Raw genomic sequence first — 57,671 nt, 5'->3', positions numbered from 1 at the left:
GGGGAGAGAAGGCATGAGTCCCGCAGAAGACACGGCCGCACCGGCCGCCGGCGGATCGCCGCCGCCGATGGTGGTGGCCGACCGGGTCTGCAAGAGCTTCGGTTCGGTCCAGGTCCTCAAGGGGATCTCGCTGGAGGTGGCGCGCGGCGAGGTGCTGTGTCTCATCGGTCCGTCGGGATCGGGGAAGTCCACGTTTCTCCGCTGTGTGAACCACCTCGAAGTCGTCAACGCCGGCCGGCTCTACGTCGACGGTGATCTGATCGGCTACCGGGAACGCAACGGCAAGCTCCACGAGATGAGTGCCAAGGACGCGGCGACCCAGCGACGCGACATCGGCATGGTGTTCCAGCATTTCAATCTGTTCCCGCACCGCACGGCCCTCGAGAACGTGATCGAGGCGCCGATGCAGGTGAAGCGTCAGTCGCGTTCGGAGGCGGTCGACAAAGCCCGCTACCTGCTGGACCGGGTCGGCCTGTCCGACCGGGCCGACGCCTATCCGGCCCAGCTGTCGGGTGGCCAGCAGCAGCGTGTCGCCATCGCGCGTGCGCTCGCGATGGACCCCAAACTCATGTTGTTCGACGAACCCACCTCGGCGCTCGACCCCGAACTCGTCGGCGATGTACTGAAGGTGATGCGTGAGCTGGCTGCGTCGGGCATGACCATGCTGGTCGTCACGCACGAGATGGGTTTTGCCCGGGAGGTCGCCGACCAGCTCGTGTTCATGGACGGCGGCGTCGTCCTGGAGAAGGGGAACCCTCGTCAGGTCCTCGCCGATCCAAGAGAACAGCGCACCCGGGAGTTCTTGTCGAAGCTGCTGTGAGCGCCGCTAGTCGGGCTTGTGGCTGCAGAAGATGGCTGTTCCCGGGAAGTAGCTGCCGCGCAACGGGCTCCATTGCCCCCAGGTGCGGTCGAAACCGTCCGGCCACTCGGGTTCGATGATGTCGTCGAGAACGAACCCGGCGGCCCGGAGTTCGCGAACACGGTCACCGATGGTGCGGTGGTGCTCGACGTAGGTCAACGTTCCGTCGGCATCGGTCTCGGTGTACGGCGTGCGGTTGAAATAGGGGATCCGTACGGTCAGGCCCTCCGGCCCGGGATCGTCGAGGAACATCCAGCGCATCGGGTGGTTGACGGCGAAAACCCAACGCCCCCCGGGTTTCAGGACCCGTGCGACCTCGCTCATCACGCCGGCCGAGTCGGCGACGAACGGTACCGCGCCGAAGGCCGAACACGCGGCGTCGAACGACGCGGACGCGAAGGGCAGGGTCTCGGCGGTCGCCTGGACGAGCGGGACCCGTACGCCTTCCGCGGCCATCGCGTCGAGTCCGATGCCCAGCATCCGCCGCGACAGGTCGACGCCGACTGCGCGCGCGCCGTGCGTAGCCAGCCACCGGGCACAGGGCGCCGAACCGCAGCCAATCTCGAGGATGTCCTGGTCCTCGATCTCCCCCAGGAGCCGAACATCGGCCTCGCGTAAACCCTCCGGACACCACACGAAATCTCCGCCCGCGGCATGGGCACCGAGGAAGTCGCCGTGCTCGACGTGATAGTTCTCCGCATCGTGATCCCACCACCACCGGCTGGCACGGTCACTGGTCGCGGAGTCGACCTCGCCGAGGATCCTCGGGGGACGGCTCGACCCCGGGCCGTTCGATGTGGTTTGTTCGGATTCCGCCTGGTTGGGGGACATCCTGCGATGATAAGGCCATGGTCTGTCTCACTCTGCTGGGTCCGGTGGACACACCGGATGACGCGGGTGTGTCCCGACCGCAGTTCGGCACCCCTCGCCTCCGCTGTCTGCTCGCCGCCCTGGCATTGCGCGCGAATGCGGTGGCCGATGTGGACTGGCTGACCGACATCCTGTGGGCCGACGCGCCGCCGGCCACCCCGGAGTCGGCCCTGCACAACCTCGTCTTCCGACTACGAACCACCTTGCGGCGACGTCAGGTCGACGGCCGTCTGCGAGTCGTCACGACCGCGCCCGGGTACACGCTCCTCGTCGATCGGACCGATGTCGACGCACTGCTCTTCGACGACACCGTGGCACGGGCCGTCGCCGTCGTCGATGCCGAGCCCCAGCTGGCTGTCGATCTGCTCGACCAGGCCGAGAGTCTGTGGCATGGAACGCCATACGGCGAGTTCGCCGACTGTGCCTGGGCGCAGCCCGAGGTCGGGGCGCTCCTCGAACGGCGTGTCCTGGCCGCGGAGACAGCTGCCGATGCCCTGGTCACCCTCGGCCGTCCGGAAGACGCCTATGTCCGGTTGCTGCCCTTCGCCGATGATCATCCCTATCGCGAGGGGCTCCACCTCAGGGTCATGGCGGCGTTGTGGCGGACGGATCGCGCGGCCGAGGCGCTCGATGCCTACCAACGGTTGCATCGACGCCTCGCGGAGGACCTCGGCACGGACCCGGCCCCGTCGGTCCGCGAACTGCATGCCCGCATCCTCGACGGGGACCCGCCGCCGCGCCGCGTCCGCGGCGATGGGCGGCCGGAACGAACAGTCGCGGTACCACATACCGAAATCGGCGCGGCGAACCATGATTCGGGCCAGCTGATAGGCCGGGATGCCGACCTGACGGGCCTGACGGCAACCGTGCGGGGACGCGGGGTCTTCACGGTCCTCGGCCCCGGTGGTGTCGGCAAGACGGCGCTTGTCCGGCACCATGTCCGGTCGGCGAGTGACCGTCCCGTCTGGTTCGCCGAACTGGCAGCGGTCGCGAGCCGCGACGCGGTGGTGCACCTGGTGGCTTCGGCGACGGGCCTGTCGATGCGTCGCGATGTCGCGGCCCTGGACGCACTCACCGGCGCGCTGACCGGTCGACGCGGACTGCTCGTGCTCGACAATTGTGAGCACGTCCTCGAGGCAGCGGTCGAACTCGTTGTCGCGCTGCAGGATCGGTGCCCCGATATCACGGTGCTCGCGACCTCACGGGTGCCGCTGGGAATTGCCGCCGAACAGATCATCTCCCTCGACCCACTTCCGGTGCCGGACGTGGATGCGGCGCCCGCCGCCATCGAGTCGTCGGATGCCGTCCGGCTGTTCTGTGTCCGTGCCCGGGCACGCGATCCACGCTTCGAGCTGAACGAGGCAACGGCGCCGGCGATCGCGGAGATCTGCCGACGGCTCGACGGCCTGCCGCTCGGCGTCGAGCTCGCGGCGACGAAGGCGCGCGCGATACCGCCGGCAGTGCTCGTCGACCGACTGCACTGGCGTTTCCGGGTCCTGCGCGGTCCGCGCGGGATCGCGCCCCGGCACCGGAGCCTGCACGCACTCGTCGACTGGTCCTATGGACTGCTGAGCGACTCGGCGCGTGGTCTGTTCGACGTCCTCAGCATCTTCCCCTCCCGGTTCGGACTCGACGATGCGGAGTTCCTGGCCGCGGCGACGGGAGTGCTGGACCGCGAAGACGTGGCCGATGCGATGGCCGAACTGGTCGACGCGTGCATGGTGTCGGTCGATCCGGGGGGCTACCTCCTCTTGGAGACGTTGCGTGCCTTCGGTATCGATGCACTGGCGAGTCGGGACGCCCTCGACGGTGCGCGGTGTGCGCACACCGCGTGGGTCGCGGATTGGCTCGGTCCGTTGGGGTGCGAGGTCTACGGTCGCGGACACCTCGACGCCGCGCGCCTGATCGATGAACGGCTCGATGACGTGCGGCAGGCGATCGACCATGCGAGTGTTCACGATCCCGCTCTCGCCGACACGATCCTGCAGGGGTCGATCCCCTTCCTCGAACTGACCATGAGTCCGGAGGTCACCGCATGGGCGCGGATGCTCATCGACCGTCACGACGACTCGTCGCTCGGGTCCGCGGTGTGGGCGGTGTCGGCCGGCGGTGCCCGCTTCGACGGCGACCTGCCGACCGCGCGGCGGTGCACGCGCCGGGGCCTCGACGCCGGCCCAGACCCGTCGGTCCGCGTCTACCTCCACATGATGCTCGTGGACATCGGCCTGTTTCAGGGAGATCTCGACATTGCGCTCGACGACGCGCGGACCTTCCGCGAACTCGCACTGGCGGCCGGCATGCCGGGTGCGGCGCACATGGCCGACATCAGTGCACTGCTCATCCGCGCCTACCGCGGCGAGGACGCGTACCCGGCTGCGCGGTCCCTCGAGATCGCCTGTGCCACAGCGGGTGAAGACGTTGTCGCGGCCTGGTGTCGCTACGTGTCCGGCGAGTGTCTGCTCGACGCCGATCCCGGGCGGGCGCGGCAACTCCTCGAGGGTGCCATCGAGTCCGCGCGCCGGCACGGTGACCGGTATCTGCTCGGGGTGGCGATGGCGTCGCGTGCGTCGATCGAGGCCCGTTCCGGCGCAACCGACGCCGCCGCCCGGTCGTACGTGGAGGTGCTCGAGCATTTTCGGCAAGCGGGAAACTGGACGAATCAGTGGGTGACCCTGCGCTCGGTGATCGACGTCCTGGTCGATCTCGGGCGGTGCGAACAGGCGGCTCTGATCCTCGGTGCCACCCGGCGAGCACACGAGGTGGCCGGGTCCGATCCGTTCGGGAACGACGTCGGGCGACTTGGTTCCGTCGAGAATCGAATCCGAGCCGCGCTGGGCGAGGCGGCGACGGACGATCTCGTCGCGACCGGTGCCGCCACGGCTCCGTCCGATGTCGTCGACGTCGCCGTCACCTCGTTGCGGGCCGGGCGCGCACCGGCGGGGTCAGGTCGTCAGCTCGTAGAAGCGGAAGAAGCTGAAGTCCTCGATGGGTAGGACCGTCACGCCCGCGTAACCCGCGTCGTGCGCGTACCGACGCAGCGTCGACGGTCGGAACACCGTGCCGGTGGCCGCGGACGGTGGTGAACTCATCGAGTCCGGCAGACACACCAGCAACGAGAACCCGTACATGATCTTGTCGAGATCGTCTGCGGGACCGTCGAACTCGTCGGATACGGCTTCGTCCATGACGATCAGCGAAGCTCCGGGCGCCAGTGCGCGCCGGACCGCGGCGAGGACCTCGACCGGCCGCGGCATGTCGTGAAGGCACTCGAACGCGAAGGCGGCGTCGAACGGGCCGTGCGCCGCGGCCTCGTCGCCGTCGGCGACGAGGAACGTCACGCGGTCGGTGACACCCGCCGCCTCGGCATGCGCACGGGCCATCCGTACCGACGCCTCGTCGACGTCGAGCCCGATGAAGGTGGCCTCCGGGTAGGCCCGCGCGAGTGCGATGGTCGAGTGGCCCGCTCCGAACCCGACGTCGGCGATCCGCGCCCCGGGCCGGGACAACCGCTCGTGCAGGGCTTCGACACCCGCCAGCGCGGGCGCGAGGCGTGCGTCGAACCAGGGCCGGTTGAGATCGGCCTGGCACTCTCGCGCGTCGGCGCCCAGGGTTTCCCAGCTCACGCCCCCACCGTTCCGGTAGGCATCGAGCAACTCCGGCAGATGGCGTGCCGACGCTGCGAACATGCGGGGGAGGGCGCCGAGGTACGACAGGCTGGTGGTGTCGGTGAGTACCTCGGCGACGCCCGGCGAGATCGCGAAGGTGTGCGGCCGGGTGGTCAGGTCCGCGTCGAGAATGCCGAAGGCGCTCTGCATCTCCAGCCATTCCCGGGCATAGCGTGCGTTGGTGTCGGTTCGTTCGGCCAACCCGTCGGCGGTGAGGGGTCCCGATTCGGCCAGGCATCGGTACCACCCGAGGCGCTCGCCGAGGTACACGCTCATGGTCTCGGCGGTGGCGAGCGTCGAACCGAAGAGTCGTTCGGCGAACTCGTCGGCGCTCGGTGCTGGTCGGTCGGTGGAGGATCTCAGTGTTTCGGTCATGCCCAGATCATCGGGCCGTGGGCTCTCAAGTCACTCTCATCGTGATCTCGGAGTTCTTCACCCGGTGCCGGTGGGACGCGCTCGTCGCCGTGGCGACGACGTGGGTCACAACCTTCGACGACCCCGGCTCCGAAGACCCTGCTTGGGTAACCTGAGCGCCGTGGGCGACCAGACTTGCCGATGCGGTCACGACCGATCGGCTCACGAGCACTACCGGACGGGTACGGATTGCGCGCTCTGCGGCGAGCGGTCCTGCCCGCGGTTCCGTCCGGACTCCCGGCTTCGTCGGCTACTCGGCGCGTTGCCGGGCCGACGGGGGAACGGCGGCTCCTCCGTCTGACTCCGCAGCGCGATCAGCAGGCCCGCCCCGCGAGCACGACGTCGGTTCCCGCATCTGGGTCCCAGCGTCGCAGTGCGGTGAACTCGCCGACGATCTCGGCGCGTATGTCGAGGATGTCGAAGGCGCGGACGAGCTGTTCGGCGTCCATCCGCCGCGCGAGGGTGACGTGCGGGGTCCACTGCCCGGGAGTGGTGTGCGCGAACGGCATTCGGCGACCATCGGTCGAGGCTGTCGCCGTGTCGGCCGGCTCGGGGTCGACGAACTCGGCGGACAGCCGCGAGACCTGGGCGTGGACCGACAGTAGTTCGCTCGACGGCACCACGAGCCGCGCGAGCGTGGATCGTCGACCGCCGCCGAAGACGATCGGAGCGCCGAGCCGCATGCCCACCGGCAGGCGCATGGCGACCGCGGCCAGTGCCGCATCGGCGTTCCCGTCGATCCGGGACGCGGCCACCAGCGTCACGTGGGGCCGATTCGTCGGCGACGCGACGCGACCCTGATGGGGGAGTCCGGCTGCGGCGAGGGCGTCCCATTCGGCCCGAACCTGCTGGTCGGACGAGTCGTCGAGGAGGAGTTCGAGTGAGTGCGCCACGTGGGGATCGTCTCATTTCCCGCCGGGCCGCACGTCCTGGCGGCCTCGTGAGACGAGCCATTTGCCCAGCACAATGCCGCTGGAGTAGGCTTCTACACGCGCGTGTGCCCGATGACGCGCGGTTCGCACCTGCCCTGACCGGTGACAGGCCGGTCCAGGTGGTGTCGATCAACAGAGCTTTGCAGAATCGTACCTACTACACACCTGTCCGGAGCAACTCAACATATGTCGTCCCCCACGATCACCTCGCCGCAAGTAGCCGTCAATGACATCGGCACTGCCGAGGACTTTCTCGCCGCCATCGACTCCACGATCAAGTACTTCAACGATGGCGACATCGTGGAAGGCACCATCGTCAAGGTCGACCGGGACGAGGTTCTGCTCGACATCGGTTACAAGACCGAAGGCGTCATCCCTTCTCGCGAACTGTCGATCAAGCACGACGTCGACCCCAATGAGGTCGTCAACGTCGGTGACGAGGTCGAAGCCCTGGTCCTCACCAAGGAGGACAAAGAAGGCCGTCTGATCCTCTCCAAGAAGCGTGCGCAGTACGAGCGGGCTTGGGGCACCATCGAGGAGCTCAAGGAGAAGGACGAGGCCGTCAAGGGCACCGTCATCGAGGTCGTCAAGGGCGGCCTGATCCTGGACATCGGCCTGCGCGGCTTCCTCCCGGCATCGCTCGTGGAGATGCGCCGCGTCCGCGATCTGCAGCCGTACATCGGCAAGGAGATCGAGGCCAAGATCATCGAACTCGACAAGAACCGCAACAACGTGGTCCTGTCGCGTCGCGCATGGCTCGAGCAGACCCAGTCCGAGGTCCGCAGCGAGTTCCTGCACCAGCTGCAGAAGGGCCAGGTCCGCAAGGGCGTCGTGTCCTCGATCGTCAACTTCGGTGCGTTCGTCGATCTCGGCGGCGTCGACGGTCTGGTCCACGTCTCCGAGCTGTCCTGGAAGCACATCGATCACCCGTCCGAGGTCGTCGCCGTCGGCGACGAGGTCACCGTCGAGGTCCTCGACGTCGATCTGGACCGCGAGCGTGTGTCGCTGTCGCTCAAGGCAACTCAGGAAGATCCCTGGCGCCAGTTCGCCCGCACCCACGCCATCGGCCAGATCGTGCCGGGCAAGGTCACGAAGCTGGTGCCGTTCGGTGCGTTCGTCCGGGTCGACGAGGGCATCGAGGGTCTGGTCCACATCTCCGAGCTGGCCGAGCGCCACGTCGAGGTGCCGGATCAGGTCGTCGCCGTCGGTGACGACGCGATGGTCAAGGTCATCGACATCGACCTGGAGCGTCGTCGGATCTCGCTGAGCCTGAAGCAGGCCAACGAGGACTACACCGAGGAATTCGACCCCTCGAAGTACGGCATGGCCGACAGCTACGACGAGCAGGGCAACTACATCTTCCCCGAGGGCTTCGACGCCGAGACCAACGAATGGCTCGAAGGCTTCGAGAAGCAGCGCGAGGCATGGGAGGCCCGGTACGCCGAGGCCGAGCGTCGCCACAAGATGCACACCGCCCAGATGGAGAAGTTCGCCGCTGCTGCCGCCGAGGCCGCCAACGCCCCGACCGACTACTCGTCGGCGTCGGAGAGCCGTGGCGGATCGTCGTCGAGCAGCAGCTCGACCGGCGGATCGTCGGCCGGCGGTTCGCTGGCCAGCGACGAGCAGCTCGCCGCACTGCGTGAGAAGCTGTCGGGCAACGCCTGACACGCCTCGCTCACCGAGCACGATGAAGAAGCCCTTCCGGGAAACCGGGAGGGCTTCTCTCGTCTGGTGCCGACGGTCAGTCGGGCGCCCCGGTGCGACGCCGAGCACTCCAGTAGTCCCGGGCGTCGAAAGTCGTCAGAGCCGCCCACCGCAGCGGCATCCGGCTCGGTGGTCCATCCGGGTGGTCCGCGCCACCGGCGACTCCGCTGAGCCGTGCCTCGAAGTCGCGTAGGCGGAGGGCCAGCGAGGGCTCTCGATCGACGGCCGCGGCGAGGGAATAGAGCGTGGCGAGGATGTGCAGGCACCGGTCGCCGCGGGCGCGGCAGGAGCAGTCGGCGACCTCGAGAACCGGTGACGACCACGACGCCGCTTCGATGAGGCGACGATGCATGTCATCGGTCGGTTCGGTGGACTCGCCGAGCACCTCCCGCAGCGTCGTCGCGGTCGCGGGGGACATGGCATCGAACTCGAGATGTGCCATCGATGCCTCGCCGCCACGCTGCACCAGACCGCTGACCGAACGTCCGTCGACGGTGAGCGTGACGCCGCCGTTGCGGGCGACACTGCGGGCTCGTGGTGCCGAGGCGTTGGGGCCACGCGCCGAGATCGGCTCGGCGAGCCGGACGATCTCGGCGCCCCAGCGGGTGAACCCGAATTCGGCAGGAGTGCTGGTCATCGCGCCTCCCGGTGACGCCGCAGGATGTCCATCAACCGTTGGTCGTCGAGGCCGGTCAGCTCGGTGAGAGCGGACGTGTCGTCCGCGTGCGCGCCGAGCACGGACTTGCGCCGGTGCAGGCGATCGATGTGCTCTTCGAGGGATGTGGCCGAGGTGAGGGTGGTGATCGTGACGGGACGTTCCTGGCCGATTCGGTGCACGCGGTCGGACGCCTGGGCCTCGACCGCCGGGTTCCACCAGCGGTCGAAGTGGATGACGTCGCAGGCGCGCGTGAGGGTGAGTCCGACGCCGCCTGCTTTGAGGCTCATGACCATCAACCCGGGGCCTTCGCCCGACTGGAAGGCGGCGACGAGTTCGTCGCGACGGCTCGCCGAGAGACCGCCGTGGAAGAACGGTGCGTCGACCGCCAGTTGTTCGGCGAAGTGCCGGACGAGGAGTTCACCGGTTTCCCGGTACTGGGTGAAGACGAGCGTGGGGGAGCCGTTGCGCAGGTTGTCACCGAGGATCTGTGTGCACACGTCGAGCTTGCCCGAGCGTCCCGCGAGCACCCGGGTGTCGCCGGTGACGAGGCCGGGATGGTTGCAGATCTGCTTGAGCCGGGTGAGTGTGGCGAGAATCCGTCCGTGCCTTTCGAATCCGTCGCCGAAGCCGGTGTCTTCCACGCGCGCGAGGTGAGCGTCGTAGAGCTGCGCCTGTTCGTCGGTCAGATCGACGAGCACCGGATTGGCGATCTTCGGCGGCAGCGCCGACGCCACGCGGGACTTGGTGCGCGCCAACATCACCGGCGCGACCGCCACCCGAAGTCGTCGCAGCGCGCCGGCGTCGCCGTCGTCGACGGCTTTGGTGAAGCGCCGCCGGAACACCGCCCGGTGAGGAAACAGTGCGGGCGCGACGACCCGGAGAATCGCCCAGAGGTCGTCGAGACTGTTCTCGATGGGAGTGCCGGTCAACGCGACGTGAGCCCGGCCGCCGACGGTGCGCGCCGCGCGTGACACCTGGGTGCGCGGGTTCTTCAGGGCCTGCGCCTCGTCGAACACGGCTGTGGCCCAGTCGAATCGACGGACATCGGCGATGCTCAGTCGCAGTCTCGCGTAGGAGATCACGGTGATCGAACCGGGCCCGTCCGGCGCATGCTCGAGGGGGCCGGTGTACACGTTCAGATCGGGCGCGAAGCGGGCCACCTCGTGACTCCAATTGGTCACGAGGCTGGTCGGGCAGACGACCAGCTGTGGTCCCTCGTGTGCCCGAAGCGTCAGCAGTCCGATCGCCTGGACGGTCTTGCCCAGTCCCATCTCGTCGGCCAGCACGGCACCGCCGGTGACCTCCGCGGTCCGGGCCAGCCAGGCGATACCGCGAATCTGATACGGCCGCAGGTGGGCTCGCAGAGTGTCTCGCAGTATGTCCTCGGCGGCGAGACACTCCTGCAGCGCTGTACGGGCGAAGTCCGCAGTCGTCATCGCCGTCCCGGTGGGATCGATCTCGGCGTGTGCGGCGAGCGGCAGTGGTGTCGCGGAGTCGCCGGCGAGTGTGCGTCGCCACGCTTCGACCGACTCCGCGACTCGGCTCGGATCACCCTGGTCGCACGCGGCCAGGAGTGCCGGGGGGTCGACGAGTTCGCAGCGGACGTCGCGAACGACGAGGTCGCGGCCGTCAGGGACCGCGAGACGGCAGCTGTCCGATAGGTTCCCGGCGTCGGATTGGTGGGAAGACCAGAGCGCGAACTGGTGCAGGTCCGGCAGATACGTGGCCTGAGTGGGCAGCGGACACTCCTCTTGGTACGGTGTACGGAGTTGTTACTCGGTACACCGTACGGGAAAGGCGTCACCGTGTCGACCGCAGATGATGCACGCACGCTGGTCCGACTGCTCTGGCGAGCCGAGGCCGGAGATGGCGGTCCGCGGCGGGGGCCGCGGCAGCGGGTATCGGTCGACGACATCGTGACGGCGGCGATCGACCTCGCGGACGAGCGCGGGATCGCTGCGGTCTCGATGCGCGCCCTGGCCGCCGAACTGGGCGTCGGGCCGATGAGTCTGTACACCTATGTGCCGACGCGTGATGTGCTGGTGGCGCTCATGATCGATCACGTGACGGCACGGACTCCGATGCCCGGGCCGGCGCCGACCGTCGTCGAGTCCCTGGCGGAAGTCGCGCGCGCACTGCGTGCCGAGTGTCTCGACCACCCATGGCTGCTGGCGGCCTCGCCGTGGCGCCAGGTGCTGGGCCCGCACCGCCTGGCCCGGTACGAGCGGCAGCTCGAACTGCTCGAGGCGACCGACATCTCGGATGTCCAGCGGGACAACATCATCGCACTGCTCGGTGCCTTCGTGACCGGCAACGCCCGCGAGGCGGTCGGGGAGCGGACGGCCGCCGAGGAATCCGGGATGAGCGACGCGCGATGGTGGGAGATCGTCGGTCCTGAACTCGCGGCGGTCATCCCCGATGGTGCGTACCCCCTGTCGGATCGGGTCGGCAGTGCGGTCGGAGAGATCCATCAGGCGCCCGGCGCCCCCGATGACGCCTTCGAATTCGGACTCGCCCGCGTGCTCGACGGGTTGCGGCCGTTGCTGGCCTGATGCCGGGGTGTTCGCGAGGAGCGGCCGTTGCGGGCCACCACCATCCCATGCGTTGTTGACAATGATTTTCATATCCATGTTCACTGTTCGGGTGTTTGCACAACGGACAAAACTGACCCGCTCTCTCGCGTTTCTCACCGCCGCGTCATTCGCGCTCGTCGCTTGCGGGAGCGAGGATTCGAGCGAATCCGCGCCCGCCTCCAGCTCGGCCGCGGCCGTCGAGCAGCAGAGCGCCACGCCGCGCCTCGCGCTCAGCTACGACGGCGGCATCCTGGTCCTCGACGCGGAGTCGTTGGAGCAGGTCGCCGACCTCCCGATCGACGGCTTCATCCGACTCAACAGCGCCGACAACGGCCGTAATGTGTTCGTCTCGGAGTCGGACGGGTTCCGGGTTCTCGACATGGGTACCTGGACGCGTCAACACGGCGACCATGGTCACTACTACACGACGACACCGGCCCTCACCGACATGACGTTCGGCGGTGAAGAGCCGGGACACGTTGTGCCGCACGACTCCCGGATCGCCCTCTTCACCGACGGCACGGGCCAGGTCGACATCGTCGAGCCCGCCGAGCTCCTGCGCGGGAACCCGGCGTCGACCTCGTTCACACTTCCTGAGCCGCACCACGGGGTCGCGGTGTTCCGTGAGGACGGCACGGTCGTCGTCACCGTCGGAAACGAGGACTCGCGCAGCGGGATTGCAATTCTCGACCCCGAGCGCAAGGAGATCGTGCGCAACGACCAGTGCCCGGGCGTGCACGGTGAGGCCGCCGGCGCCGACGGAGTCCTCGCTTTCGGTTGCGAGGACGGACTGCTCATCGTGAACGGGAACGACATCCGCAAGGTCGAGAGCCCCGACGAGTACGGCCGCATCGGCAACCAGGCCGGCAGCGAGGAGTCCCCGATCATCCTCGGCGACTACAAGTCCGATCCGGACGCCGAACTCGAACGGCCGACCCGGTTCTCGCTCACCGACACCCGCACCGGTCAGCTCCGGCTCGTCGACCTCGGCACCTCCTACAGCTTCCGGTCCATCGAGCGCGGTCCCGGCGGGTCCGCCGTGATCCTGGGAACCGACGGTGCCCTACACGTCTTCGACGCCGACACGGCGGCCAAGACCGCCACGATCCCCGCCATCGGCGCATGGACCGAACCCGACGAGTGGCAGTCCCCGATGCCGAACGTCGTGGTGCAGGAGGGCATCGCCTACGTCAGCGACCCGGCGGCCAAGAAGATCGTCGCCGTCGATCTGAACAAGAACGAGAAGGTCGGCGAGGCGGACCTGCCGCACGAGACCATCGAACTGGCGGCCGTCACCGGCTGATCCATCAACCCGAGGAGACCTCGTCTCGACGTCGTGACCCGCTGAGGGTCATCGCGCGAGACGGGGTCTCTCGTGTCTGCGGGGCCCTTCCAACGTGTCGCAGACGGATTTGTCAGACTGGTGGGCGTGATCAGGCTTGGGCTGACCGGTGGCATCGGGGCCGGCAAATCGACTGTGGCGAAGACGTTCGTCGAGCGGGGCGCGTACATCATCGACGCGGACAAAGTCGCCCGGGAGGTGGTCGAGCCGGGATCCGAGGGTCTGGCTGCGCTCGTCGAGGCGTTCGGTCCGGACATCCTGGCCGCCGACGGGAGTCTCGATCGTCCGGCTCTCGCGGCGAAGGCCTTCGTCGACGACGAGTCGAGGCTGACGCTCAACGGCATCACCCACCCGCTCATCGGGGCGCGGACTCAGGCCATGCTCGACGACGCACCGGCCGACGCGATTGTGGTGCAAGACATCCCGCTGCTGGTCGAGAACCACACGGCGCCGTTCTTCCATCTGGTCGTGATCGTGTTCGCCGAGGCCGACGTGCGGTTGCACCGGCTGACGACCATGCGGGGTGTCGCCGAGGCCGATGCCCGTGCCCGCATCGCCGCGCAGGCGACCGACGAGCAGCGTCGTGCCGTGGCCGACGTATGGCTGGACAACTCGGGCGCCCCCGAGGAACTGGCGGCATCGGCCGCCCGGGTCTGGGACGAGCGCCTCGTGCCGCTCGAGTTGAACGTCCGCGAGCGTCGCGTCGCCGAGTCGGTGCCCGGACTCGTGGCAGCAGAACCGAATCCCAATGGTCCGTCCGCGCGTCTGGTGAACCGATTGTGGGCGCTCGCCGGCGAACTGGCCACCGCGGTCGACATCGTCGACCCGGCGTCGGTCGAGTTGCGGGTGACCGCACGTGACGCCGGCGCCGCGGAGGGCTTGGCGGATCGTCTCGCCGACGGTGGATTCGCACCGGCCGGACCGGATCAGTACGGGTCCTGTGACCCGGGGCGGCCTGCCACGGTGCGGGTCGTCACACGCTGACCGGCGGTTGGCACAAAAACTGACTACAAACGTTACCAAAATCGGCACATGCCGCCCCGTCCGCTGCTAACTTGTGAGTCGCACGCCCCCGCGGTGGGGGTGGTCGCTGAGGACGAAGCCCAGGAGTGGAGCACAGCATGGTCGGTCGGGGAAGTCGGAGTCGCGCGCGGATTGCCAGTGGCGCAATAGCTTTTGGTGCAGTTGCGTGCGCAAGCGTGGCGCTGGCCGCGCCGGCGGAGGCGGCGTTGCAGGGCATTGCGGTGGACACTCTTCCGGGTTACGGCTCGTCGGCCAACGGCTCGTTCAACTACGGGGTGTACGGCGCGGGATGTTCCTACACGCTGTCGGTTCTCGTCAGCGATCCGCGTTCGGCGAAGTCGAATCTGAAGGTCACCCTGGTGGGCGCCGGGCGCACGGTCACGATCTACGACCAGAAGCCCACGAGTGTCGAGATCCGGCCCAAGTGGCGGCCGTCGACCCCGGGCCGCTACCTGCTGAAGGCGACCCTCGATGGAGTCGAGAAGTCGAGGGCGGTCACGGTGGGCACCGGCGTCCAGCTCCCGGACTTCATCCGTAACGGATCCTGTTTCGTGCTACCGACGTACTGATCTACCGGCCTCGCCGTGGCGACGGTGGTCGTGGTCGCGAAAGGCCACCGCGCCGCCCGCCGCGGCGTCGAGCCAGGCCTGTATGTCGTTGCCGTGTTCCGCCGCACCGACGAGTGCACGCGTGGCGATCTCGACGGCTTCGACGCTCTGCGCGGTGTCGAGCAGTCCGTCACGGTGGGCCTCGAGCAGCTCGTCGGTGTCGAGCAGCAGGGGAGGGGTGCCCGGCACGTCGACGAGATCGAGGTACCAGTCCTCGGCATGCCACCGGCCGTCGTCGTCGGGGCCGGCGAACCGGCCGACATCCAGGTACAGGCGCTGCCCTTCGCGGTAGCCGCCTTGGTAGTGGAAGATGTTGGCGCGCAACCCCAAAGCGGGTAGCAGCCATGACTCCAGGTGGTCGAATCTGGGGTGCCCGGGAGCGTGGCGCGACATGTACAGCCCGAAGTCGGTGACGCGATACTCCTCGACCTCCCGGACGAATCCCTTGTTGTCGGTGTTCGTCATCGCCGGGACGTCGAAGACCTCGCGTTTGGGCGGGTGCAGCGGGTGCGGTGCTGACCCGGGGTCGGCGGTGCGCCCGCCATCGCTCGTCATGCTTTGAATCTAGCCAGCCTCACCGACGATCTCAGGGTGAAAGCCCGAGTTCTCACCGATGCGTCCGACCGCCGGTCCGCGGGATGGTCGGAACATGAGGACTTTCGTCGCCGAACGGGGCCGTGCTGTGGCCCGCGAACGAATCACAGCGCGGCCGACCGTCAAGCGCGCACGGCACGTGCTGCTGTGGATACACGTGCTCTCGTCCGTCTGTTGGATGAGCCAGGCGCTCGCGATGGCGGTTCTGATGCTGAATCCCGGGGACGGGGGCGCGGTCGCCGCGCACGTCCTCGACACCACGGTCCTGGTGGTCTCGGCCAATGTGTCCGCGATGTCGGGATTCCTGTTGTCCGCCACGACGCCGTGGGGCTTCTTCCTCCACTGGTGGGTCCTCGTGAAGTTCGCGATCACGGTGAGCCAGCTCGTCGTCGGGATCGCGGTGCTCTCACCAGCTCTCGACTCGGCGGCGCGCGCCCGCGAAGTCGCGTCGGCCGGCCTGCTCGCGTCGACGGTCCTGATGGCCACGTTGATCGCGTTCCAGGGCTGGCTGTCGATCGCGAAACCGTGGTCGCGCGTGCCGCGCCGGACCCGCGGCAAGGCGCCGGTTCCGGGCCCGGCGGTCCGGGTCGCGGCGCCCGTCGCGCTCCTCGCCGACGTCGGAGTGTTCGTCGTCGTCGGCCAGCCGATCCCGCTGTGCTCGGCGGTCGTGCTCGTCGCCGCGCTCGTCGGACGCCGGTCCGCGGGAACATCGATGTCATAGGTCGCGTTTACCCTGGCACTATGGCTTTTGCAGCAGAACGACCCGTCATCGCGCACTCGGAGTTCCGGCCGGTCGGCGAGATCGAGCGGACCGATGCCCGCCTGCAGGTCGTCAGCGAGTACGAACCGGCCGGCGACCAGCCCGCCGCCATCGAAGACCTCACCCGCCGGATCAAGGCCGGGGAGAAGGACATCGTCCTCCTCGGCGCGACCGGCACCGGAAAGTCGGCGACCACGGCCTGGCTCATCGAACAGGTCCAGCGCCCGACGCTCGTGATGGCGCCGAACAAGACGCTCGCGGCGCAGCTCGCGAACGAACTGCGCGAGATGCTGCCCAACAACGCCGTCGAGTACTTCGTGTCGTACTACGACTACTACCAACCCGAGGCGTACATCGCGCAGACCGACACCTACATCGAGAAGGACTCGTCGATCAACGACGACGTCGAGCGCCTACGTCACTCGGCGACGTCGAGCCTGCTGTCGCGACGCGACGTGGTCGTCGTCGCCTCGGTGTCCTGCATCTACGGCCTCGGTACGCCGCAGTCCTATCTCGACCGGTCCGTCGAGATCGAGGTCGGGCAGGAGATCGATCGCGACGCCCTGCTGCGTCTGCTCGTCGACGTCCAGTACACGCGCAACGACATGTCGTTCACCCGCGGCAGCTTCCGGGTGCGCGGGGACACGGTCGAGATCATCCCGTCCTACGAGGAACTGGCTGTGCGCATCGAGTTCTTCGGCGACGAGGTCGAGTCGCTGTACTTCCTGCATCCGCTGACCGGTGACGTCGTGCGCCAGGTCGACTCGCTGCGCATCTTCCCGGCCACCCATTACGTCGCCGGGCCCGAGCGCATGGAGAAGGCGATGGCGAGCATCGAGCGCGAGCTCGAGGAGCGACTCGCCGAGCTGGAGGGCAAGGGCAAGCTGCTGGAGGCCCAGCGTCTGCGCATGCGCACCACCTATGACCTGGAGATGATGCGTCAGGTCGGGTTCTGCTCGGGCATCGAGAACTACTCGCGCCACATCGACGGGCGAGCCGCGGGGAGCGCGCCGGCCACGCTCATCGACTACTTCCCGGACGACTTCCTCCTCGTCATCGACGAGTCGCACGTGACGGTGCCCCAGATCGGCGGCATGTACGAGGGCGACATGTCGCGCAAGCGCAACCTCGTCGAGTACGGATTCCGGTTGCCTTCGGCGGTCGACAACCGACCGCTCACATGGGACGAGTTCGTCGACCGCATCGGACAGACCGTCTATCTGTCCGCGACTCCCGGGCCGTACGAACTGGGCCAGTCCAACGGCGAGTTCGTCGAACAGGTGATCCGTCCGACGGGACTCGTGGACCCGCAGGTCGTGGTGAAACCCACCAAGGGCCAGATCGACGATCTGGTCCATGAAATCCGTGAGCGAACCGATCGCGACGAGCGCGTCCTGGTGACCACCCTGACCAAGAAGATGGCCGAGGATCTCACCGATTACCTGCTCGAACTCGGTATCCGCGTCCGGTACCTGCACTCGGAGGTCGACACCCTGCGTCGTGTCGAACTGCTCCGCCAGCTGCGGTCCGGTGATTACGACGTTCTGGTCGGCATCAACCTGCTCCGCGAGGGTCTCGACCTGCCCGAGGTCTCGCTCGTCGCGATTCTCGACGCCGACAAGGAGGGCTTCCTGCGGAGCACCACGTCGCTCATCCAGACGATCGGTCGCGCGGCCCGCAACGTGTCCGGCGAGGTCCACATGTATGCGGACAAGATCACCGATTCGATGCGCAACGCCATCGACGAGACCGAGCGGCGTCGCGAGAAGCAGATCGCGTACAACAAGGCGAACGGCATCGATCCGAAGCCGCTGCGCAAGAAGATCGCCGACATCCTGGACCAGGTCTACAAGGAAGCCGAGGACGAGGCCGTGGCGGTCGGCGGTTCCGGACGCAACTCCAGCCGCGGACGCCGCGCACAGGGTGAGGTGTCGAAGGCCGGTAGTTCGGGGGTCATCGAGAAGCGTGACGTGTCGATGATGCCCCGCGCCGAGCTCGCCGACCTCGTGTCCCAACTCACCGACCAGATGATGAGTGCCGCTCGGGATCTGCAGTTCGAACTCGCCGGACGACTCCGCGACGAGATCGCCGACCTGAAAAAGGAGATGCGAGGGATGGACGCGGCCGGGATCAAGTGACGTCTGTTCGGGGTGGCAGCGTCGGGTTCACGATGTGCCGATCACCACGAACGGGGGACAGACGTGCCCGTGGCACACTAATGTCCCCGTGCAGGACCCCTGCATTGTGGGTATACGCGATGACGCCTCGCTGATGGGCAGCGAGGCGAATTCATGTCGAGAGGTTGGGATGAGCTCTTACGAAACCGTCGTCGTCGGAACGGACGGCTCCGAGTCGTCGATGAAGGCTGTGGAGCGTGCGGGTGCACTCGCGGGCGACGCTCAGTTGGTGATCGCGTGCGCGTACTTCCCGAACGAGCGCGGAGCCGGCGACGCCGCGGATGTCCTGAAAGACGAGGCGTACCAGGTCACCGGATCGACGCCGACCGAGGAGATCCTGCGAACCGCGAAGGAACGGGCCACCAAGGCCGGTGCGTCGAACGTGGTGCAGCGCCCGGTCAAGGGTGCTCCGGTCGACGCGCTCCTGCAGTTGGTGAGCGACGTCAAGGCCGATCTTCTCGTCGTGGGCAATCGCGGCCTGAATTCGATCGCCGGGCGGCTCCTCGGATCGGTCCCCGCCGATGTGGCCCGCAAGTCGGCGTGCGACGTGCTGATCGTCCACACCACCGGATAGTCGGCGAAGGGTTTCCCACCGGTGCGTTCGCACCGATGGGGTCCCGCTCAGATGTCCCCGTCTCCGCGGACGGCCGGAAATGCTCCGGCACGTCCGAGGAGTGCGGGGACATTCTTGTCGAGGGCCCGGCCCAGCCACGCGGCGGCGTCGATCAGCCCCTGCACGTCGACACCCGTGCTGACCTCGGACCGATCGAGTGCGTAGACGAGATCCTCGGACGCGATGTTGCCGGTCGCCGCGGGAGCGAACGGACACCCACCGAATCCGCCGACACTGGCGTCGATGGCGCCGGCCCCCGAATCGAGCGCGGTGAGAGCATTCGCGTAACCGGTGTTCCGCGTGTTGTGGAAATGCCAGCGCTGTGGAATACCGGGCGCACGCTCCGCCGTGCGGGCGGCGAGATCGCGGACCTGCGCCGGAACCCCGACGCCGATCGTGTCGGCGAGAGCGATCTCGTCCGGGGCGGCCTGATCGGTCAACCGCGCCACGATGTCGGAGATCCGGCGAGGGTCGACCTCGCCCGTGAACGGGCAGCCGAACGCGACCGCGATGGTCACCGTCGTCGCGAGGCCGGCCGCGCGCGCGTCGCGCACCACATCGACGGCCGCCGAAATGGTGTCCTCGACGCTGCAGCCCTGATTACGGTGGCTGAACGCCTCGGTGGCCACGACGACCGCGTTCACCTCGTCGACCGCGGAGGCGAGAGCGCGGTCGAGACCACGACGATTCAGGACGAGACCGATATAGGAGACACCGTCCACGCGGGGCACCCCGGCCATGACCTCCTCGGCGCCGGCCATCTGCGGTACGCGTTTGGGGTTCACGAAACTCACCGCCTCGATCCGGCGCACGCCGGCGTCGACGGCCCGGGCGATGAACTCGATCTTCTCCTCGACGGAGAGCAGGGTCTGCTCGTTCTGCAACCCGTCCCGCGGGCCCACCTCGATCAACTGCACGTCTGACACCAGTCCGATCTTGCCTTGTCCGGCGCTGCGACTCCATCGATCGAGGCCCGCTCGCTTCGCTCCCGGCGCCGGTGCCCATTCGGCCTGCTCGCTTCGCTCCCGGCGCCGGTGTTCATTCGGCCTGCTCGCTTCGCTCCCGGCGCCGGTGTTCATTCGGCCCGCTCGCTTCGCTCCCGGCGCCGAGCGAAGCCATGTCCGAGATGCCGTTCTGTCCCGGTGTCGGTCGAACGACCGAATCCTACGGTCCCGGAACCACGCCAGACGGTACGAAAGTGACCAGTGTGGCTCCATCGCACTCGGGTGATCCCATCTGTCACACAAGTTTTCGAAGTCGTCTGATCGTCGGGAACGGCCGATCGTGCGGGATGTATCACTTTCCAAAGCGGATGCGATGTACCGCGTATGATTTGTTGCTGTTCGACGATCGCTGCGGGGGGACGCGGGGGCGTCATCGTCGAGCGACCCAACCGCCGAAACCGACGTCGGACGACGCATGGATGACACTGTGTCCCACCGAGATGGGACTGGGGGAGACTGGCGCCCGGGGGCACCCCGCGCGCCTCGAGGGGCGGATCTACTGGATCTGACCGCGGCCCAACGCGCCATGTGGTTTGCCGAGAACCTGGTCGACGACCACTCGGTCACCGTCGCGCACTACCTCGACATCGTCGACGACGGACGCCCGTTCGATCGGGAGCTGTTCCGTCGGGGAGTGCTGGAGGCGGCACGCGACCTGCAGACGGCGTACACGCGCGTGGTCGAGGTCGACGGCACGCCTCGGCAGTACATCGACTTCTCCGTTCCGTTCGACGTGATCGACGTCGATCTGCGGACGCACCCGGATCCCGAATCGGCAGCCGCCGACTGGATGCGCGCCGACCATCAGCGGTCGGTGGACCTGCTGGCCGATCCGGTCGCCGTCGCGGCCTTCATCCGGATCGCCGACGACCGGACGTACTGGTACATGCGCGGTCACCACATCGCGTTCGATGGATACGGCGCACTGATGTGCCTGCACGAAGCGGTGGCGCGCTACAACGAGCACCGCGCGCCGAGTTCTGCGGCGGAGGTCGCTGCCACGGTCCCGCCGCGAACCGGACGCCGACCGGTCCGCCGCGCCAGCATCGCCGAGGTGGTCGCCGACGACGCCGCCTACCGGCAGAGCACGCGGTTCGAGAAAGACCGCGAATTCTGGCAGGAACGCGCCGCCGGGCTCCCCGAGCGGGTCAGCCTCGCGGCACACCCGGCCACCGCCGGCGTCCGCAACGAGACCGTCGTCTCCGCCGGGCTGCTCGGTCCCGAACTGGATGAGGCACTGCGTCGGTGCGCCCGGGACCTCGACGCCTCGGTTGCCGCCATCCTCACCGCCGCGTTCGCCGCGTTCCTCGCGCGCATGTCCGGCAGCGACGACATCGTCCTCAGTCTGCCGGTCACCGCACGGACGACGGCGCGCGTCCGGCACTCGGCCGGGATGGTCTCCAACATGTTGCCGCTGCGCGTGGACGGAATCTCCTCGGCGACGTGCGCCGACGTCGTCACGGCGGTCAGCGCGGAGATCACCGCGGGTCTGCGCCATCAGCGGTATCGATCCGAGGACATCAGGGCGGCAGCCGGTTTCGGTGATGCCCGCGGTACGTCGTTCGGACCATTGGTCAACCTGTTGCTGTTCGACAAGCCGATTGTCATCGACGGCGCCCGCGTGCGCTATCACATGCTGTCCGCCGGTCTGGTCGAAGACCTGGTGATGAACGTCTTCGCGGCCGGCCCGGAGGCCCCGCTGGAAGTGGGTCTGCACGCGAACCCCACGCTGTACGGGTCGGCGGAACTCGAGGCGCACCGCGATCGCCTGCTCAACGTGCTCACACAGTTCGTCGCGCACCCCAACCGGCCGGTCACCGACCTCGACCTGCTGATGGCCGGGGAGTCGGCAACCCTGGAAGACCTCGGTTCCGGCGGGCCGGCCGTCGGCGTGGTCGGTGAGCACGTGCTGGCCGCCTTCGATCGCCAGGTCGAGTCGACGCCGGATGCGCCCGCGGTGACGTTCGGCGACACCACCCTCACCTACCGCGACTTCGCGCGTGCCTGCGACACATTCGCGGACCGGTTCACGAGTCTGGGCGCCCGGCGCGGCGATCGCATCGTCGTGGCACTGGACCGCTCGATCGAGCAGGTGTGCGCCGTGTATGCCGCGATCGGGCTGGGTGCGGCCTACGTGCCGGTCGATCCGGCCGAACCGGACGAGCGGCGACAGGCGATCATCGCCGCGGTCGAACCCGCACTGGTCGTCGACGCACACTTCGTCGCCGGTCTCGACTCCCCGCGTCGAGGTCCGACGGCATGGCCGCATCGGGAGACCCGGGTTCCGACTGATCTGGCCGCCTACGTCATCTTCACTTCGGGATCGACCGGGACGCCCAAAGGTGTCGAGATCGGTCATCGGGCGATCGAGCAACGCCTCGGGTGGATGCAGCACGGTCACCCGATCGCCGCGGGGGACGGCGTGCTGTACAAGACGCCGGCGACCTTCGACGTGTCGGTCTGGGAGTTGCTGTGGCCGTTGCGCGTCGGGGCGCGGATGGTGATCGCGATGCCCGGCGGACACCGCGATCCCGCGTACCTACGCGACCTCATCGCGCGCTCCGGCGTCACCGTCCTGCATTTCGTACCGTCCATGCTCGATGCCTATCTCGACGTGGTGCTCGGACCGGACCCCGGTGGTTCGACGACTCAGTCCGTCGACGACTTCGGCGGAACCGACACGGTGGCGCACGAACGGCTCTCCCTACCCGATCACGTGCGATGGGTGTTCACGTCGGGCGAGGCGCTGCCGGCCCGGCTCGCCCGGCGCGTACGGTCGACCACCCGTGCCGGACTGGTGAATCTGTACGGGCCGACCGAGGCGGCGATCGACGTGACCGCCCAGCGGGTCACGACGGATGGTCCGGTCGTTCCGATCGGACACCCGGTACCGGGGACCGAGGTGCGGGTCCTCGACGGCCGACTACGTCCGGTTCCGGTCGGGGTCGCCGGCGAGTTGTATCTGGTGGGGCCGCAGCTGGCATCGTGCTACGTCGGTGCGCCGGGACTGACATCGGGCAGGTTCACGGCCGATCCGCGGGGGGACGTGGGTGCCCGGATGTACCGCACCGGGGATCTGGTCCGATGGACTGCCGACGGTGAACTGGAGTATCTGGGACGAACCGATCAGCAGATCAAGATCCGGGGTCAGCGCGTGGAACCCGGCGAGGTGGAGGCGGTGATCGCCGCGATCCCGGGCGTCGACGCGGTAGCGGTCGTCGCCCGCCGCGATCTCGGGCCCGCACCCGTTCTCGTCGCCTACCTCCGTGCTCGCCGGGATGGGTCCGTGCCCGACTCCCGCGCCGATCGTGATGCCGGTGACACCCGGCAACTGCTCGACGCCGACGCTGTGCGCGCGCACTGCCGACGGCGACTCCCCGGACACATGGTTCCGCCTGGGATCGTCTTCCTCGACGCGTTTCCCACCACCCGGTCGGGCAAGCTGGACACACGCGCGCTGCCGGTTCCCGTACTCGGCTCCGCCGCAACGAGTTTCCGGACGCCGCAGACCCCGGTCGAGCGGGCGATCGTGTCGCTGGTGGAGGAGGCGTTGGACCGTGAGGGGGTCAGCGTCTCGGACAATCTCTTCGCTTTGGGTGCGGATTCGTTGCTCGCCGCCCGGATGGTGGCCCGCGCACGTGTCGACCACGGGCTGGGGATCGCCCTGACCGACGTCTTCGACGCGGTCGACCTCGCCGATCTCGCGTCACGCGCCGTGGTCGTCCCGCAGTCCGACAGGTCCGCCCCGACCCGGTCGCAACCACCACGTCCGGCGCGAATCCCGCTGTCGCAGGCGCAGACCCGGTTGTGGTTCATCAACAGGATGTCGCCGGCCGAGTCGACCTATAACATGGCGGGCGCGCTGCGCCTGGCGCACGCGCTGGACGCCGATGCCATGCACCGGGCGGTCCGGGATGTCGTGGACCGGCACGAGATCCTGCGCACGGTGTTCCCGGTCGTCGACGGCGAACCCGAGCAGCGAATCCTGGACTCGCGCACGGCTGCCGATCTTCTTGCCGGCGGGACACACGTTGAGCTCGTCGCCGGGAGCGCAGCGAGCGGGACACATGTCACTGTCGCCGGGAGCGCAGCGAGCGGGACACATGTCACTGTCGCCGGGAGCGCAGCGAGCGGGACACATGTCACCGACGCCGGAGACGATGTGGACGTGGCGATCTCCGCCATCACCGACGTGGGCTTCGATCTGGCCGAGGAGATCCCATTCCGGTACCGCCTGGTGACCGGACATCCGGATGGCGACATCGTCGTGCTGGTCCTTCATCACATCGCGGCCGACGGGCACTCGCTCCGGCCGCTGCTGCGAGATCTGATGACCGCGTACGACAGTCGACGCGCGGGTGCGGAACCGGATCTCTCACCGTTGCCGATGCAGTACGCCGATGTCGCCGTCGAGCGCGCCGAGACGCTCGGAACGCCGGATGCGCCGTCGTCGGTTCTGGTCGAGGGCCTGGAGTTCTGGCGGGCGGAGTTGCGCGGCGCGCCGGATCTGCTGCAGTTGCCCACCGATCGGCCGCGTCCGCGGGTGATGTCGAGTAGCGGAGCGCATGTGGACACCGTGCTCGGGACGGGCCTGACCGCGGGGATCCGGCAGCTCGCGAGATCGTTGGCGGTCACCCCGTTCGCGGTGTTCCAGTCCGCCCTGGCGATCACCTTGGGTCGGCTGGCCGCCACCGACGACGTGAGTATCGGGACCGCGGTCGCCGGCCGCGACGATCCGGCGCTCGCCGACCTCGTCGGCATGTTCGTCAACACCGTCGTGCTGCGAACGACCCTGCAACCCGGGGACACCGTCGCCGACTTCGTCACCGCCGCGCATCGCCGCTGCGCGCGCGCGATGAGCCGCGCCGACGTCCCGTTCGAACGGGTCGTGGACGCTGTCGCGCCACAACGGTCGCCGTCGCACTCGCCGCTGTTCCAGGTCGCGCTGACGGTTCAACCCGATCAGTTGGCCGAGCTCGCCCGATGGGCCGGGTCCGCAGAGGTCCTCGATGCCCGGGTACCGTCCGCGAAGTACGACGTGACCGTGTCGGTCACCGACCGCACCGACCGTTACGACGTCGAATTCGCCTATGCAACCGATCTTTTCGACGACGCTACGGTGCGTGACATGGCGCGGCGGCTGGAGTTCGTCCTGGAGCAGATGGTGCACGAGTCGTCGCGGAGCATCGGTGCGATCGACCTGCTCCGCCCGGACGAGATGCGTACCCTGGCGGCGCCGGCCCGGGGATCGCGTCCCGAGCAGACCCTCGCAACCCTGCTGACGCGCGGTCTCGCGAGCGCCGACCCCGGCGCCCCTGCCCTGCTCGGGGAGAGCGCGGTCCGCTGGTCCGAGGTGACAACCACGACCAATCAGATCGCCCGCGTCCTGATCGAACGCGGCATCGGCCCAGGCGACGTCGTCGCGGTGAGCATCCCGCGCTCGCCCCGGTCGGTCCTGGCCGTACTGGGCGTGGCCATGAGCGGCGCCGCCTTCGTGATGATCGACTCCCGTCTGCCCGCCGCCCGCCGTTCGGCGATGCTCGCCGACAGCGGTGCGGTTCTGGTCATCACGGCGGATCCCGTCACCACGGACGGCGCCGGGTCCTCGGTGACCCGATCCACGGTCGCGGAGCTGGTTCTCGATGACCTCGAGGTGGATCTGGGCATCGCCGGACGGCCGACGCACCGGGTGGCCGACGCCGAGCGGGTACGGCCGATCGCCCTCGACGACGCGGCCTATCTCCAATTCACCTCCGGGTCCACCGGCCGGCCCAAGGCCGTCACGGTGACCAACGCCGGGTTCGCCGAACTGGTCGGCGAGCAGCAGCATCGCTTGGGCGCGGGCCCGGACTCGCGCATACTCCACGTCGCCGCACCGGGATTCGATGTTGCGGTCTGGGAGATCGTGTTCGCGGTGTGTTCGGGCGCCCAGCTGGCGATCAGCCCACCCGAGGTGTTCGCCGGTCCCGAGCTGGCGACCATCATCGCCCGTCACCGGGTCACCCACACGATCATGACGCCCACCGCGCTCGCCACTCTCGATCCTGCGGCGGTGCCCGAACTCTCGGTCGTGATGGTGGCGGGCGAGGCCTGCCCTCCGGAGTTGGTCGCGAGGTGGCACGCGGCGGGCCGCCCGCTGCTCAATCTCTACGGTCCCAGCGAGACCACGATCTGGGCCACCGCCTCCGCGCCCCTCCGGCCCGCGGAACCGGTCACTATCGGTGGGCCGATCGCCGGAGTCGGCGTCCGGGTCCTCGACGCCTGCCTGCGTCCGGTGCCGGACGGTGTCCTGGGTGAGCTGTACCTGTCGGGACGGGCACTCGGGCGCGGCTACCACGGTCGTCCCGGACTGACGGCGGGCCGGTTCGTCGCCGATCCGTTCGAGACCGGGGGGCGGATGTACCGCACCGGTGACCTCGTCACGCGCACACCGTCCGGCGACATCGTCTACCACGGGCGCAACGACTTCCAGATCAAGATCCGCGGCATGCGGGTCGAACCCGGCGAGGTCGACGGCGTGCTCGCAAGCCATCCCGATGTGGACATCGCGGTCACCGTCGGGACGTCGACACCGGCTGGGGACACGGTGCTGGTGTCGTATGTGACCGCCCCTGCCGACCGGGTCCCCGCACCCGAGCACATCCTCGACCACGCCGCCGCCCGTCTCCCGTCGCACCTCGTGCCGCACACCGTGGTGGTGCTCGACGAGTTGCCGATGACCCGGACCGGCAAGGTCGACCGCCGCGCCCTGCCCGCGGTGGAGATCTCGCCCGCACGTGAATATGTCGGCCCCCGCAGCCGGCTCGAGGGCGTCGTGGCCCAGATCTTCGCCGACGTGCTCGGTCTGCGGGAGGTCAGCGTGTGCGACGGGTTCTTCGAACTCGGCGGGAGCTCGCTGTCGGCGACCAAGGTCGCCTATCGCGTCGAACAGCACGTCGGACGCCGCGTGCCGATGTCGCTGCTCTTCGAGAACCCGACCGTCGCGGACTTCGTGGCGGCGGTGGCGACGGCCGACCGGGCGGTCTCGGGACGCATGCTGACGCCGCGCGAACGCACTCATCTCGTCGACCTCACTGGGGTGCAGCGCGGCCTGTGGTCGATCAACCAGACCGATCCGGCCTCGCCCGCCTACAACGTCGGCCTGACCCTGGAACTCGACGGCCGGCTCGACGTCCCGGCCCTCACGGGCGCGGTGGGTGACCTCGTCGCGCGGCACGAGTCGCTGCGCACCCGTTACCCGCTGCACGACGGCACACCGGTGCAACTCATCATCCCCGCTGCGGATGCGGTGCACGCGTTGCGGATTCCGCTCGTCGATCTCGCCGGTGACCGGCCCGACATGCCCGCCGAGGACCGGTTGGGCGCCGAGGTCGCGGCTGTCGTCGGAGCTGGTTTCGACCTGACCGGCCCCCCGGCGGTACGCGCGACGATCCTGCGCGTGAGCCCGGACCGGCACTTGCTGGTGTTCGTCGTCCACCACATCAACGCCGACGGTGGGTCGCTCGGCCCGCTGGCCCGCGACCTCGCCGAGTTCTACTCCGCCCGCATCTCGGGGCGAGCCGGATCGAGAAGTGCGGTGGGGCAGCGCGTGCAGTTCGCCGACTATGCGATCTGGCACGCCGAGCGCCTGCAGACCACGCGGCCCGACGGGGAGACGGAACGGCAGCGTCAACTGCGGTACTGGGGGCAGCGTCTGGATCGGGCGGGGGAGCCGGCGACGATCCCGACCGACCGGCCCCGGCCCGTGGAGCCCCGCCATGTGGGCGGAGTGGTCGATCTCGACATCCCGTCGTCGACCGCGACGATGCTCCGTCAGATGGCGCGGGTGGGCAACACGACGCAGTTCGCCGTCCTGCACGCGGCGCTCGCGGTCCTGATCGGGCGGTTGTCGGGAAGCGACGACATCGTCATCGGCACACCGTTCGCCGGTCGTGATGATCCCGCCCTGACCGACATGGTGGGGATGCTCGCGACCACGGTGCCCCTGCGTACGCGGCTTCGCCTCGACGAGCCGTTCGCGGAGCTCTTGCGACGGGTGCACACCGATGATTTCGCCGACCTGGGTCACACCGACGTGTCCTTCGACGAGATCGTCGATCATCTCGCCCGGACCGACCGTGCGTCGGTCCGCCGCGGACGCCGCAACCCGTTGTTCTCGGTGATGCTTTCGTACCAGAATCTCGAGTTCCCGGACATCGAACTCGACGGGCTCCATGTCCGGCCGCGTCTGCCCGAGTCCTTTCCCGCCAAGGTGGACCTCGAGGTCATGCTCTACCCGGGCGACCCCGACGGCGTCGACCGGAACGGCGCGCTGGGCGGGCAGATCGCCTTCGACACCGATCTCTTCGACCCCGGCACGGTGGCCCTGTTCGCCGAGAGGTTCCGAAATCTGTTGGCCGACATCGTGTCACGGCCGGATACTGCGATCGGGGATCTCGCCGTCTGGGCGGAGCAGAACGCGCCGCAAGCGGGCGGGAACGATGCCGTCCGGCCGCTGCACGAGCTGGTGTCGGAGGTCGCGGCCGTCGCGCCCGACACGGTCATCGGCGTCGCGGGGGCGCCACAGGTGACCTTCGCCGATCTCGAGGCAACCGCGGTCGCGATGTCGATGTCGATTCCCGACGAAGACCCGGCGGAGGCGTTGACGATCGCCGTGGCGACGCTCCTCGCCGACGCCGACCGGTCCATCGACGAGGTCTTCGGCAGCGTGCGAACCGCCGCCGATGCCGTCGTGCACGGCCACACGGGCGCCGGATCGGGCGCGGTTGAGCGAAATCGAGTGGAACCCGCGTGACGTCGGACACCTCGATTCCCCGCACCTCGACGGGGCATGCCCAGCCGTCGCTGCGCCGCCCGTCCGCGATTCGGCTGCTGGCGCTCGCCGCCGCCCATGCCGGCGACGACGAGGCGATGTCCGGGGCGGCCGGCCCGGTGACCTTCCGTGCTCTGCACCGCCGGGTCTCGGCCTCGGCGATCACCCTGGCGGAGCGGGGCGTCGCGCCCGACGCCGCCCTCCGCGCAACGGTGACGGCGCTGATGCCGCGCGCGGGGCTGAGCGGATCGCAACTCGCAACCGCCGCGGCCGGAATCGTCGATGAACTCGACCGGCGGATCACCGAGATCCTGGGCCTCGGTGACCGCGAGTCGCTGCCGGGGCTCTTTCGGATCGCCGCACGACGACGTGCCGACGCCGTCGCTCTCGCCGACCTCGACGGGGCGTCGCTCACCTACCGGGAACTCGACGAGCGCTCCGAACGGATGGCGCACGCCCTCGTCGATCGTGGTGCGGGTCCCGAAACACTCGTGGGGGTCGCGCTTCCGCGCTCGGTGGACCTCATCGTGGCGTTGCTCGCGGTTCTCAAGACCGGTGCCGCCTATCTACCCCTCGACCGGACACACCCGGTTGCGCGCCTGCGCGGGATCGTCGAGGACGCGTCGCCGGTCGCCGTCGTGGCCGACGCCCAGACGGTCGGGGCCTGGGCTGCGATGCCCGCGCCGCTGTGCACGCCGCAGGACCTGTTGACGCAATACGACATCGATGCCCGGTCGGTCTCGGCCCCACCGCTGCCGGAGCGGGTGACCGCGCAGTCGAGCGCCTACGTGATGTACACCTCCGGATCCACCGGACGCCCCAAAGGCGTTGTCGTCACCCACGACAACGTGGTGTCGCTGCTCGATGCGCTCGACGCCGTCGTGGAGAGTTCACCCGACGACGTGTGGTCGATGTTCCACTCCTACGCGTTCGACGTCTCGGTCGGCGAGATCTGGGCCGCACTGCGCGCCGGCGGTCGTCTCCTCGTGCTCGACCATGCGACGACCCGCGCCCCGGACGACGTGGTCGAGGCGTTCGACCGGCACGGGGTCACGATCGCCAACTTCACCCCGTCGTCGTTCTATCAGTTCGCGGCGGTCGTCCGCCCGCCCCTCGGCCGTCGATTGCCCGAGTCCGTTCGGCGCCTGCACTTCTCGGGCGAACTCCTCGACTACGAACATGTCCGGACATGGCAGACCGACCGGGCGGCCGACGGGTCGGCGACCCGTCCCGGCGCCGATGTCGCGGGCCCGCAACTGAACAACATGTACGGTCCCACCGAGACCACCGTCTACATGACCCGTCGGGAACTGACGCGCGCATTCGTCGACCGGGCAACCGCCTCCGACATCGGGACCCCGCTGCTCGGTTCGCGGGTGTACGTCCTCGACGGTCGGCTCGCCCCCGTGCCCGACGGCGTGCCCGGTGAATTGTACGTCGCGGGCGCCCAGGTCACCCGCGGGTTCCTGAACCGGCACGGTCAGACGTCCACGCGGTACGTCGCCGACCCGTTCGGACCGCCGGGCGGTCGGATGTACCGGACCGGCGACGTCGGGATGTCCCGCAACGGGTCCATCGAATTCGTGGGACGACGCGATGGCCAGGTGAAACTCCGCGGCTTCCGGATCGAGCTGGGAGAGGTCGAGTCGGCGATGTCGGCGCTCGACGGCGTCGACGCGGCGGGGGCGGACATCCGTACGCTCGGCGACACCGAGCATCTCGTCGGCTACCTCGTCGCCGCGGGCGGCGCCGCTTCGTCGGCCGTTGACGCAGTCGGGCTGTCGGACAGCGAGATCCGTACGCGCCTGGCGACCGCGGTGCCGGAGTACATGGTGCCCACCCGGTTCGTCCGGCTACCGCGACTGCCGCTCACCGTGAACGGCAAGCTCGATCGCGGCGCGCTGCCCGATCCGGGGTTCGGCGATGGCCCGGAGGTCGCCGAGCCGCCCGCCGGCGCGACCGAGGCGGCCCTGGCCGCACTGGTCGCCGAGATCTTGGGCGTGAGCGACGTCGGGGTCACCACGTCGTTGTTCGATCTCGGTGGCAACTCGCTCACCGCTACCCGGGTGGCCGCCCGGGCAGCCGAGCAATTCGGCACGACGGTCTCCGCGCGAGATGTGTTCGCAGATCCGACGGTCCGGGGTCTGGCAGCGGTCATCGACGGACGCGACCCCGGAGACCACGACGGACGCGGGGGAGCTGATCGCCGGGTGCCCCTGCGCCGAGTGGGCCGCGACGGGGTGCTCCCGTTGTCGCCCGCACAGCGTCGAATCTGGTTTCTGGAGACGCTGGATCCGGGCGGGGCCGGGTATCTCATCCCGGCCGTGCTCCGCCTCGATGCCGCATCGGGTTCTGGTCTGGAGGCGGCGGGTGACCGGTCCCCGGACCCTGCGGTCGTCGCCGCGGCTCTCGCGGATCTGCTTGCGCGACATGAGGTGCTGCGCACGCGATTCGTATCGGTGGACGGCGTTCCCGAGCAGGTCATCGCGCCCGCGGGAGACCCTCGACACGACGTCCGGGTGACACCCCCGATCGACATGCGCGGCGCCGACGAGGGCGACGTCACGGCCACCATCGCCGAGATCACCAGTCGTGGATTCGATCTCGAAGCCGGTGCGCCTGTTCGGGCCCGCCTGATCCGCGTCGCCGACGACGCCGTGATCCTGGTCCTGGTGGTGCACCACATCATCAGCGACGGTGGCTCGGTCGCGCCGATGGTCACCGACTTCGTCACCGCGTACGAGGCGCGCGCGGCCGGCCGCGAACCCAGCTGGGCGCCACTGCCGATCCAATACGTCGACTACTCGGTGTGGCAGCACCATCGGCTCGGGGACGCCGCCGACCCCACGTCTCTCGCAGCACGTCAGCTCGACCACTGGCGAACCCGTCTCGCCGGGGTGCCGGCACTCATCGAGTTGCCGGTGGACCGGCCGCGCACCCCGGTTCGGGACGACTCGGGTGCCGAGCTGTCGGCGACGTTCGACGCCGCCACCTGGAACGCTCTGGGAGACCTCGCCGGTCGGCACGGCGCGACGATGTTCATGGCCGTCCACGCCCTGCTCGCGGTCACTCTCGTCCGGTCCGGCGCCGACGAGGACGTCGTCATCGGGACCCCGGTCGCGGGTCGGGGCGAGCGCGATCTGGACCCATTGATCGGGATGTTCGTCAACACGCTGGCGCTGCGCAGCCGGGTGCGTCGAGCGGCCTCGTTCACCGATCTGCTGGACGACATCCGCGAGATCGATGTGACCGCACTCGATCACGCCGATCTACCGTTCGAGACCGTGGTCGACGAGGTCGTCGCGGTACGCGACACCGCGCATCCGCCGCTGGTCCAGGTCGCTCTGGCATTCCAGAACGCCGCACGGCCGACCGTCGAGTTGCCGGGGGTCGTCGTCTCCGAGATCGAGGCCCCGGTCACCACCGCGAAGGTCGACCTGCAGATCACGGTCCTCGACGAGCCGGGTCGCAGCCCGGCCGACGACACGCGCGTGATCGTCACCTATGCCACCGCCCTCTTCGATGCCGGCACGGTGGACGCGTTCGTCCGTCGGATGACCGCCATCGCGCGAGCGGTGGTGGACGAGCCGCACACGCCGGTCGGCGACCTGTCCACCGGAGACGATCACTCGGATGCGGTGATCGCGGCACCGGGTCTCGCGTCGGCGAGGTCGACGCTCGCCGACCTGCTGGACGCCGCGATCGCCGTGAACCCCGACGGCATCGCGGTCACCGAGAACGGGCAGCACCTGACGTACACCGAGCTCGACCTCCGTACGCGCCGGCTGGCCGACGTACTTCGTGCGCGCGGCGCCGCGCCGGACGCCGTGATCGCCCTCGCCACACCGAGATCTCTCGAAGGCACGGTCGGGTTCTGGGCGATCGCGCGCACGGGCGCGGCGGTGGCGCCCGTCGACCCCGGCCTGCCCGGGGAGCGCCTGCGCTACATGCTGGCCACCGTCGACGCGCGTCTGGGGGTCACCTCGTCCGAGGCCGTCGCCGGGCTGCGACCGGCGGCTGCGGCGGTGGACTGGGTCGTTGCCGAACAGCTCGGCGGTCCGGACGAGACCGGAGTCGCGTCCGCCCGACGTCCGCGCCCCGACGAGACGGCCTATGTCATCTTCACGTCCGGCTCGACCGGCCGGCCGAAAGGCGTCGCGGTCACCCACCGCGGGCTGGCCGATCTGGTCGCCGATGCCCGTGCGAGATTCGGACTCACGCCGGCGGCGCGCGTACTCCGCTTCGCGGCACCGGGTTTCGACGCCGCGGTGTTCGAGACACTGGTCGCGGTGGCGGCCGCGTCGACCATGGTCGTGGTGCCCGGCGGGGTCACGGGCGGCGCCGAACTCGCGGCGATCCTGCGGCGGGAGCGCATCACCCACGCGACGATCACCCCGACCGCCCTCGCCACGGTGTCCGAGGCGGTCACCGAATCGGGCGCGGCGACCGGCACCGGGTTCCCCGATCTCGAGGTCATCTCCGTCGCCGGTGACGTCTGTTCGCCGGAACTGGTCCGGGCATGGTCCGCCGGTCGCTCGATGCGCAATCTCTACGGTCCCACCGAGACCACCATCTGGGCGACATCGTCGGCACCGATGCGGCCCGACTCCGCGGTCACCATCGGCGGTCCGATCGCCGGTGTCACCGCCGCAGTTCTCGATTCCCGCCTGCATCCCGTTCCCGCCGGCGTGGCCGGTGAACTGTATCTGGCGGGTTCCGCCCTCGCCGCCGGCTACGTCGGCCAGACCGCGCTGACCGCCGAGCGCTTCGTCGCGGCACCGTTCGGCGCGCCGGGCGAGCGGATGTACCGGACCGGTGATCTCGTACGATGGCGCCGACGGAGCGGCCGCTGGACGTTGGACTTCCTGGGCCGCAGCGACTTCCAGGTCAAGATACGGGGTTTCCGGATCGAACTCGGTGAGATCGACGCGGTTCTCGGCGAGCACCCCGGGGTGGACTTCTCGACGACCGCCGGAATCGAACACCCGACCTCGGGTGAGACGGTCCTCGTGTCCTGGGTCCATGGTGTCGCCGGCGCTGCGCCCGACACCGCAGACGTCGCGACCCACGCGGCTCGACGGCTCCCCGCCCACATGGTGCCCACCGTGATCGTGCCGATCGACGACATCCCGCTGACGGCCACCGGAAAGCTCGACAGCAGGGCGTTGCCCACACCGCGTTTCGGTGAACACGTCCACGTCCGTCCGTCGACGGCAACCGAGCAGGCGGTCGCCGCGGTCTACGCCGAGGTCCTCGGACTCGATGCCGCGGAGGAGGTGTCGGCCGAGGCGTCGTTCTTCGATCTCGGCGGCACCTCGCTGTCGGCGACCCGGGTGGTGGCCCGCCTGGATGGCTCGCTCGGCGTGGAGATCGGAGTCCGCGCGCTGTTCGAGACGCCGACGGTCCGGGCGCTGGCCGCCGCCGTCGATGCGGGGCAACACGGTCGCGGTGCCGATCTGCCCGCGCTCGAGGCGATCCGCCGGCCGGACCCGGCGCCCCTCTCGTACGCCCAGCGCCGGATGTGGTTCCTCAACCAGTTCGATCCGCACTCCGCCGCCTACGTGATCCCCATCGTGGTCCGTCTGCGCGGCGACCTCGACGTGTCCGCGATGCGGGCGGCGATCCTCGACGTCGTCGACCGCCACGAGGTGCTGCGCACGATCTACCCGACGACGACGCCCGACGGCGACACCGGCGCGGAATCCATCGCGGCCGGGTCCGCGTCGGCCGAAACGGGCGCTCGCGCCGTCGGTGTCGAACCCGTGACGCATGCGCCCGACGACTGGGCCGGGCGCATCACGATCGGGCACACCGTGGTCCCGCCGCGGGCCGCCGCATCATCCGACGAGGTCGTCGACCAGGAGATCCAGGAACTCGTCACGACCACGTTCGACGTGACGACGGACCTACCGGTGCGGGTGCGCGTCATCACCGCGTCGGCGGATCACCACGTACTCGTCATCGCGCTGCACCACATCGCCGCCGACGGTGAGTCGGCACCGGTGCTGGCGGCCGAGATCGCGCGGGCGTACGCGGCCAGGCGGTCGGGCCGCGCGCCGGCCTGGCCGGCCCTGCGCTTCCAGTACGCGGATTACGCGGTGTGGCAACGACATCGGCTCGGTGACCCCGCGGACGCCGACTCCCTGATCGCGCGCCAGTTGCGGTTTTGGGTCGAGCGGTTGACCGGTCTGCCCGACATCCTCCCGCTGCCGATCGATCGCCCGCGCCCCGCCGAAACCGACGGACGCGCGGCCACGGTGCGGTGGTCGCTGCCCGCGGCCGTCGTGTCGCGACTGCGCCGACGCGCCGCCGCCCGCCGTGCCACCCTGTTCATGGTCGCGCACACGGCCACCGCTGCAGTCCTCGCGCGCCTGACGTCGACGAACCGGATCGCCGTGGCCACGCCCGTCGCAGGACGAGGCCGACGCGAGATCGACCAGCTGATCGGCATGTTCGTCAACACCGTCATCCTGTCGGTCGACGTCGAGCCGCACCTCACCGTCGGCGCGTTGCTCGAGCAGGTCAAGAACGCCGACCTCGCGGCGTTCGACAACGCCGACGTGCCGTTCGAGCGGGTGATCGACGCGGTGAACCCGCAGCGCATCGAGAACGTGGAGCCGCTCGCCCAGGTGCTGCTCGTCCACTCCACGAGCGGCAGACCCGCGCTCGGCACACTGGCCGGTCTCGACACCGAGTTCGTCGAGATCGAGGACACCGCCGCGAAATTCGACCTCACCATCGGTTTCCGCGAGACCGCCGACGGTGGGCTGACCGGCTCGATCGCCTATGCCACTGCGCTGTTCGACCCGGCGACCGCGGAGATGATCTCCGCGGCGTTGTCCGCGGCACTCAGCTCGATCGCCGCCGACGCCGACCTACCGGTCGCCGATCTCCCCATCCTCACCGCAGCCGAAGCTGATGCGCAACAACAGCTCTCGGTCGGACCCGCGGTCGTCCTGCCCGACCTCACGATCCCGGCGGCGATCGCGGCCGCCGACCATCTGCGAGCGTCGGAGGCGGTTGCGGTGCGTTTCGGGGGCCGCACTCTCACCCACGGCGAGTTCGCCGCGCGGGTGGCCACCCTCGCGCGGGAACTCATCGCGCTGGGGATCGGCCCGGAGGACTGCGTCGCGGTGTGCATGCCGCGGTCGATCGAACTGGTCATCGCGGTCCACGCGGTACTCGCCGCCGGCGGTCAGTACATGCCGGTGGCACCCGACGCTCCCTCCGACCGCGTTCGCCACATGGTCGACACCGCGCACGCGAGGATCGCGCTGATCTGCGACGACCGGGCGCCCGCGGCGCACGTTGTCCCCCGCGCGATCGTGGTCGACGCCGCGAGCCCGGTCGACCTCGACACCGTCCCGGTCGGCGACGACGAACGTCTGTCGGTACTGCGTCCCGACCACGCGGCGTACACCATCTTCACGTCGGGGTCCACCGGCCGACCCAAGGGCGTCACGGTGTCCCATCGCGCCGTACTCAACCGATTGCGATGGGGAGTCGACGAATTCGGGATCGGACCGCACGACTCGATCCTCCTGAAGACGCCCTTCACATTCGACGTGTCGGTGCCCGAACTGCTGACCCCGGCGCTGACCGGCGCCCGGTTGGTCATCGCGCCCGACGACGCCCATCTCGACCCGCATTCGATGGCTCGGCTGATCGACGCCGAGCAGATCACCACGGTGCACTTCGTCCCGTCACTGCTCGCCGTCTTCATCGATGAAATCCGGCCCGCTCGCTCCGCTCCCGGCGCCGGTGACATTCGCGACGATGCGAGTTCGCCGCTGCCGAGCCTGCGACACCTCTACTGCTCCGGCGAGGCCCTGCCACCGGGGACGCTGCGGGCGACGCGCGCCGCACTCCCACACGTACGCGTCTCCAACCTGTTCGGTCCCACCGAAGCCGCCGTCGAGGTCGCCGTCGCGACTCCAGACCCCGGCGCCGACGTGGTGCCCATCGGGCGGCCGGTGTGGAACACCCAGACGTTCGTCTTCGACGCACGGTTACGTCCCGTGCCGGCGGGCGTCACCGGCGAGTTGTATCTGGGAGGCGTCCAGCTCGCCCGCGGATATGCGGCGCGGCCGGACCTCACCGCCGAACGCTTCGTCGCCGATCCCGCAGGCGGCGGCCGACGCCTGTACCGCACCGGCGACCTCGTCCGGCGTAACCGTGCGGGCGACCTGGAGTATCTGGGACGCAGGGACTTCCAGGTCAAACTCCGCGGACAGCGGATCGAACTCGGTGAGATCGAGGCGGTCCTGTCCGGCATCGACGGCGTACGCCAGGCCGTGGTCACCGTCGCGAGCGCCCCGGGCGGTTCGGACCACCTGGTGGGATATCTCATCGGACCCGGCGGCGGTGGACCGGACGGGGACGGGTTCATCGCACGCGCGCGGGAGGCGGTGACCTCGTCGTTGCCGGTGTACATGCGGCCGACACTGTGGGTGCCGCTGACCGAAGCGCCGCTCGGCAGCACCGGCAAACTGGACCGGAAATCGCTGCCGGCGCCGCGCTTCGACCCGTTGTCGGAAGCCGTCCACGCCGACGCCGCACCCGCCGACGACGCGGAACGGACCGTCGCCGCAATCGTTGCATCACTCCTCGGGGTCGAGGACGTCCCGGTGACCCGGTCGTTCTTCGAACTCGGCGGGGACTCCATCGCATCCATCCGCCTCACGTCGATGCTGCGCGCCGCGGGGCTCCATCTGACCCCGCGCGATGTGTTCGCGGCGTCGACCATCCGTGAGCTGGCCCGTCGTGCACAGACGGAGGCGATCCGGGGACTCGACGAAATGCCGGGCGGGGCAATCGGTCCGGTCGGGATGACCCCGGGCCTGGCGTGGATGCTCGACCTCGCCGACGACCCGGACGACCTCGCGGACTTCTCGCAGAGCACGGTGCTCGCGCTGCCGGTCGAGGCGGACGAGGCCGCCGTCCGCGCGGTGGTGACCGCGGTCGTCGCGGCCCATCCGATGCTGACCGCATCGCTGCGGACCGACTCCGTCGGGGGTCCGGTCGTCGTGGCGGGCGACGGCGACCCGGGTGACATCACGGTCGAGATCCTCGACCGCTCGGACATCTCGACATCGAACCGGGCATCGACGCCGGCGCGCTCCGTCGACAGCGCCATCCGGGCAGCCCACGCGCGCGCCCTCGCGACCTTGTCGCCGGCCCACGGACGACTGGTCGCGGCGATCGGCGTCCGCTTCGCCGACGGCACCGGGCGACTCGTCGTCGCCGCCCATCATCTCGGCGTCGACGCCGTGTCGTGGCCGACCATCGTGGCCGGTCTGGGACGCGCGTGGTGGCAGTACCGCAACGGGGAGACGCCGGGCCTCGCGGCCTCGGGTACCTCGTTCCGGCGCTGGTCGGGTGTGCTGGCCGGACTCGCCGACCGCGCAGAGGAGATCGAGTGGTGGTCGCGCCAGCTGCCGCCGACCCCGACGGCGTGGAAGATCGACCGGGCCCGGGACCGTCTCGCGACCACGATCTCGGTGTCCCGCACCGTCGGCGCCGGTCTGGCCGAGCGGGTCCTGGGCACGGTCACCGAGATGTTCGGTGCGCGCCCGGACACCGTGGTGGCCGCGGCCGTGGCATTCGCGCTGCGAGATCCGGTCACGGCGTCCGGTCCGGTGTCGATGGTGATCGAGAACCACGGCCGCGAAGAGGGCATCGCACCCGGCGCCGACCTGGCCGAGACGGTCGGGTGGTTCACCTCGTTCGTACCCGTGAGCGTCGACGTCCCGGGGCCGGTGGAGGCGACCAGCACAGCCGCTCGGGGTGAGACCGTCGCGGACGTCACCCCCGGTCATCGTCTGGCGACGATGGTCAAGGCGCTCAAAGACACTCAGTCCCGAATGCCGGACAACGGCATCGCGTTCGGGCCCCTGCGATGGTTGCGTCCCGGCTCGCCGCTGCGACACCGGCCCCTCCCGCCGATCACGGTCAATTACCTGGGTCTGCTCGGGGGCGGAGACATCGACGACACCGATTCGACGGCAACGGATTTCGTGCCGATCGGGGACGCGCCGCCGCTTCCGCCGTCGGTTCGGGGAGACATGATCGCATTGGCGGCGCTGACCGTGACGGCCGCCTCGGTGGCGACCGCGGGGGGTCGGGAGTTGCGAGTGGACCTCACCGCACCCGAGGGGTTGTTCGACGAGTCCGCGCTGGGCGGGATCGCCGATCGCTGGGAATCTGCACTGTCCTCGCTCGCCGCGTATGTGGATGCCGTGGGCGACCCGGGTCCGAGCGAGACCGACGTGATCGGCGGGCTCGACCAGACGGACATCGACCACGTGCTCGCCACCCGGACACGCGCAGCACGGACGCGCGGCCGCTACGCGATCTGGCCGCCGACGCCGCTCCAACAGGGGCTCTTCTACGAGGCCCAGCGGCTGGTCGGCGTCGATCCCTATGTGACCCAGTCGGTCATCGAGTTCGACGGAGCTCACCCCGCCGACATGATCCTGCCGGCAGTCCGCGAACTACTGACCAGGCAACGGGTACTGCGCTCGGGGTTCACCCGCACACCGTCGGGTCGGCTGGTCGTGGTGGTACCCCCGGCCGATCATCCCGCGGTGACCGAACCCGACTTCCGCGGCGTGGACCTCACCGGTCTGAGCATGGCCGACGCGGCCTCGCGGATCGTGCAGATCGCCGACGAGGACCTACGACGCCCGTTTGTCCTGGACGACCCGCCGCTCATCCGGTTCTCCGCGGTGTCCCACGACACGGTGACGGGCCCGGCGCACACACTGGTCATCACCGCACACCACATCATCCTGGACGGATGGTCGGGGCCGATTCTCGTCGCCGACCTCCTCGCGGCCCACCTCGGCCGCCCGGCGATCACGCCGGCACGTGACTTCGAGTCCTACCTCGACTGGCTCGACCGACGCGACGCCGAGACCGCGATCACCGCCTGGCGCGAGCATCTCGCCGACATCGTTCCGACGCTGGTCCGTCCACAGGTGCACCCCGGTGCCGACCGCGAGCCCCGGCGGCACGAGGTGACGGCGCGGGTGTCCGCGACCACCCGGGCCGCCCTCGAACGGACGGTGCGGACGCTGGGCACGACGACGAGCACAGTGCTGAATGCGGCATGGTCGATCGTATTGTCCCGCTTCACCGGCGAGCAACGAGTCGTCTTCGGTGAGACGGTGTCGGGGCGGCCGGCCGACCTCGACGGTGCCGACGGCATGATCGGCCTGTTCATCAACACCGTGCCGGTCGTTGCCGACGTCGCACCGGGTCGATCGCTGGCCGCTCTCATCGGTGAACTGCACCACGCCCGCGCCCGCATGCTCGACCACCAGTTCATCGGACTCGGCGACATCACCGCGGCGACCGGGCATCCGCGCCTGTTCGACACCCTCGTGGTCTTCGAGTCGTATCCGGTCGACGCGGACACGGTCGTGGCAGGGTCGCGGACCTCGGGCCTCGAGATCCGCGACGTGAGCACGTCCGACGCCACGCACTATCCGCTCGCGCTCATCGCCGCACCGGAGGGCGACGACCTCTGCCTCACGGTCAAGACGGATCTGTCCGTCGTCGGCGAGGGTGTCGCCGAGACGGTCGCCGCCATGCTGACCGACCTGCTCGACGCGGTGATCGACGACCCGTCCCTGCCGGTGGCCGCGCTCGACCCGATGCCGACTGCCGTGCGCCCGACGGTCGAGGGTTGGTCGCGTGGTGTGGAGGTGGGGTTGGGGTGGTCGGGTCGTTCGGTGGGGTCGGTGGTTGCTGAGCGGGTGGGGTTGTCGGTGGGTTCGGTGGCGGTGCGGGTGGGTGGTCGGGTGGTGTCGTATGGGGAGTTCGGTGGGTTGGTGGGGGGTGTTGCGCGGGAGTTGTCGGGGTTGGGTGTGGGTGTGGATTCGGCTGTGGGTGTGGTGATGTCGCGGTCGTTGGAGTTGTTGGTGGCGGTGCATGCGGTGGTGGCTGTGGGTGGTCGGTATGTGCCGGTGGAGGTGGATGCGCCTGCGGAGCGGGTGGGGTTCATGTTGTCGACGGCGGGTGTGGGTGTGGTGTTGGTGCGGGCGGGGGATGTGGGTGGGGGGAGTGTTGTTGCGGGGGATGTGGGTGGGGGGAGTGTTGTTGCGGGGGTTGAGGGGGTTGTGGGTGTTGGGGGTGTGCGGCGTGTGGTGGTGGATTGTGGTGAGGGGGTGGGTGTTTCGGTTGATGGTGTGGTGGTTGGTGAGGGGTTGGGTGTGGGTTTGTTGGGTGAGGTTGTGTCGGGTGTGGGGGAGGTGCCGGGTGGTGCGGGTGTGTACACGTTGTTCACGTCTGGGTCGACGGGTCGGCCGAAGGGTGTGACGGTGTCGCAGGCTGCGGTGGTGAATCGGTTGGGGTGGATGCAGTCGTTGTTCGGGTTGGAGCGGCGGGATGTGGTGTTGTGGAAGACGCCGGTGTCGTTTGATGTTTCGGTGTGGGAGTTGTTCTGGCCGTTGATGGTTGGTGCTTCGGTGGTGGTGGCGGAGCCGGGTGGTCATCGGGATCCGTGGTATGTGGCGTCGGTGGTGGAGCGGTTCGGGGTGTCGGTGTGTCATTTTGTGCCGTCGATGTTGTCGGTGTTTGTGGATGCTCTCGGGGAGTCGGTGCCGCAGGAGTCGGTGCTGCGGGGTTCGGGCGGGTTGGGTTCGGGGTTGGGGTCGTTGCGTCAGGTGTTTTGTTCGGGTGAGGCGTTGGGTGTGGGTGCGGTGGAGGGGTTGCGGGGGTTGGTGCCGGGGGTGCGGGTGGTGAATTTGTATGGGCCGACTGAGGCGGCGGTGGATGTGACGTCGTATGTGGTGTCGGGTGGTGAGGTGGTGGTGCCGATTGGTCGGGCGGTGCCGAATGTGTCGGTGTGGGTGTTGGATTCGCGGTTGCGTCCGGTGCCGGTGGGTGTGGTGGGTGAGTTGTATCTGGGTGGTGTGCAGGTGGCGCGGGGGTATGCGTCGCGGGCGGGGTTGACTGCGGAGCGGTTTGTGGCGGATCCGTTTGGTGGGGTGGGTGTGCGGTTGTATCGGACGGGTGATCGGGTGCGGTGGAGTGGTGTGGGTGAGTTGGAGTATGTGGGTCGTGTTGATTTTCAGGTGAAGTTGCGGGGGCAGCGGATCGAGTTGGGGGAGATCGAAACCGTCCTCGCGAGCGCCGACGACGTGGTCTCGGCAGTCGCTCTGGTGCACGACGACCGGTTGGTCGCGTACGTCACCGGACCCGACGAGTCGGCGGTGTCGCGGCTACGAGACCATGCCGCCCGCAGGCTCGCGTCGTACATGGTTCCCGACACCGTCATGGTGCTCGACGCGTTGCCGCTGAACACCGCGGGCAAGGTCGACCGAAAAGCCCTGCCCGCGCCGGATCTCTTCTCCACTCGACGGGTGGAACCGGACACCGACACCGAACACGCGATCGCCGGCATGGTCGCCGAGGTGCTCGGTCGTGGTGGGGACGCCACGGCGATCTCGGTGACCGACAGCTTCTTCGAGATCGGCGGGCATTCACTGTCGGCCACTCGGGTGGCGGCGCGGGTCGCCCACGCGTTCGGTGTGCCGTTCGGCGTTCGTGAACTCTTCGATGCACCGAGCGTGCGCGCGATGGCCGCTCTCGTCGACGCGACCCGTCGCACCGACAGCGGTTCACCCACCGAGACAGCAGACCTCGGTTCGATCCCGCGTCCTGCCCGCCTCCCGTTGTCACCGGCGCAGCAACGCATGTGGTTCATCAACCAGTTCGATCCGGGGTCATCGGCCTACAACATCCCGTTCGCCCTACGGGTGCGTGGTCGTCTCGACGTCGTCGCCTTGCGCGCGGCACTCGCCGATGTGATCGACCGGCACGAGGTGCTGAGGACGCGCTACCCACAGGGCCCGGATGGCCGGCCGTGGCAGGACATCGCAGCGGCTGACGACGTCACCGTCGATCAGTGGTGGCGGACCGCCGGGGTGGAGACGCTGTCCGCGGAACCGTTCGACGTCACCCGCGACCTCCCGATCCGTGCGGGCATCCTCCGAGCCAACGACCGCGGTGCCGACGACCGCGGTGCCGACGACCGCGGTGCCGACGACCGCGGTGCCGACGACCGCGGTGCCGACGACCGCGGTGCCGACGACCGCGGGGCACACGACCACGTGCTGGTCGTCGTGCTGCACCACATCGCCGCCGACGGCGAGTCACTGGCGCCCCTGGTCGACGATCTCCTGCACGCGTACCGGTCCCGCGTCGAGGGTCGCGCGCCTGTCCGTCCTCCGCTGCCGGTGCACTACGCGGACGTCGCGCTCTGGCAGGAGCGCGCCCTGGGCTCGATCGACGATCCGGACTCCGAACTCGGCAGGCAGTCGCGCTGGTGGCGCGATCACCTCGCCGGCCTGCCCGAGGTCCTCGAGTTGCCCACCGACCGACCCCGGCCGCCGGTGGCGTCCCTCCGCGGGGCGGTGGTGGACCTCGACCTGCCCGAGGATCTCGCACCCCGCATCGAGTCGTTCGCCCGCGCCCACGGCGTGACCGTGTTCATGGTCTTGCACGCGTCGGTCGCGGTGGTCCTGTCCCGGTTGTCGGGGACGTCGGACATCGCGGTCGGTTCACCGGTGGCCGGCCGTGGGCGTGCCGAACTCGACGACCTGATCGGCATGTTCGTCAACACTCTGGTCCTACGCACGGAGGTCGACGCCTCGGCCACCTTCGAGGAACTGATCCGGTTGGTGCGCGACACCGACCTCGATGCGTTCGCCGCTGCCGACGTGCCCTACGAGTACCTCGTCGATGCCCTCGCCCCGGCGCGCAGCGAGGCGTTCGCGCCGCTGACCCAGGTGCTGTTGACCCTCGAACAGACCTCCGTGGGGGAGTTGTCCGCGCCGGGGCTGACGATCACGCCCGTCGAGGCCGGTGCGCCCGCTGCCCGGTTCGACCTCATGATCGGGATGTCCGCCGATCGGGACGACGCCGGTGCCCTCGCCGGGCTGGCCGGCCGGATCGTGTACGCCACCGACCTCTTCGACGAACCCACGGTGCGACGCATCGGTGCGCGGATCGTCGACGTCCTCGACGCGGGCCTCGCCGATCCCGACGTGATCGTCGGCGACATCGACCTCGTCGATGCCACCGAGCGCGCCGCCATCGAGGGTTGGTCGCGTGGTGTGGAGGTGGGGTTGGGGTGGTCGGGTCGTTCGGTGGGGTCGGTGGTTGCTGAGCGGGTGGGGTTGTCGGTGGGTTCGGTGGCGGTGCGGGTGGGTGGTCGGGTGGTGTCGTATGGGGAGTTCGGTGGGTTGGTGGGGGGTGTTGCGCGGGAGTTGTCGGGGTTGGGTGTGGGTGTGGATTCGGCTGTGGGTGTGGTGATGTCGCGGTCGTTGGAGTTGTTGGTGGCGGTGCATGCGGTGGTGGCTGTGGGTGGTCGGTATGTGCCGGTGGAGGTGGATGCGCCTGCGGAGCGGGTGGGGTTCATGTTGTCGACGGCGGGTGTGGGTGTGGTGTTGGTACGGGCGGGGGATGTGGGTGGGGGGAGTGTTGTTGCGGGGGTTGTGGGTGTTGGGGGTGTGCGGCGTGTGGTGGTGGATTGTGGTGAGGGGGTGGGTGTTTCGGTTGATGGTGTGGTGGTTGGTGAGGGGTTGGGTGTGGGATTGTTGGGTGAGGTGGTGTCGGGTGTGGGGGAGGTGCCGGGTGGTGCGGGTGTGTACACGTTGTTCACGTCTGGGTCGACGGGTCGGCCGAAGGGTGTGACGGTGTCGCAGGCTGCGGTGGTGAATCGGTTGGGGTGGATGCAGTCGTTGTTCGGGTTGGAGCGGCGGGATGTGGTGTTGTGGAAGACGCCGGTGTCGTTTGATGTGTCGGTGTGGGAGTTGTTCTGGCCGTTGATGGTTGGTGCTTCGGTGGTGGTGGCGGAGCCGGGTGGTCATCGGGATCCGTGGTATGTGGCGTCGGTGGTGGAGCGGTTCGGGGTGTCGGTGTGTCATTTTGTGCCGTCGATGTTGTCGGTGTTTGTGGATGCTCTCGGGGAGTCGGTGCCGCAGGAGTCGGTGCTGCGGGGTTCGGGCCGGGTGAGTTCGGGCGGGTTGGGTTCGGGGTTGGGGTCGTTGCGTCAGGTGTTTTGTTCGGGTGAGGCGTTGGGTGTGGGTGCGGTGGAGGGGTTGCGGGGGTTGGTGCCGGGGGTGCGGGTGGTGAATTTGTATGGGCCGACGGAGGCGGCGGTGGATGTGACGTCGTATGTGGTGTCGGGTGGTGAGGTGGTGGTGCCGATTGGTCGGGCGGTGCCGAATGTGTCGGTGTGGGTGTTGGATTCGCGGTTGCGTCCGGTGCCGGTGGGTGTGGTGGGTGAGTTGTATCTGGGTGGTGTGCAGGTGGCGCGGGGGTATGCGTCGCGGGCGGGGTTGACTGCGGAGCGGTTTGTGGCGGATCCGTTTGGTGGGGTGGGTGTGCGGTTGTATCGGACGGGTGATCGGGTGCGGTGGAGTGGTGTGGGTGAGTTGGAGTATGTGGGTCGTGTTGATTTTCAGGTGAAGTTGCGGGGGCAGCGGATCGAGTTGGGGGAGATCGAAACCGTCCTCGGCACCACGCCGGGTGTCGCCCAGGTGGTGGTCTCGGTCATGGAACTCGCTGCGGGAGAACAACTCGTGGCTCACGTCACCGGAGCGGATGTCGACGTCGAGCATCTGCGCGCGACGGCTGAGCAACTACCCGCGTACATGCGGCCCACGTCCTGGGTCGTCCTGGACGCGTTGCCGTTGAACACCGCGGGCAAGGTGGACCGAAAAGACCTCCCCGCACCGGATTTCGTCGCGGCCGAACGCGTGCTCCCCGAGACCGACGCCGAAGTCGCGATCACCGGTGTCTTCGCCGACGTGCTCGGGCTGTCTGCCGCGGACTCGGTGTCGGTGACCGACAGCTTCTTCGATCTCGGCGGCAACTCACTGGCCGCGACCCGACTCGCGGCCCGTGTCTCCCGGATGCTCGGGGTCCCGGTACGGGTGCGAGACGTCTTCGACGCCCCGACGGTCCGTGATCTCGCGCGTCGAGTCCAGGCGGCAGACATCGCCGGGGCCGGAACAGTAGTCCCGGATCGGTCGACTGCACCGGCCCGTCCGTCGGTCTTGCCTCTCTCGAGCGCCCAGCGCCGCATGTGGTTCATCAACCAGTACGAGCCGGCGGTTGCGTCGTACATCATCCCGTTCGCCTTCCGACTCCGCGGCACGGTCGAGGTCGAACATCTCCGTCGAGCGCTCGCGGACGTGGTCGCGCGTCACGAGGTTCTCCGGACCACCTACCCGGTGTCCCGCGACGGACGCCCCGAGCAACGAATCCACGACGTCGATCCGGAGAATCCCGTATTCGACTGGGCGGTGGCAGATTCCGAGTCCGAAGCGCTGGCCGTCGCCGCCGAGCCATACGACCTGACCCGTGACCTGCCCGTGCGCGCCCGCGTATACGTCGATCCCGGTACAAGTGCACTGCTGGCCGTCAGCATCCATCACATCGCTGCCGACGGCGAGTCGGGCCGGGCGCTGTCGCGCGATCTGCTCACCGCGTACTCGGCACGACGCGACGGTCGGAGCCCGGACTGGCCGCCGCTCCCGATCCAGTACGCCGATCACGTCCTGCAGGTCGCCGGACGAGCGGACGAGCAGGACGAGCACCGGCAGTGGTGGGCCCGCCGGCTCGACGGCGCCCCGGTCCTCATGGATCTGCCCACCACCCATCCACGCCCGGCCACGCCGACCATGCGCGGCGCGACCGTCGAGTTCGTCATCCCGGGACGTGTCGCGCAGGGGATCGGCATCCTCGCCCGCGCCGGCGACGCCACCGCATTCATGGTGCTGCACGCCGCACTCGCCGCGGTGCTGGGTCGGCTGTCGGGCAGCCGCGACGTCGTCATCGGGACCGCCGCCGCGGGCCGCGACGGCGACACCGACGACTTGATCGGCATGTTCGTCAACACGGTCGCGCTGCGGACCCCGATCGTCCCCGCACAGCCGTTCACCGACCTCCTGCGGGTGGTGCGCGAGGTGGATCTCGACGCCCTCGATCACGCCGGCGTACCGTTCGACGACGTCGTCGACGAACTCGGGGTGGCCCGCACCGCGTCCCATGCGCCACTGGTCCAGGTGCTGCTCACCACGTCCGATCTCGCCGCTCCCGGCGCCCCCGATGGGCAGGTCGCCGGCCTCGACGTCGAACCCGTTGCCGTCGAGGACACCTCGGCAAAACTCGACCTGACTCTCGGTGTTCTGACGGACCCGGCCGAGGGGGCTCCGTGGCGCGGTTCGCTCACCTACGCAACGGACCTCTTCGACGACTCCGCCGCGCGTCGGCTCGCGGACCGATTCGTCGGCGTACTGACGTCCGCGGTCGGCGACAGCACACTGCCGGTCGGGGACCTCGAGCTGCTGGCCCCGGACGAGGACATGATCCCGCTCGTCTCGGGCGACCCTGATCCCGCCCCGGGACTCCTCTCGGACCTGCTCGTCGACGCGGCGCGGATGCGTCCGGCCCACCCGGCCGTCGTCGACCCCGCCGCCGCGGACCCCGAACACGTCTGGACCTATGCCGAACTCGATTCGGCGAGTTCGCATCTCGCGACGATCCTCATCGGCCGCGGTATCGGTCCGGAGGACGTGGTCGTCAGCGCGTTCCCGCGCTCGGCGACCGCGCAGCTCGCCTTGTGGGCAGTGGCCAAGACCGGTGCGGTGTACTGCCCGATCGACCCCCGCTACCCGGCGGAACGCATCGCTCGGGTCCTGGACGCCGCGAACGCCGTGCTGGTGCTCACCGACGGGAGTGTCGAGGGGCCGGCCGCCGACACGACCTCCACGTGGCCGCCGCGGCTGCTGCTCGACGCGGCGCTCGTCGCCGACCTGCGCAGACGCCCGGCGCTCGACCCGCCGCGTCGCAACCGGCCGGTGACACCCGACTCCGGCGCCTACATGATCTTCACCTCCGGATCGACCGGGACGCCGAAGGGGGTGCTCGTGACGCACCGCGGCCTCGCGGGAGTCACCACGGTGCTGCGCGACCGCCACCGATCCGGGTCCGACGCTCGCTGGCTGGGGATCAGCTCGCCCGCGTTCGATGCCGCCATGCTCGAGGTCCTCGGTGCCTACGGCAGTGCCGCGACGCTCGTCGTCGCGCCTCCCGAGGTGTACGGGGGCCGCGAGCTCGCCGACGTCATCACGACGCACCGCACCACCCACGCCTTCCTGGTGACGTCGGTGGCGGCGTCGTTGCCGGATCCCGGTCGCCTGCCCATGACCGACGTCCTCGTCGGCGGCGAGGCCGTCCCCGACACGGAGAAGGACCGGTGGGCCGCGCACGTGGCGTTCCACAACGGTTACGGACCCACCGAGACCACGATCATCAGCGTCACCTCGCCCCCGATCGGCGTCGACGAGCCGGTCCACCTCGGCAGCCCGGTCCCCGGCGCGAGCGCCCATGTCCTGGACGAGCGGCTGCATCCGGTGCCGCCGGGGGTCGTCGGGGAGCTGTACCTCGCCGGTCCCGAACTCGCACGCGGTTACCACGGACGGCCGGCGCTGACCGCCGAGCGCTTCGTCGCCGCCGTCGACGGGGCACCGGGCACGCGGATGTACCGGACCGGGGATCTCGTGCGCCGGGACCGCAGCGGCGGATTGGTCTACGTCGGCCGCGCCGACTTCCAGGTCAAATTGCGCGGACAACGGCTCGAACTCGGCGAGATCGAGGCTGTCCTGACCGCACATCCGCAGGTGCGGACGGCGGCGGTCATCGGGGTCGGGAACCCGGTGACCTCGTTGGCCGGTTACGTCGAACCCGTCGACCCCGGACGGCCGGTCGAGATCTCCGCCCTCCGTGAACATCTCGCGACCCATCTGCCATCGCACATGGTCCCGGCGGCACTCACGGTGCTCGACGCCATGCCGCGCAGCCCGATCGGGAAGATCGACCGCGCCGACCTCCCCGCCATCGAGCTGTCGAATGCCGACGCCGAACGCGTTCCGCCGTCGACGCACACCGAGCGGTTACTCGCGGCCATCGTCGGCGAGGTTCTCGGACTCGACGACGTGTCGGTGACCGCTGACTTCTTCGTCATCGGCGGCAACTCGTTGTCGGCCACGCGTGTGAGTGCCCGCGCGGGGGACACTTTCGGGATCCGCGTCGGTGTCCGCGACGTCTTCGAGGCGCCGACGGTTCGCCTGCTCGCTCGTCGCGTCGACGCCGCTTACGACGACGCGTCACGACCGCCGCCGCTGCGCCGTGCCGATCCGCGGCCCGCGCACATTCCGCTGTCGTATGCGCAGCAACGGATCTGGTTCCTGAACCGGTTGGACCCGAATTCGGGGGCCTACACCATCCCGATGGCCGTCCGCCTCCGCGGCCGGCTCGACCGGGGTGCGCTACGTGCCGCCGTCGTCGACCTGCTGGACCGCCACGAGATGCTGCGGACCGTGTTCCCGGCGCCGGGCGGTGAACCGCGGCAGCACATCCTGCCGATCGACGAGGCCCGGGCCCGCCTGCGGTGGGAGGACATCGCGGCTCCGCGGGAGCTCGCCGACCCGGCCGCACTCGTCGGTGATGCCGCCTTCGACATCACCACCGAACTGCCGCTGCGTATCCGCCTGTTCGCGGTCGGCGACGGTGGGATCGACACCGACGACCACGTCCTCGTCGTCGTACTGCATCACATCGCCGCCGACGGTGAGTCGATGAGGCCGCTCGTCGCCGATCTGTGGGGGGCCTATCTGGCGCGCACCGAGGGGCATGCGCCAGAGGCGGCCGCACCGGCGATCCAATTCGCCGATCACGCACTGTGGCAACGAGAGACGCTGGGGGACATCGACTCGCCGGAGTCCGTTCTCGGTCGCCAGGTCGGCTACTGGGTGAATCGACTGTCGGGGATCCCCGACCTCCTCCCGCTGCCCACGGACCGGCCGCGACCGGCGGTCGCGTCGCAACGGGGCGGTCGCGTCACCGCGGCCATCCCGACCGAACTGACACAGCGGATCGCGGACACCGCCCGCGCCCACGGGGCCACCGAGTTCATGGTCGTCCACGCCGCGCTGTCGATCGTGCTGGCCAGGCTGTCCGCGACCCGCGACATCGTGATCAGCACCCCGGTTGCCGGACGGGGCCATGCGCATCTCGACGACCTCGTGGGAATGTTCGTCAACACCGTGGTCCTGCGCACCGACGTCGACCCCCGGACCCCGGTCGGGGACTTCCTCGAACGGGTGCGCATCGACGACATCAACGCCCTCGCCCGCGCCGATGTCCCGTTCGAGTACCTGGTGGACCGACTGTCCCCGGTCCGGTCGGAGGCGTTCGCCCCGATCAGCCAGGTGATGCTGTCGGTGCTGCACGATCAGGACACCGGAACCGTCGGGACCGACCCCTCGGGATCGGCGAAACTGACCTTCGAACCGATCGAGGCGTCCACCGGCACCACCCAGCTCGACCTGACCGTGGCGGTGACGATCCGTCCCGAAGGCGCGTGGGACGTCGAGATCGTTTATGCCACCGACCTGTTCGACGAGCGGACCGCGCGCACCGCGATCACCCGCCTGACCAGTGTCCTCGAGGCGGTCGTCGGTGCCGACGACATGGCTGTCGGTGCCATCGACCTGACCGACGCGTCCGAGCGCGCGCGGATCGCCGAACTGGTCGTGGGCCCCGATCTCTCGGTGCCGTGGTCGACGGTCACCGATGCGATCGAGGCGGCCGCGCGACGCTCACCGGAGTCGACGGCCCTGGTGGCCGGTGCGCGATCCGTGACCTACCGCGAGTTCATGGACCGGATCACCCAGCTGGCCGAGACGATGTCCGCACACGGCGTGGGTCCGGAAGTGGCCGTGGGCGTGTGTATCCCGCGGTCGGTGGAGCTGGTGCTCGCGATCCACGCGGTGGTGATGGCCGGCGGCAGCTATGTCAGCATCGACCCGTCGACTCCGTCCGAACGAGTGGCCGCGATGGTCGACGCCGCGTCGATCGCGGTCATCCTGACCGCTGAGGTGACCCCGTCCGCGCTGTCCGGTCTGTCGGTACCGACCCTCGTCGTCGACGGAAACGCCCCGCCGGAGGACCGCTCGGGTCCCCGGCCGGAACTCCGTCGCCCGCGTCCGGGCAACGCCCTCTACACGTTGTTCACGTCCGGCTCGACCGGAACGCCGAAGGGGGTCACGGTCAGTCACGGCGCCGTACTCAACCGACTCGCATGGATGGCGGTGCGTTCCCCACTGCGTCCCGACGATGCCGTTCTGCTCAAGACGCCGGTCACCTTCGACGTGTCCGTCCCCGAACTGTTCGAACCGCTGATGGCCGGGGCCCGCCTCGTCATCGTCGAGGACGGCCGTCACATCGACCCGGCCCATGTCCTCGCCGAAATCGAGCGGCATCGGGTCACCTCGGTGCACTTCGTGCCGTCGATGATGGCGGCGTTCGTCGAGTACATCGGCGACCACCCGCGGCGGCGCGCGGCACTGTCGTCGTTGCGGCGGGTCAACGCGTCGGGCGAGGCACTGCCGGCGGCCACCGCCGAGGCCATGGCGGCGCTCGTGCCGCAGGCGGACCTCGACAACCTCTACGGGCCGACCGAGGCGGCCGTCGAGGTGACGGCGTACCGCTTCGCCCCCGGCGACGTGATCGTGCCGATCGGACGCCCGAACGCGAACACCACCACGTGGGTGCTGGACGACGGGTTGCGCCCGGCGCCGGTCGGGGTGGTCGGCGAGCTGTACGTCGGCGGCGATCAACTGGCGCGCGGCTATGCCGCCCGGCCCGACCTCACCGCGGAACGGTTCGTGGCCGACGCCACCGGCCCGCACGGAGGGCGCCTCTACCGGACCGGTGACCTGGTGCGCTGGAACACCTCCGGTGCGCTCGAATACCTCGGCCGGGCAGACTTCCAGGTGAAGTTGCGCGGACAGCGCATCGAGCTCGGGGAGATCGAGACCGTCCTCGCCCGTGTCGACGGCATCTCACACGCGGCGGTCACCGTCCGGAGCGGTCCGGCGGGTGATGCACTGGTCGGATACCTCGCCGGCCGTGTCGATCTCGACGCGATCCGTGAGCATCTGCGGCAGGCGTTGCCGCAGTACATGCACCCGACGCAGTGGGTGGTCCTCGATTCGGTCCCGGTGACCGCGACCGGCAAACTCGACCGCCGGGCCCTGCCCGCGCCGCGGAGCGAGCCGGTCGAGATGGTGCCGCCCGCCGACGCCGTCGAAAGGGCGGTGGCCGTCGTCGTCGCCGACGTGCTGGGACTCGACGAGATCTCGGTGACGACGCCGTTCTTCGATCTGGGCGGCAACTCGCTCGCCGCGATGCGGGTCGTCGCCCGGATCGGCGAGCAGCTCGGGACCGACCTCGATGTGCGCGACCTCTTCCGCACCCCGACGGTCCGCGAGCTCGCGCAACTCGTCACGCGTCGTCGGGTCTCCGACCATCCGCTCGTCGCCCGGCCCCGGCCCGAGCGCATCCCGTTGTCGTACGCGCAACAACGACTGTGGTTCATCAACCAGTTCGACGTGACGTCCCCGACGTACAACATGCCGATGGCATTCGACATCCGGGGATTCCTCGATGTCGACGCACTACGCGCCGCGGTCGCGGCTGTGATGACGCGACACGAACCGCTGCGGACCGTCTACCCGCTCGGCGACGACGGGGTGCCGCTCCAGCACATCCTCGATCCTTCGGTCGCGGCGGCCCGACTGCGCTGGGAATCGGCCGGGACGCCCGAGGACGCGATGGCATTGTGCGCGGAGGGATTCGACGTGACGACGCAGCTGCCGCTGCGTGTGGTGACATCGCTGGTATCAGCCGAGGGTGCGGCGCCGCCGGTGTGTCGAGTCGTGCTGGTACTGCACCACATAGCCGGCGATGCGGCGTCCCTGGCGATCCTGGCCGCGGAAGTCCTCGGTGGGTACCGCAACGGTCGACGCCCCGAAGACGGGTCGATCGAGGTACCGGAGATCGCATACGCCGATCACGCGCTGTGGCAACGCGATGTGCTCGGGGACCTCGACGACCCGACCTCACCGATGGCGGCGCAGTACTCGTTCTGGACCGAGACGCTGGCCGACGTTCCGGCCGCACTGGAGATCCCCGGTGACCGTCCGCGTCCACCGATCGCCGACCCCACCGGTGGTCGGCTGCCCCTCGAGATCGGCGAGGAGCGCAGCGCGGCGGTGGCGGCGACCGCACGCGTGCACGGGATGACCCCGTTCATGGTCTGTCACGCCGCCTTCGTCGCCGCACTCGCCCGTGTGGCCGATGTGCGGGACATCAGCGTCGGCGCCGCCATCTCCGGTCGCGGGCACGCGGCCACGGCCGGGCTCATCGGGATGTTCGTCAACACCGTGGTGCTCCGCACATCGGTGCACTCCGAGGACACGATCGAGGACCTGCTGCGCCGGATTCGTGACGCCGATCTCGCGGCCTTCGCGCACGCCGACATCCCGTTCGAGACCCTCGTCGAGCACCTCACCCCGGTTCGGTCCACCGCCCACGCGCCGCTGGTGCAGGTCATGATCAACTACCTCGGCGAGTCGTCCGGGACATCGACGTTGCCCGGTATCGGCGCGGACGCCGAGCCGCTCATCGTGGACGGTCTCGAGGTCGTGACCGTCGAACCGGGGCCGCCGCCGGCGAAGGTCGACCTCACCCTCGGTCTCGCGGAGCGGTCCGTCGGTAAGGCTGTCGAGTTGGTCGGCGAGATCGACTACGCCGCAGCGCTGTTCGACATCGAGACGATTGAATCGATACGCGACGTCTTCCTACGCATGCTCGACGCCGTGACCGGTGACATCGACACGGTGCTGGACGAGGTCGATGTGACCGGTGCCGTTGACGGTGCGTCGCTGATCCTCGACAGCGCGGGCCGGGCGGCACCGGCGCGGGTGCCGGGAGAGCTGTACGAGCGCGCGGGAGACGGTTCGCTGATCGCGACGGGGATGTGGGCGCGGTGGATCGACGCCTCGATGACACGACCGGAGATCCTCGGGCCGGTCGAGCGTCACCCCCGGATCGGCGGGCGGCGAGTGGATCTCGATGCGGTGGAGGCGGCACTCAACGCGGTGGCGGGCGTCGCCACTGCGGCGGTCGTGGCGCCGGCGTCCGACGGTCAGCCGACGGATGACGGAGTCGAGGTGGGGGCCTGGGTCGTGGCCGACCGCGACGGCCCCGGCGCCCCCGACCTCCGACGCGAGCTGTCGAGAGTGCTGCCCGCACACTGTATTCCGACGGTGATCAGCGTCGTCGACGCCATCCCGGTCGGCGCGGACGGCCGACCCGGACGCCGCGAGGTCGCGGCGCTCATGACCGCAGCCGGTGGGGGACGCGAGGACGCCGAGCCCGCGGCCCCGACCAGCCGCTGGGAAGTGACGGTCGCCGAAGCGATGTCGGAGATCACCGGGACTGCGGTGACCGACGCGGACCAGGGTTTCTTCGACCTCGGCGGGACCTCGCTGTCGGCGGTTCGGCTGGTGTCGCTGCTGCGGCGACGGACCGGACTGCCCGTCGAGGTCGCATGGATCTTCGCCGGACCCACACCGCGCGATCTCGGCGCCCGGCTCGCTGCTCAGGCGACGCACGAGGAATCCACCGACACCGCTGACCCGCGGGGTCAGGTGGTCGTGCCGCTACGGGCGGACGGCAGCCGCGAACCGGTCTTCTGCGTCCACCCCGCCGATGGGTTGGCGTGGCTGTTCGCTGGTCTCACACCGTATCTCGACGACCGGCCGGTTTTCGGTCTGCAGGACCCCTTCGTGGTGGCCGGCGACACGGCCGCCACGTCGATCCGCGAACTCGCCGCGCGGTATGTGGCCGAGATCCGGGCGATCGTCCCGAAGGGGCCCTACCACCTCGTCGGCTGGTCCCTCGGCGGGCTCATCGCCCAGGAGATGGCGGCCGAATTGCGTTCGCAGGGTGCCGAAGTCGGGTTCCTCGGCCTCCTCGACAGCTATCCCGCGACCGGCGACGAACTCGAGACCGGCGGTGAACTCGAGACCGACGGGGCGCCGGCGCGCGCCGAGGCGTCCGCGGAAGATGCGCGAGCCACGGTCGCGGACCTGCTCGGCGGGTGGCGAGCGGTCATCGACATCGACGCGGTGACCGCCTCCGACGATCCGGCCGCGATGGCGGCGGCGGTCCGCGAGCGGGTCGTCGGACTCGGACTCCTCGACGGACCCGCGTTCGACCGCATGCTCCAGCGGATGGCGACGTCGGCCCGACGCACCGTCGACCACCGACCCCGAACCTACGACGGCGACGCGATGCTCGTCGTCGCGGCGGCGGGGGAGACCGACCCGGACACCACCGCCGGACGCTGGACACCGTTCCTCGGCGGGCGGATCACCCGTGTCGACGTCGATGCCGATCACCTCGGGATCGTCGGTACCGTCGCGCTCGAGGTGATCGGACCGCGGATCGACGCGGCGATCCGCGAGGCCGAGTCGCGCGGCGACAACGCCTGAGACGCGGGGAGCGCATGTGGCGTCCCAAACAACCGCTCCCTGAGGAGCGGAGTGGCGATCCGCGCGCCCTCAGCCGGCCGGTAGATCCGCGAGGGCGTCGGGGAGGTCGTCCCGATGGACGACGACGAGTCGCTGGGTCGCCCGGGTGAGGGCGACGTACAGGTCGCTGAGCCCGCGTGGTGACTGGTCGATGATCGCAGCGGGCTCGACGACGATCGTCGTGTCGAACTCCAGGCCCTTACAGCTCCGCACGGTGTACACCCGGGGTGGTTCCCGGTCGGGGAGCGTGAAGCGATCCGGCGCCAGCGCCGCATCGATCGCGTCGTGCACGTGATCGGGGACCACGACGGCGGTGAGGCCGTCGGGTTCGGCGAGCCCGACGGCGCGGAGGACGGCGTCGGCGACGCTCTCCGGCGAGTCACCGTCCGCTCGCAGTGCCATCGGCTCGATCCCGTTGCTGCGCAACGAGTTCGGTGCCTTCTCGCCGTTGCCGATCTCGTCGAGGACGCGCGCGGCGTACTCCATGATCTCGCTCGGGGTCCGGTAGTTGACCGACAGCTCCTTGAACTGCCAGCGCTTCGCGACATACGGCTCCAGGACCTCGCCCCACGAGCGCGTGCCCGCCTCGTCGGATGTCTGAGCGGTGTCGCCGATGATCGTCATCCACCGATTCGGGATGCGTCGCATCACCATCCGCCAGGACATGGCGGAGAGCTCTTGGGCCTCGTCGACGATGACGTGGCCGAACGTCCAGGTGCGGTCGCCGTAGGCACGTTCGGCCGTCGTGGCGCGTCGTGTCTCGGTCTGGCGGGACGCGAGCTGTTCTGCGTCGATCAGGTCGTAGGCCATCAGGATCTCGGGATCGAGTTCGTCCTCGAGGTCCTGCGGCGCCGAGCCGGTCAGGATGTCCAGTGCGTCCTGCGCCTCGGCCAACTGGCGACGCCAGCGTGCGCGTTCGGCCCGCTCCGCGTCCTCGGTGCCGTAACCGATCAGCTCGGCGAGTTCGTCCAGCAATGGGACGTCGGCAGGCGAGAAGTCCGCGCCCGACGTCGTGGCCGGGCGCGACGGACGGTGCAGCGCCGCACGATCGGCGTCCGTCCAACCCGGGGTGGCCTTGCGGATCGCGCGTTCGTCGCCGAGCAGGTCGCGAAGCAGGGCCTGCGGGGTCAGCGTCGGCCAGTACCGCAGCAACGCGGCACGGATGTCGGGATCGCGGCTCATGTCGTCGCGGATGTCGGCGATGTCGGCGGGGCTGAGCAACTGCGAACCGTCGAGCAGGCTCGATCCGATGGTCGCCGCGTGCCGCGCCGCGAGTTCGGCGAGACCCGCCTTCAGGAAAGCGTTCTGCGAGAGGTTGTGGGCGCGTCGAGTCGCGCGGGCCTTGGCGCGTGCGGCCTTGACCAGAGCCGAGTCGATCTCGACGGTGTAGCTGTCGAAATCGACCGCCTCGGGACGAGACGGCAGCGACTGCTGGGCGCGCACCGCCCGCTTGAGGACGTCGACCATGCGCAGCCCGCCCTTGACCGCGGCGGTCGTCCGCGGGTCGGCGGTGCCCGCGCGGACGCCGGGGAACAGGTCCCCGATGGTCGAGAGGAGCACGCCGGACTCGCCCAGCGAGGGCAGCACCTGGCCGATGTAGTTCAGGAAGTCGTCGTTGGGTCCGATGATGAGGATGCCGCTGCGCGAGAGGTTCTCGCGATGTGTGTAGAGCAGGTAGGCGGCTCGGTGCAGCGCCACGGCGGTCTTGCCGGTACCGGGGCCGCCCTGGATGACGGTGACCCCGCGATGCGTCGACCGGATGATCAGGTCCTGCTCGCGCTGGATCGTCTCGACGATGTCGGTCATCTCGCCGGTGCGGGCGGCGTTGAGGGCCGCGACAAGAGCCGACTCGTTGACGACGTCGCCGTGTCCGAAGTCGTCGAGCAGCGCATCGCCTGCGGTCAGGGACTCATCGCTCACCCCGCGGACCTTGCGGCTGCGGGTCCGGATGTGGCGACGGCGCGCGACGTCCTCGGGCGCGGCGGGCGTCGCCAGATAGAACGGCCGGGCCAGCGGCGCGCGCCAGTCCAGCAGCAGGGTGGCGTCGGTGGCGGTGGCGTCGAGTTCGCCGTCGTCGGCGAAACCGTCGTCGAGGACACCGATGCGTCCGATGCGCCGGATCTCGCCGTCCTCGAGGTCGAGACGACCGAAATACAGATTGTGTTCGGCGGCATCGAATTTGGCGAGATCCTCGTTGTACATCCGCTCGTAGGACTCGCGTTCGGACAGCGCCTGCGGTGTGCCGCCGCGTTCGGAGAGCGTCGACGACAACCGACGCTGGGTGGTCCGACGCATCCGGTCCAGCCTGCCGTACACGCGGTCGAGGTGCCGTTGTTCCTCGTCCACGCGGGGGTCGGTGTCCGGCGAGAGGGCGGTCATCGGCCGTCCCCGATCGACAGCGGTGCGCGGGACCCGTGGGACCGGGCCAGTCCGGCGGCCCGGATGCGGGTGGTCATCGCCCGGGGGTCGGTGGACAAGCGGCTGCAGACCTGCGACGCCGGGTCGGCGAGTGTCTCGTCGTCGAGTCGGCGGGACAGCCACTCGAGAACGTCGGTCTGTGCGCCGAAGGGGACGGGGTCACCGGTGACCGGGTCGGCGAGGACG

General features: G+C 69.4%; 22 protein-coding genes (2 of these 22 only partly in view). 13 read left to right on the top strand and 9 right to left on the bottom strand.

Annotation, left to right across the window (positions count from 1 at the left end):
• Both LEL84_RS05150 and LEL84_RS05145 read left to right on the top strand, forming a co-directional pair.
• Window positions 1–17 carry the 3' end of an amino acid ABC transporter permease gene (locus LEL84_RS05150; RefSeq protein WP_226513488.1) on the top strand. The gene continues 946 nt to the left of window position 1, outside the view, so 17 of the gene's 963 nt are visible here — the last part of the coding sequence; the start codon falls outside the window, past its left edge; it ends in the stop codon at window positions 15–17.
• The gene (locus LEL84_RS05145) at window positions 14–820 is read left to right on the top strand and encodes an amino acid ABC transporter ATP-binding protein (RefSeq protein ID WP_319005260.1); all 807 of its coding nucleotides are present in this window, start codon (window positions 14–16) and stop codon (window positions 818–820) included. The genes LEL84_RS05150 and LEL84_RS05145 overlap by 4 nt, the downstream gene beginning before the upstream one ends.
• Window positions 821–826: 6 nt before the next feature.
• Here the strand turns inward: LEL84_RS05145 and LEL84_RS05140 are convergent, their stop codons facing one another.
• Window positions 827–1,690 carry a class I SAM-dependent methyltransferase gene (locus tag LEL84_RS05140; protein ID WP_226513487.1) on the bottom strand — a complete coding sequence of 288 codons (864 nt, stop codon included), beginning with the start codon at window positions 1,688–1,690 and terminating at the stop codon, window positions 827–829.
• Between the two features lie 17 nt (window positions 1,691–1,707).
• Between LEL84_RS05140 and LEL84_RS05135 the strand changes: the two genes are divergently transcribed.
• A complete protein-coding gene (locus LEL84_RS05135) occupies window positions 1,708–4,722 on the top strand; it encodes an ATP-binding protein (protein WP_226513486.1) in 3,015 nt (1,004 codons plus the stop codon).
• Here LEL84_RS05135 and LEL84_RS05130 read toward each other — a convergent pair.
• Entirely contained in the window at window positions 4,672–5,769 is a 1,098-nt protein-coding gene (locus LEL84_RS05130) for a class I SAM-dependent methyltransferase (RefSeq protein WP_065632389.1), read from the bottom strand. The genes LEL84_RS05135 and LEL84_RS05130 overlap by 51 nt on opposite strands.
• A 353-nt stretch (window positions 5,770–6,122) precedes the next feature.
• Window positions 6,123–6,701 carry a 2'-5' RNA ligase family protein gene (locus LEL84_RS05125; RefSeq protein WP_137810688.1) on the bottom strand — a complete coding sequence of 193 codons (579 nt, stop codon included), beginning with the start codon at window positions 6,699–6,701 and terminating at the stop codon, window positions 6,123–6,125.
• A gap of 225 nt (window positions 6,702–6,926) precedes the next feature.
• Here LEL84_RS05125 and rpsA point away from each other — a divergent pair, with 225 nt between their 5' ends.
• Entirely contained in the window at window positions 6,927–8,405 is a 1,479-nt protein-coding gene (gene rpsA, locus LEL84_RS05120; RefSeq protein WP_058251851.1) for a 30S ribosomal protein S1, read from the top strand.
• Between the two features lie 76 nt (window positions 8,406–8,481).
• Here rpsA and LEL84_RS05115 read toward each other — a convergent pair whose 3' ends face one another.
• Both LEL84_RS05115 and LEL84_RS05110 read right to left on the bottom strand, forming a co-directional pair.
• Window positions 8,482–9,081, bottom strand: a complete 600-nt coding sequence (locus LEL84_RS05115; RefSeq protein ID WP_226513485.1) for an SWIM zinc finger family protein — start codon at window positions 9,079–9,081, stop codon at window positions 8,482–8,484.
• Window positions 9,078–10,538 carry a DEAD/DEAH box helicase gene (locus LEL84_RS05110; protein ID WP_226513484.1) on the bottom strand — a complete coding sequence of 487 codons (1,461 nt, stop codon included), beginning with the start codon at window positions 10,536–10,538 and terminating at the stop codon, window positions 9,078–9,080. The genes LEL84_RS05115 and LEL84_RS05110 overlap by 4 nt, the downstream gene beginning before the upstream one ends.
• Before the next feature lie 369 nt (window positions 10,539–10,907).
• On the opposite strand from LEL84_RS05110, the gene LEL84_RS05105 reads away from it, so the two are divergent.
• The 4 genes from LEL84_RS05105 (at window position 10,908) to LEL84_RS05090 (ending at window position 14,609) form a co-directional block, all read left to right on the top strand.
• A complete protein-coding gene (locus tag LEL84_RS05105) occupies window positions 10,908–11,654 on the top strand; it encodes a TetR/AcrR family transcriptional regulator (RefSeq protein WP_226513483.1) in 747 nt (248 codons plus the stop codon).
• Window positions 11,655–11,730: 76 nt separating this feature from the next.
• On the top strand, window positions 11,731–12,978 hold the full coding sequence (gene aztD / locus LEL84_RS05100; protein WP_413466940.1) for a zinc metallochaperone AztD: 1,248 nt from the start codon (window positions 11,731–11,733) through the stop codon (window positions 12,976–12,978).
• Between the two features lie 126 nt (window positions 12,979–13,104).
• Window positions 13,105–14,001, top strand: a complete 897-nt coding sequence (coaE, locus tag LEL84_RS05095) for a dephospho-CoA kinase (RefSeq protein ID WP_226513482.1) — start codon at window positions 13,105–13,107, stop codon at window positions 13,999–14,001.
• Window positions 14,002–14,138: 137 nt separating this feature from the next.
• Window positions 14,139–14,609, top strand: a complete 471-nt coding sequence (locus LEL84_RS05090) for a hypothetical protein (RefSeq protein WP_065632416.1) — start codon at window positions 14,139–14,141, stop codon at window positions 14,607–14,609.
• Here LEL84_RS05090 and LEL84_RS05085 read toward each other — a convergent pair.
• Window positions 14,595–15,203: a DUF402 domain-containing protein gene (locus tag LEL84_RS05085; protein ID WP_226513481.1), complete on the bottom strand. Its 609-nt coding sequence runs from the start codon at window positions 15,201–15,203 to the stop codon at window positions 14,595–14,597. The two genes, LEL84_RS05090 and LEL84_RS05085, sit on opposite strands and share 15 nt — an antisense overlap.
• 94 nt (window positions 15,204–15,297) lie before the next feature.
• Between LEL84_RS05085 and LEL84_RS05080 the strand changes: the two genes are divergently transcribed.
• The 3 genes from LEL84_RS05080 (at window position 15,298) to LEL84_RS05070 (ending at window position 18,753) form a co-directional block, all read left to right on the top strand.
• Entirely contained in the window at window positions 15,298–15,963 is a 666-nt protein-coding gene (locus LEL84_RS05080) for a hypothetical protein (protein WP_226513480.1), read from the top strand.
• 20 nt (window positions 15,964–15,983) lie between these two features.
• Complete coding sequence (uvrB, locus tag LEL84_RS05075; RefSeq protein ID WP_058251857.1) at window positions 15,984–18,140, top strand: excinuclease ABC subunit UvrB; 2,157 nt, start codon at window positions 15,984–15,986, stop codon at window positions 18,138–18,140.
• A 169-nt stretch (window positions 18,141–18,309) separates the two neighbouring features.
• Entirely contained in the window at window positions 18,310–18,753 is a 444-nt protein-coding gene (locus LEL84_RS05070) for a universal stress protein (RefSeq protein ID WP_058251858.1), read from the top strand.
• Window positions 18,754–18,800: 47 nt separating this feature from the next.
• On the opposite strand, the gene LEL84_RS05065 is transcribed toward LEL84_RS05070, so the two are convergent.
• Window positions 18,801–19,718, bottom strand: a complete 918-nt coding sequence (locus LEL84_RS05065; RefSeq protein WP_226513479.1) for a hydroxymethylglutaryl-CoA lyase — start codon at window positions 19,716–19,718, stop codon at window positions 18,801–18,803.
• A gap of 604 nt (window positions 19,719–20,322) precedes the next feature.
• On the opposite strand from LEL84_RS05065, the gene LEL84_RS05060 reads away from it, so the two are divergent.
• Window positions 20,323–28,590 (top strand): amino acid adenylation domain-containing protein, encoded by an 8,268-nt coding sequence (locus LEL84_RS05060; RefSeq protein ID WP_413466939.1) that lies wholly within the window; start codon window positions 20,323–20,325, stop codon window positions 28,588–28,590.
• Window positions 28,587–55,028 carry a non-ribosomal peptide synthase/polyketide synthase gene (locus tag LEL84_RS05055; RefSeq protein WP_226513477.1) on the top strand — a complete coding sequence of 8,814 codons (26,442 nt, stop codon included), beginning with the start codon at window positions 28,587–28,589 and terminating at the stop codon, window positions 55,026–55,028. Before LEL84_RS05060 ends, LEL84_RS05055 begins: the two co-directional genes overlap by 4 nt.
• Window positions 55,029–55,097: 69 nt before the next feature.
• Here LEL84_RS05055 and LEL84_RS05050 read toward each other — a convergent pair whose 3' ends face one another.
• Window positions 55,098–57,446 (bottom strand): HelD family protein, encoded by a 2,349-nt coding sequence (locus LEL84_RS05050; protein ID WP_226513476.1) that lies wholly within the window; start codon window positions 57,444–57,446, stop codon window positions 55,098–55,100.
• Window positions 57,443–57,671, bottom strand: the end of a protein-coding gene (locus LEL84_RS05045) for a hypothetical protein (protein ID WP_226513475.1). It continues 461 nt past the right edge of the window; the window shows 229 of its 690 coding nt (coding positions 462–690); its start codon lies beyond the right edge, outside the window; the stop codon is at window positions 57,443–57,445. The genes LEL84_RS05050 and LEL84_RS05045 overlap by 4 nt, the downstream gene beginning before the upstream one ends.

This window comes from Gordonia sp. WA4-43 (assembly GCF_020520305.1).
GTDB lineage: Bacteria > Actinomycetota > Actinomycetes > Mycobacteriales > Mycobacteriaceae > Gordonia > Gordonia hongkongensis.
Note: the sequence above shows the minus strand (reverse complement) of the source record. Positions and strands in the feature narration are given on the sequence as shown.

What these genes read in the sequence shown, in the direction of transcription:
- uvrB (WP_058251857.1), top strand. Translation starts at nt 15,984, where the DNA reads ATGGCTTTTGCAGCAGAACGACCCGTCATCGCGCACTCGGAGTTCCGG.
- LEL84_RS05145 (WP_319005260.1), top strand. Translation starts at nt 14, where the DNA reads ATGAGTCCCGCAGAAGACACGGCCGCACCGGCCGCCGGCGGATCGCCG.
- LEL84_RS05110 (WP_226513484.1), bottom strand. Translation starts at nt 10,538, where the DNA reads ATGACGACTGCGGACTTCGCCCGTACAGCGCTGCAGGAGTGTCTCGCC.
- LEL84_RS05050 (WP_226513476.1), bottom strand. Translation starts at nt 57,446, where the DNA reads ATGACCGCCCTCTCGCCGGACACCGACCCCCGCGTGGACGAGGAACAA.
- aztD (WP_413466940.1), top strand. Translation starts at nt 11,731, where the DNA reads ATGTTCACTGTTCGGGTGTTTGCACAACGGACAAAACTGACCCGCTCT.
- LEL84_RS05080 (WP_226513480.1), top strand. Translation starts at nt 15,298, where the DNA reads ATGAGGACTTTCGTCGCCGAACGGGGCCGTGCTGTGGCCCGCGAACGA.
- LEL84_RS05115 (WP_226513485.1), bottom strand. Translation starts at nt 9,081, where the DNA reads ATGACCAGCACTCCTGCCGAATTCGGGTTCACCCGCTGGGGCGCCGAG.
- LEL84_RS05090 (WP_065632416.1), top strand. Translation starts at nt 14,139, where the DNA reads ATGGTCGGTCGGGGAAGTCGGAGTCGCGCGCGGATTGCCAGTGGCGCA.
- LEL84_RS05085 (WP_226513481.1), bottom strand. Translation starts at nt 15,203, where the DNA reads ATGACGAGCGATGGCGGGCGCACCGCCGACCCCGGGTCAGCACCGCAC.
- LEL84_RS05140 (WP_226513487.1), bottom strand. Translation starts at nt 1,690, where the DNA reads ATGTCCCCCAACCAGGCGGAATCCGAACAAACCACATCGAACGGCCCG.
- LEL84_RS05130 (WP_065632389.1), bottom strand. Translation starts at nt 5,769, where the DNA reads ATGACCGAAACACTGAGATCCTCCACCGACCGACCAGCACCGAGCGCC.
- rpsA (WP_058251851.1), top strand. Translation starts at nt 6,927, where the DNA reads ATGTCGTCCCCCACGATCACCTCGCCGCAAGTAGCCGTCAATGACATC.
- LEL84_RS05060 (WP_413466939.1), top strand. Translation starts at nt 20,323, where the DNA reads ATGTGGTTTGCCGAGAACCTGGTCGACGACCACTCGGTCACCGTCGCG.
- LEL84_RS05070 (WP_058251858.1), top strand. Translation starts at nt 18,310, where the DNA reads ATGAGCTCTTACGAAACCGTCGTCGTCGGAACGGACGGCTCCGAGTCG.
- LEL84_RS05135 (WP_226513486.1), top strand. Translation starts at nt 1,708, where the DNA reads ATGGTCTGTCTCACTCTGCTGGGTCCGGTGGACACACCGGATGACGCG.